Annotated in this window: 42 protein-coding genes (2 of these 42 running past the window's edge); 30 read left to right on the forward strand and 12 right to left on the reverse strand. The window is 44.3% G+C overall.

Features of this window, described 5'->3' with window-relative positions; all coding sequences use genetic code 11:
• Positions 1-169, forward strand: partial view of a GMP reductase gene (locus NL645_RS01325; protein ID WP_005396079.1) — the end only. It extends 875 nt beyond the left edge of the window; only the last 169 of its 1,044 coding nucleotides appear in the window; its start codon lies beyond the left edge, outside the window; its stop codon occupies positions 167-169.
• Between the two features lie 147 nt (positions 170-316).
• Here NL645_RS01325 and NL645_RS01330 read toward each other — a convergent pair whose 3' ends face one another.
• From NL645_RS01330 to NL645_RS01340, 3 genes are all read right to left on the reverse strand, one after another.
• Positions 317-1,585, reverse strand: coding sequence for a linear amide C-N hydrolase (locus NL645_RS01330; protein WP_253651017.1), 1,269 nt, complete (start codon positions 1,583-1,585; stop codon positions 317-319).
• 483 nt (positions 1,586-2,068) lie between these two features.
• The gene (locus tag NL645_RS01335; protein WP_047008149.1) at positions 2,069-2,395 is read right to left on the reverse strand and encodes a hypothetical protein; all 327 of its coding nucleotides are present in this window, start codon (positions 2,393-2,395) and stop codon (positions 2,069-2,071) included.
• A gap of 86 nt (positions 2,396-2,481) precedes the next feature.
• The gene (locus tag NL645_RS01340; protein ID WP_253651018.1) at positions 2,482-4,173 is read right to left on the reverse strand and encodes an FAD-binding oxidoreductase; all 1,692 of its coding nucleotides are present in this window, start codon (positions 4,171-4,173) and stop codon (positions 2,482-2,484) included.
• Between the two features lie 283 nt (positions 4,174-4,456).
• Between NL645_RS01340 and NL645_RS01345 the strand changes: the two genes are divergently transcribed.
• Positions 4,457-4,930 carry a DUF1842 domain-containing protein gene (locus NL645_RS01345; protein WP_253651019.1) on the forward strand — a complete coding sequence of 158 codons (474 nt, stop codon included), beginning with the start codon at positions 4,457-4,459 and terminating at the stop codon, positions 4,928-4,930.
• Between the two features lie 134 nt (positions 4,931-5,064).
• Here the strand turns inward: NL645_RS01345 and NL645_RS01350 are convergent, their stop codons facing one another.
• Positions 5,065-7,746: an AAA family ATPase gene (locus tag NL645_RS01350; protein WP_253651020.1), complete on the reverse strand. Its 2,682-nt coding sequence runs from the start codon at positions 7,744-7,746 to the stop codon at positions 5,065-5,067.
• A 1,379-nt stretch (positions 7,747-9,125) separates the two neighbouring features.
• On the opposite strand from NL645_RS01350, the gene NL645_RS01355 reads away from it, so the two are divergent.
• The 4 genes from NL645_RS01355 (at position 9,126) to NL645_RS01370 (ending at position 20,885) form a co-directional block, all read left to right on the forward strand.
• Entirely contained in the window at positions 9,126-10,424 is a 1,299-nt protein-coding gene (locus tag NL645_RS01355) for a hypothetical protein (protein WP_253651021.1), read from the forward strand.
• A gap of 7 nt (positions 10,425-10,431) precedes the next feature.
• Positions 10,432-11,379, forward strand: coding sequence for a formyltransferase family protein (locus tag NL645_RS01360; protein WP_253651022.1), 948 nt, complete (start codon positions 10,432-10,434; stop codon positions 11,377-11,379).
• Between the two features lie 56 nt (positions 11,380-11,435).
• On the forward strand, positions 11,436-12,050 hold the full coding sequence (locus NL645_RS01365) for a phage tail protein (RefSeq protein ID WP_301339000.1): 615 nt from the start codon (positions 11,436-11,438) through the stop codon (positions 12,048-12,050).
• Between the two features lie 120 nt (positions 12,051-12,170).
• Entirely contained in the window at positions 12,171-20,885 is an 8,715-nt protein-coding gene (locus tag NL645_RS01370; protein ID WP_253651024.1) for an Ig-like domain-containing protein, read from the forward strand.
• A gap of 515 nt (positions 20,886-21,400) precedes the next feature.
• On the opposite strand, the gene NL645_RS01375 is transcribed toward NL645_RS01370, so the two are convergent.
• The gene (locus NL645_RS01375; RefSeq protein ID WP_253651025.1) at positions 21,401-22,804 is read right to left on the reverse strand and encodes a PLP-dependent aminotransferase family protein; all 1,404 of its coding nucleotides are present in this window, start codon (positions 22,802-22,804) and stop codon (positions 21,401-21,403) included.
• 359 nt (positions 22,805-23,163) lie between these two features.
• Between NL645_RS01375 and ampC the strand changes: the two genes are divergently transcribed.
• Both ampC and NL645_RS01385 read left to right on the forward strand, forming a co-directional pair.
• Positions 23,164-24,315 (forward strand): class C beta-lactamase, encoded by a 1,152-nt coding sequence (ampC, locus tag NL645_RS01380; protein ID WP_199804274.1) that lies wholly within the window; start codon positions 23,164-23,166, stop codon positions 24,313-24,315.
• Positions 24,316-24,409: 94 nt separating this feature from the next.
• On the forward strand, positions 24,410-25,054 hold the full coding sequence (locus NL645_RS01385) for a CatB-related O-acetyltransferase (protein ID WP_047008178.1): 645 nt from the start codon (positions 24,410-24,412) through the stop codon (positions 25,052-25,054).
• 184 nt (positions 25,055-25,238) lie between these two features.
• Here the strand turns inward: NL645_RS01385 and NL645_RS01390 are convergent, their stop codons facing one another.
• Together NL645_RS01390 and NL645_RS01395 are read right to left on the reverse strand one after the other, a co-directional pair.
• On the reverse strand, positions 25,239-26,237 hold the full coding sequence (locus tag NL645_RS01390; protein WP_085343961.1) for a 2-oxoacid:ferredoxin oxidoreductase subunit beta: 999 nt from the start codon (positions 26,235-26,237) through the stop codon (positions 25,239-25,241).
• Positions 26,227-28,068, reverse strand: coding sequence for a 2-oxoacid:acceptor oxidoreductase subunit alpha (locus NL645_RS01395; protein WP_253651026.1), 1,842 nt, complete (start codon positions 28,066-28,068; stop codon positions 26,227-26,229). Before NL645_RS01395 ends, NL645_RS01390 begins: the two co-directional genes overlap by 11 nt.
• A gap of 266 nt (positions 28,069-28,334) precedes the next feature.
• Between NL645_RS01395 and NL645_RS01400 the strand changes: the two genes are divergently transcribed.
• From NL645_RS01400 to NL645_RS01415, 4 genes are all read left to right on the forward strand, one after another.
• Positions 28,335-29,264: a LysR family transcriptional regulator gene (locus NL645_RS01400; protein ID WP_006741107.1), complete on the forward strand. Its 930-nt coding sequence runs from the start codon at positions 28,335-28,337 to the stop codon at positions 29,262-29,264.
• 285 nt (positions 29,265-29,549) lie between these two features.
• On the forward strand, positions 29,550-30,122 hold the full coding sequence (locus tag NL645_RS01405) for a hypothetical protein (RefSeq protein WP_264301655.1): 573 nt from the start codon (positions 29,550-29,552) through the stop codon (positions 30,120-30,122).
• A 169-nt stretch (positions 30,123-30,291) separates the two neighbouring features.
• Positions 30,292-30,870, forward strand: a complete 579-nt coding sequence (locus NL645_RS01410; protein ID WP_309248901.1) for a hypothetical protein — start codon at positions 30,292-30,294, stop codon at positions 30,868-30,870.
• A gap of 613 nt (positions 30,871-31,483) precedes the next feature.
• Complete coding sequence (locus tag NL645_RS01415; RefSeq protein ID WP_253651027.1) at positions 31,484-32,587, forward strand: alpha/beta hydrolase; 1,104 nt, start codon at positions 31,484-31,486, stop codon at positions 32,585-32,587.
• Between the two features lie 116 nt (positions 32,588-32,703).
• Here the strand turns inward: NL645_RS01415 and NL645_RS01420 are convergent, their stop codons facing one another.
• Positions 32,704-33,840: a multidrug effflux MFS transporter gene (locus NL645_RS01420; RefSeq protein ID WP_253651028.1), complete on the reverse strand. Its 1,137-nt coding sequence runs from the start codon at positions 33,838-33,840 to the stop codon at positions 32,704-32,706.
• Between the two features lie 99 nt (positions 33,841-33,939).
• On the opposite strand from NL645_RS01420, the gene NL645_RS01425 reads away from it, so the two are divergent.
• Positions 33,940-34,713, forward strand: coding sequence for a helix-turn-helix domain-containing protein (locus tag NL645_RS01425; RefSeq protein WP_226420831.1), 774 nt, complete (start codon positions 33,940-33,942; stop codon positions 34,711-34,713).
• Positions 34,714-34,805: 92 nt separating this feature from the next.
• On the opposite strand, the gene NL645_RS01430 is transcribed toward NL645_RS01425, so the two are convergent.
• Positions 34,806-35,714 carry a LysR family transcriptional regulator gene (locus tag NL645_RS01430; RefSeq protein WP_253651029.1) on the reverse strand — a complete coding sequence of 303 codons (909 nt, stop codon included), beginning with the start codon at positions 35,712-35,714 and terminating at the stop codon, positions 34,806-34,808.
• 135 nt (positions 35,715-35,849) lie between these two features.
• On the opposite strand from NL645_RS01430, the gene NL645_RS01435 reads away from it, so the two are divergent.
• The 9 genes from NL645_RS01435 to mnhG all read left to right on the forward strand — a co-directional run bounded on the left by NL645_RS01435 (position 35,850) and on the right by mnhG (position 43,922).
• The gene (locus NL645_RS01435) at positions 35,850-36,569 is read left to right on the forward strand and encodes an SDR family oxidoreductase (RefSeq protein WP_253651030.1); all 720 of its coding nucleotides are present in this window, start codon (positions 35,850-35,852) and stop codon (positions 36,567-36,569) included.
• Between the two features lie 396 nt (positions 36,570-36,965).
• On the forward strand, positions 36,966-37,901 hold the full coding sequence (locus NL645_RS01440) for a universal stress protein (protein ID WP_046875927.1): 936 nt from the start codon (positions 36,966-36,968) through the stop codon (positions 37,899-37,901).
• A 110-nt stretch (positions 37,902-38,011) separates the two neighbouring features.
• Positions 38,012-38,203 (forward strand): hypothetical protein, encoded by a 192-nt coding sequence (locus NL645_RS01445; protein WP_005392611.1) that lies wholly within the window; start codon positions 38,012-38,014, stop codon positions 38,201-38,203.
• A gap of 166 nt (positions 38,204-38,369) precedes the next feature.
• The gene (mbhE, locus tag NL645_RS01450; protein ID WP_253651031.1) at positions 38,370-41,039 is read left to right on the forward strand and encodes a hydrogen gas-evolving membrane-bound hydrogenase subunit E; all 2,670 of its coding nucleotides are present in this window, start codon (positions 38,370-38,372) and stop codon (positions 41,037-41,039) included.
• Complete coding sequence (locus tag NL645_RS01455) at positions 41,039-41,392, forward strand: Na+/H+ antiporter subunit C (RefSeq protein WP_047008203.1); 354 nt, start codon at positions 41,039-41,041, stop codon at positions 41,390-41,392. The genes mbhE and NL645_RS01455 overlap by 1 nt, the downstream gene beginning before the upstream one ends.
• Positions 41,389-42,885 (forward strand): Na+/H+ antiporter subunit D, encoded by a 1,497-nt coding sequence (locus NL645_RS01460; protein WP_253651032.1) that lies wholly within the window; start codon positions 41,389-41,391, stop codon positions 42,883-42,885. The genes NL645_RS01455 and NL645_RS01460 overlap by 4 nt, the downstream gene beginning before the upstream one ends.
• Complete coding sequence (locus tag NL645_RS01465) at positions 42,882-43,358, forward strand: Na+/H+ antiporter subunit E (RefSeq protein WP_053807862.1); 477 nt, start codon at positions 42,882-42,884, stop codon at positions 43,356-43,358. Before NL645_RS01460 ends, NL645_RS01465 begins: the two co-directional genes overlap by 4 nt.
• Positions 43,351-43,629, forward strand: coding sequence for a cation:proton antiporter (locus NL645_RS01470; protein WP_005392606.1), 279 nt, complete (start codon positions 43,351-43,353; stop codon positions 43,627-43,629). Before NL645_RS01465 ends, NL645_RS01470 begins: the two co-directional genes overlap by 8 nt.
• Positions 43,629-43,922, forward strand: a complete 294-nt coding sequence (gene mnhG / locus NL645_RS01475; protein ID WP_054867462.1) for a monovalent cation/H(+) antiporter subunit G — start codon at positions 43,629-43,631, stop codon at positions 43,920-43,922. Before NL645_RS01470 ends, mnhG begins: the two co-directional genes overlap by 1 nt.
• Before the next feature lie 26 nt (positions 43,923-43,948).
• On the opposite strand, the gene NL645_RS01480 is transcribed toward mnhG, so the two are convergent.
• From NL645_RS01480 to NL645_RS01490, 3 genes are all read right to left on the reverse strand, one after another.
• A complete protein-coding gene (locus NL645_RS01480; protein WP_253651033.1) occupies positions 43,949-45,955 on the reverse strand; it encodes an acetoacetate--CoA ligase in 2,007 nt (668 codons plus the stop codon).
• Positions 45,956-46,042: 87 nt separating this feature from the next.
• Positions 46,043-46,969, reverse strand: coding sequence for an electron transfer flavoprotein subunit alpha/FixB family protein (locus NL645_RS01485; protein ID WP_253651034.1), 927 nt, complete (start codon positions 46,967-46,969; stop codon positions 46,043-46,045).
• On the reverse strand, positions 46,966-47,718 hold the full coding sequence (locus NL645_RS01490; protein ID WP_046875932.1) for an electron transfer flavoprotein subunit beta/FixA family protein: 753 nt from the start codon (positions 47,716-47,718) through the stop codon (positions 46,966-46,968). The genes NL645_RS01485 and NL645_RS01490 overlap by 4 nt, the downstream gene beginning before the upstream one ends.
• Positions 47,719-47,874: 156 nt before the next feature.
• On the opposite strand from NL645_RS01490, the gene NL645_RS01495 reads away from it, so the two are divergent.
• The 8 genes from NL645_RS01495 to NL645_RS01530 form a co-directional block, all read left to right on the forward strand.
• Positions 47,875-49,512 carry an electron transfer flavoprotein-ubiquinone oxidoreductase gene (locus NL645_RS01495; RefSeq protein WP_253651035.1) on the forward strand — a complete coding sequence of 546 codons (1,638 nt, stop codon included), beginning with the start codon at positions 47,875-47,877 and terminating at the stop codon, positions 49,510-49,512.
• Positions 49,513-49,753: 241 nt separating this feature from the next.
• A complete protein-coding gene (locus tag NL645_RS01500; protein WP_005392600.1) occupies positions 49,754-50,554 on the forward strand; it encodes an ABC transporter ATP-binding protein in 801 nt (266 codons plus the stop codon).
• A complete protein-coding gene (locus tag NL645_RS01505; protein WP_253651036.1) occupies positions 50,554-52,506 on the forward strand; it encodes a long-chain fatty acid--CoA ligase in 1,953 nt (650 codons plus the stop codon). Before NL645_RS01500 ends, NL645_RS01505 begins: the two co-directional genes overlap by 1 nt.
• The gene (locus tag NL645_RS01510; RefSeq protein WP_253651037.1) at positions 52,506-53,399 is read left to right on the forward strand and encodes a branched-chain amino acid ABC transporter permease; all 894 of its coding nucleotides are present in this window, start codon (positions 52,506-52,508) and stop codon (positions 53,397-53,399) included. Before NL645_RS01505 ends, NL645_RS01510 begins: the two co-directional genes overlap by 1 nt.
• 11 nt (positions 53,400-53,410) lie before the next feature.
• Positions 53,411-54,478: a branched-chain amino acid ABC transporter permease gene (locus NL645_RS01515; RefSeq protein ID WP_104973556.1), complete on the forward strand. Its 1,068-nt coding sequence runs from the start codon at positions 53,411-53,413 to the stop codon at positions 54,476-54,478.
• A 45-nt stretch (positions 54,479-54,523) separates the two neighbouring features.
• Positions 54,524-55,768, forward strand: coding sequence for an ABC transporter substrate-binding protein (locus NL645_RS01520; RefSeq protein WP_006741059.1), 1,245 nt, complete (start codon positions 54,524-54,526; stop codon positions 55,766-55,768).
• An 80-nt stretch (positions 55,769-55,848) separates the two neighbouring features.
• Entirely contained in the window at positions 55,849-56,670 is an 822-nt protein-coding gene (locus NL645_RS01525) for an ABC transporter ATP-binding protein (protein WP_005392594.1), read from the forward strand.
• Between the two features lie 9 nt (positions 56,671-56,679).
• Positions 56,680-57,671, forward strand: partial view of a phenylacetate--CoA ligase family protein gene (locus NL645_RS01530; RefSeq protein ID WP_253651038.1) — the 5' portion only. Its footprint extends 211 nt past the window's final position; the window shows 992 of its 1,203 coding nt (coding positions 1-992); the start codon lies at positions 56,680-56,682; its stop codon lies off the right edge, out of view.

The raw sequence follows: 57,671 nt of genomic DNA on the forward strand, positions 1-57,671 counted from the left end.
CGTATTATTGCCATACCGTGGTAGCGTTCACGGCACTATTCAAGACATCCTTGGCGGCGTTCGCTCAACTTGTACATACGTGGGTGCAGCAAAGCTTAAAGAGCTAACCAAGCGTACTACATTCATCCGCGTTCAAGAACAAGAGAACAACGTGTTCGGTAAAGAGTAAATCGACTGAATGTAACAAGTGTAAAAGCAACCATACGTTATATCTATAGCAGATAAAACTATACTATATGCAGCTATGAGCCAGAGTGAGATTGATTTCTTACTCTGGCTTTTTTGCTTCTCATTTGTTTGTGCTTCAAAATTAACTCTAAGCGATTTTAATAGTTGGTCGAGATTCGACTTGTTCAAACGGTAATGATGTTGTAACTGGCATGAGCTGTAAAATACTTGAAATCTGACAGTCTCTATTTAATCCAATATAGTCTTTGACATTAGCGACTCGCCAAGTCATGTCTCCGTAAGTACGCAGATAGAGCGCGGGTGATTGATGACTGTTATGTCTAATAACGCTCCATTGGGTGATATCACTAAAAAAGACTTCAGGGTTATCGGATGTCTCAAACTCATTCGCCATGATGCCCAAAGGTATATCAACGCGATTAAGTAGCTTTTGTCCGAGTGAGAAGGCTTCGTCGAAGTTAGTTGGTTGTTCGCTTAACTGCTTAATTGCATAGGTTTGTACAAATCGAGACGGCGGTGTTGGGTCGGCGGGTAGGCCCATCAAGCCAGCGCCATTGATTGATTGAAGTGGGCCAGGCACTTGGACATGACGTTGCATGGTTGCTTCATTGTTCGGTTCTGGGTTGTAGTTGCGCAAATTGGAAAAATAAGAGAGGTGATTGACATGCCAATGGTAATTTGGGCAGTTAGTCATTACTCCAACGTAGGAGTGGTCCACAACCACTTTATAATCATCAAAGTCGTATTCGGTACATTGATAGCGTGCTTGCTGATTTTCCTCTTTGCTGAACATATCGCTTTCTTTAAATGCTCGATAGATATGCATATTACCGTTAAGAAACTCAATGACTGCACTGTCATTATTTGCATCGTGAATCACGAAATGCTGATCCAACGTCATATTGTCACTCTCTGTTTCACCAGTTGAAATAGTCGAGTTAAACACGTAAACGGGGTGAGTAGTGAAGTACGTCACCATCTCGTCCACAGTATTAAACGTAGACAAGATAAAAGTACCAAACAGGCCGCTGCCTAATGCAAAGGCATCATCAGGGATGTGAGAGGTCGATACATTTTGATTGAGAATGGGCAAGTACAGTGACCCAACAGAAAGGCCAGATTCATTAATGCCATCAGCTGTTAAAAGAGGGTGGGTAATGGCGTTGCAGTGGATGAAGCTCAACTCTCCCTGCCAATTTGCTCGAAACTCACATTCTTTACTGTGACGTTTTGGCGGCTGACCATTGAAAACACGGTCGGCTCTTCCGTCGGAAGTAAAGGTCGTAATTTGGTAAGTTTGTTGGGCTCTAAACCAAATCTCGGTCTGAAGGTTAACTGCAAACTCCATGGTTCTAGCGGATAAGGTTTGGTTGTTGCAACCATAATTGATATTCACATCTGTACACATAGCCACGCTTTCCGTTGTTTATTTTGAATGATGCATATCCAAGAAACTCTCTGAATCAAATGCTTAGAGATTACGTGGATATAGAAGAATTGCGCTTTAATAATGGTTTTAGCCATTGAGATAAGCGCATGCTATTAAGTTAAGCATTCAATCAAAAAACGTCAGTAGCAGTTTAGTATCAGTTGATAGCGTTAAAATAAAAAGTGATGTATTAAGTCAAACTCTTTGATCTTAGAGCTCAATAATATATTTATTTTTTCAATCTTGGTTACTCTAGATTTAAAGTTGGTTTTAAAAGTGATTTTTATTGATTCGATTATCTTGCAGTGGTGATATAAAGTGAGAACATAAAGTTAACAATTTCAGATTATGATTGAAAATAGGGAGAGTCTTCAATCCAAATACCGAGAAATGAAACTGCCCGAGAAGTTGTTTAACAGTCTCGGGCGAAGTGATGAATCGGGTAAGCGGCTATAAAGTTTTCTCACAAGAACCGCTAAGTGGTGGAGATATTTTTAAATTATCATTAAAGATTTCCACAGCGACGGGGCCTTTATTTTCGTCTTTTGCATAGTATGCACAGGACTTGTCCCCAGTATAGGTTTCACCTGCCTTTTTGAAACTGTAGTACCAGGAGTCATGGGTCGCGGCACCGGATTCAAAACTAGCAGATTCAGATTGTTCGCCAGTATTCAAGTCGAAACGGACTTCCATTTCCGGAGAGTCTTTAAATCTCACATATCCGGTGATTTTATCGCTGGAATTATTTTTAACGTAAAATGAACCCTTAGTTGTCATAATTTTTCCTCTTTTTAATTTCTATACGTGATAGAACGGCCAAATGACGGTCTGTTAATATATGCTTCTTAAGATGCATATTGATGTTAAATGATGGTCTTATTAGTTCTAAGATGATTAAACTTATCCTTAGCGTATTTCTCTTTTATACCGATTAAGTCGCGGTAGCTTCGATCAAAATAAACGCTTGTCGGAATTGCCGGATCTTTAAAGCTGATGAAGGCACCATAGGTTCCCGGTATATCAGCTTCTCTGGCTTTATCAATCCAGTCCATGGCTCTGTTTACATCAACAAGTACTGGGTTATTTTGTAGTTCTAGTTTTTGCTTTATCTCTTCATTCCACCAGGTTTGGTATTGGACTGTATATTGACACTGGCGGTAGGGGAAAGATATGTCTTCAAGGTCGTCTGAGTGATGATAAAAGCCACCAGTGATCGCACCTAAGGTTACGTAACTAAATAGCCCTTGATCGCGGTTTTCTGGCTTTATCAAAGGTGAAGTTAAGCTTTGCAAAAGTGCAGTATAGCCTTCTGCTTTAAGACCTCGCTCTGACACCAATCGCGAAGTGATTTTGTGAGGTGCTGGGGCGTCATAATCTGGAGGGAAAGGAGAACCGCTTTGACACAAAGAATCGCGCCCCCATGTGCTCATCAGGGAGTGATCGTATTTCTTCCCGTCAAAATCAGTGCCATGTGCTTCATAGACTTGAACTAAATCAGGGGAGCAAGCGCCAAATTGAACGGCTATAAATTGGTCAAGATCTTGCACTGTTCCTTCCCAGTAACCGTACATAGTGCAGTGATGGCTTATTGTGTCGATATCGCAATGGTTAGGTAAATCAGGCAGAGCATCAATTTGCAAGTTGGTGCCGAGAAGTTTAGCCGTATCGAGACTTTTTATAGCCTGTTCCCAATTTTTTAGCACATCTATGGTAGGGTGCGATGGTATTGGCTGAAGCATACCGTTGATTTTTTTGTAAAGGTTCCACTGAAGTTCGAAGCGGTGGATCTCTTTGGGTAAAGGGAATGTTTTTACGCGTAGCTCGGTAACAATGCCATAACTCATGCCTCCGCCGCCTCTTAGTGCCCAAAATAGGTGAGGGTTGGACTCTGCTGAGACTTCTGTGATCGTACCATCACCCAATACCATGGTTGCACTCACTAGGTGCTCACAACACATGCCGTATTTTCGCGTCCAAGGGCCCCATCCTCCGCCTTGAATATAGCCAGTCAACCCAACTGTGGCACAGGTTCCATGTGCAATCATTCGATCATGCTCTGCAAGTTTTGGTGTCAGTTGATAGAAGCGATAGCCAGCACCAATGGTGGCAATATTTTCACACAATTGGAAGGTCTTAATTCTGCTCACGTCAATCAAAATGACGTTGTCACCACTGCATTCACCTGCGTGATCATGCCCTCCTGAGCGAACACGAATCGGGAGACTGAATCGAGTTGCTGTTAGATAGGCTTGCTGAACTTCTTGCGTACGTTCACACATGACAATGACAAAGGGTTGGTGTTGATAGCGAGCATTGAAGATGAGTGACTCGACTTGATATTGGTTCAAACCGGGAACCGGTGAAACCGTGTTTTCAAGTGGTGTCAGTAGTCGCTCTTTAGGAAAACCGCATTTATCCATTTTCTGAATAAACAGTTTGGCATTATTGATTGAGATTGAGTACGCATTAAGTACAGCGAGGCGTTGTATTTGAGGGTTAGGGTGCTGTTCTACCACTTGGTTTTCTTTAGTTCCCTGCATCCATTCTTGTTCCATTATTTTTTCCATTTGGCTTATGTATTGAATAGTTGTTCAAATATTAACTCACATGCATATGTTCGCCATATCAGTTTGGTATCAGTTGTTCTGTACAAATCGCCAAAAGCATCAGCGAGAGAGCAATAATATCTGGTTGATGAAAAGAACGAGCGGCATCTGCGTGACCGTAGATAATTTATGTAGTCAAGTAGATCTGAGCCTAAAGTGATACTGAACTTGAATGACGTGTTATCTACATTGAATGGGTCACTAACGACAATAAATTCAGTTGGAGAACACAATGAAAATGGAATCAAAAGAATCACAAGCAATTTTTACTGCTCATTATCAAATTGGTAACGGCTTACCTGGAGGAGTGAACTTCGATGTTAATCTACTCGTGGCCAGCGAAGACAAATCAATAGTGGGTAAAGGACATATCTTTCAGGCCATTAACCCACCGTTAAATGTGGTGTCTGATCTCAATGGCAGTTTCAACTATCAATGCACGATGCGTGATTGTCATATCATGGTGACGTTGCAGGGCTACCAGCCTTATCTAGGCATTGCTCCTCTAGGAGCAGATCTTCACAACGTAACGCTCAACATCCTACTTAATGATGATTGGAAGTCAGGCGTGGCATTTTATCGATATAAAAATAGTTCAGGTAAATGGATTGAAGTAGCAAATCAACGCGTTACTCTACTTTTACCTGAGCATGTTCCTAGCATCGAAAACTTTAAGGTGGAGCAAAGTGAGCATGCGCCAGCATAAATCTAATCAGCGATGACACTGTGCCAAAACACAGATATTCGATGGTTTCGAATATCTGTGTTTGACGAGGTAAATCGAGCAAACAAGATGATTTGACAGTGCAATTAGTCGACTTTCTTCGTTTATTGAATATTTCATGGTTGAGTAGATGTGAAGAGCCAATGGTCGAGCTCATCAACACTTATTTGAGCCTGGTTCAGTTGATGCTTACGCGCGGCCTGATTGAAGTTTAACAACTCAGAGACGGAGCTGGACTGGTCGAGTAAGGCAAGCATCAGATTCGCTTGTTCAATATAAAAATCACCCCATGGATGCGGATCTTCTCGGGTGAAGTTAGCAAGCTTATCGCGATATTTTCGAAGTAGCGTAGGCTGCTTATACTGCCACGCTACTTGGATTCCTTGTTGGTAAAAGCGTAAATAGTTATGACCAACACAGGTAGATTCTAGCCAAGCCTCACCAGTGCGCAAAGCGGAGAGGGCCGTTGATTCATCGCCACAAACAAGTGCCTTGGTAGATACGAGCCAAGGACCAATAAAATTGTGTAGCTTATTGATATGAACAAGATCTAGAGCCGTGTCGATGTCCGAAAGGGCTTTCTCCTCTTTTCCCTGATACCAGTGCAATCTTGCACTGGACTCCAAAAGAAAAGCGACAAATCGATGAGCATTAAGCTGTTTTGAAAGTTGCAGAGCGGTCGAGATTTCGTTTTCAGCTTGCACCAATACATTACGGTCGAGAAAGATCCATGCTGCCGTAAGCCTGGAAACAATTTCTGCTCGGCGGTTTGCAGTGAGGTAGGCAAGATTCGAGGCATGCTGAGCCTGTTTTAGTGCTTCGTCAGATTGCAGTTGATAGATCATCACTGTTGCCAGCATGTAGCGATTGGCAGTTTCAATCGAAAGCAACTGATGCTCTTCACACAGTTGCAAACACTCGGTTAAGTGCTCGTATGAGCGAGCCATTTTTCCTTGTGCGTAGGCACAATCACCGAGGCCGCCAAGCGATTTTGCTTTCGCGCGAAAACAGTTTGCTCGCTGACTGTAATCTAATGCAAGTAAATGTTCTTTCTCACATTCGTCTAGCTGCCCAGTAGGGAACAGCATATTACCTCTCATCGAGTGGATTTCACACAAAGATTTATTTAACGTCAGCTTTTCGCACAGGGCTTGGGCTTGGTCTAAAATCGACATCGCTTGTACAAAGTTGTCGGTTAAGCGGTAGGGGTTAATGAGGTCTAAATAGTATTGAACACGTTCAGGATCATTTTCTGTGTGATGAACCGCTTGCTCAAGAACCTCAATACTCTCTTTGATGCGTCCCATCGAATACAGGCAGTTTCCTTTCATATTTAGTGCATACGCCATCTGTTCTTTAGGTGACTCTTTAATAGCGTACTCAATAAGAGTTAGTGCTTTTTCAAACTGATAATTACTCAGGTAATGTTTGGCGGTCTGTTCAAGAACAGTAAATACACCTTCGACCTTGGCATGATTAATATGGACGGCATATAAGAATCGATCTCGGTTCTCATACCATTTTGCGCAGGCCATGTGTATTTTGGAACACTGTGACTTGTCTATTTGACGGAAAACAGCATTACAAATCAAATCATGATGGAAAAGGTATTGATCGCCATTGAGTTTTACTAAGCCTGCGTCGACTAACTTATCTGGTACGTAGCCGGGAATTCGAGTGATTTCACGCAGTTGCTCAAGTCGAAAGCACTGCCCCAACACAGAGGCAGTACAGAGTGCTTGGCGATCTTGGTCTGGAAGTTGAGCTAATTGTATCGAAACTAAATGTTCCAATGACTCCGGAACATCTTTATCAAACTGAGAGCAAAGCAGTGTTTGGCGCAAGTATAGAGGATGGCCTTTCGCAAGCTTTATACAGTCATTGATATGTTTATTCTGTTGGCATGTGATTGAGCAAGCTAACTCGTAAGACTCTCCAGATGATAACTCCCTAAGTTCGATTAGATTCACGTTGGCAAACCAAGATTGTTTGGAACTAAGTCGTTTTTGCTGCCTAAACGTCAGAAAGAGCAAAATATTGGTGTTTGTAATATGAGGTAGCAGTGTCTCAAGAAATGCCAACATTACCTCGTCGGCCCAATGGACATCTTCAACAATAATCAAGTGCGGTTTGCTGGTCTGCCGTTGTTGAATTAAGAAAGGGATAGATTGCTCTATCGTTTGTTTCAGCGTTTGGAACTCCATTAAGTTCAGCAACTGCTTTTCTGATTCGTTGAGTGTTACCCCCATTAACCAATAAAGGCAGAGGTGGAAAGAAGAGGGAATTGATGACTCGACAGTTTGCTGACGAATAGAATCATCGGTATCTTCACGAGTAAATGAACAAATTGCCCGAGTGAATATATTTTGAGGGGACAAGAGATCAGCACTGCCATGATTCAGGATTTGAATCTCTGTGGTTAAACACGAAGAACGATTCAAAGACGCAATGACCTGGTTGAGTAGGCTGGTCTTTCCTATCCCTGCGGTACCAGTAATACAATACGTTTGGCCTGCTTCTTGTTTTTGCCATCGCTTGATTCCGCTATTCAATGTTTCTAGTTCAAGTTTACGCCCTACAAAACAGTCAGTATGGCTTTTGTGTAAGGATACAAGATGCCAGTTGTTGAAGTCTGGCTCTCCTGTTAGAAACGGTTTTATTGGTCTGGCACAATTGGACGAGATAAAGCAAGGACAAGCAGCTATTTCTCCCCAAGGGATTTTAACTAGGATTTCATTGATTGGGGTTATCGCATTCGGATGTTCCAATAGCTCAGTGACTCGATGTTTGTATTTCACATTGATAAAAGACCGAATCGAAGCCGAAAGAGTAACCTGTAATTGAAGGGCTAGTTGTCGAATTCGTTCAAAAACATATTCGTCCGATTCCTGTATAGACCAAGTAAGAACAAACGTCCGGTTTTGTATTATGGGTGTAGTGTTTTGGCTGAAAAGTAATGTTTGCAGAGTCTTTGCGGTCAAATCACACTTTGCTTCGATTGCAAAAATAAAAAAATATGGTGGTGATGAAGGCACATTTGTAAGTAATGGTTCTGAGGCGCGATCTATTAAGAGGTCCTCTACGGGGACAGAAAAGTATTCCGCGAGATTGGATGCGGTACGATACAGCACATTCGCCCCAGACTCTGCTCGCTTTATGGAAGCAATAGATACGACAAAACCCTGTTGAAAGCATTCTTCCGCCAGTCTTTCTTGGCTCAGTCCTAATTTCTTTCTCAGTTCTTTGAGTCGTAATACGTTGAGTGGAATTCTTCCATCCCTATTTGCCATATTTCACTCCGTTGTAACGTATAGCTTTTCCCAGTAAACCTGAATCGATTGGATATGTTGAGTGAATAAGTTTTTCTTATTTCACTACATATAATACTAGTAGTTAAAATGTTATATACGAAAATGAAATGGGCATTTTAATCTTCAAACTACCTTAATTCATTGTTGTATTAGTGGTGTTTTTGTTATTAATAATTTTGATAATTATTGTTGTGAATTCATGTTTTTCTTAATAAGTTTTTTGAAATATCTTTAAATGTATGTCTTTTAAAAGATTGCACACCTTCAACTTATATTAGATTATATTAAACCTTAACAATTAAATTCTTTAATTTTAAAGATATAAATTGACAATTTTATTTTTAGTGTTTTTTTATTTCTATTCTGGCGAGTTAAGTTTTTCTAGTCTATAAATTAAACATCGGCACTTTCTAAATACATCGGCACTTTCTAAATAACTGCCGATAAAAATAATTTTAATTTTAATATTGTAAATAGTTGGCTTTATACAATGGATATTGGCTTTTTCTGCCTGTTAAAAGGATTTCATATTACACCACACTTGAATGCCGCGCTTACCTCTATCAAGGTGACTGCGTGGCTGCCACATGTCAAACGATCTTGTTATCGAGGGGATTGGCAAGCGCTTGCTTTAGAAGAATCCTATCGAAAGGCCTATTACCCTAACTATTTACTACTCTCTGAATTTCCAGAATTGGAACTGTTTTTATCTCAATTTTTCTGCCCAATTTTGTCAGTACGGTTTATGAAATTAGATCCGTGAGCTCAGATATTATAACGCCGAGCTTATGGCGTATGTTTTTCTCAAGTACAGGCGTGTTTACATCATTAACTACTGCTACAGCGGCAATTGAGGTTCATGAATTATGCAAAAGGGCTCACCTATAGAATTCTACCAGCAACGTCCTCAATCTCGTGAGACGGTCGGTGTTGAAGAAGTGCAGCAACAAACTCAACAGTTTGGTTTTGCTGAACCCGAAATGGATGAGCTGCTTAAGTACTCATTACGGACTCAACTTGAGGCTATGCTCCAAAACCAACTCAGCACGGCTGAACGCCAACGGCAACTGAAAGAGAGTTTCGCTGCGGCAGTTGAGCTCGTATTGAAGGAGACGAAAGTTGAGCACCTAACACTGGTGCAAGCCTTTCAGAGCATGTATGGCAACGCTTGCCAATCTCTTTCTCTGGCTAAACTCACCCAAGAGGAACTGACCCGACAGTACATTTCCACATCTGGGCTGGTGATGTCTCCACTTAACTGTAAACACACCATCAAAGATGTGTACCGAATTAAAGGCTTTGCGTGTGGTACAAACAAAGCTATCCAACAAATGCTTGCCAACAAGCCACAGGTTAAAGTGCTTTATCCAGCTTGCGGCCCCTTTGCACCATTGCTGCTGCCTTTACTTGCTCACTACAAACAAAGTGATCGGATTAGCGCAGAGCAGCTTCAGGTGACATTAGTAGATATTCACCCCGGAGCGATTAAAGCACTCAATCAATTGATCGCGGATCTTGATATCGCAGACTACATTGAAGCCTTAGTGGAAGAAGATGCTACCCAATTTTCGCCAACTCAAACGTTTGATCTCCTGATACTTGAAGCGATGCAGCATGGATTTAGTCGGGAAGGGTTCTTCAGCATCGCGAAACATTTGGTTCAATATTTACATATTCAAGGCGAAATGATCCCCAAGCAGGTATCTGTGCGCGCCATGATGGTCATCGGGGAGACGGAATTTAATCAACAATGGAAAAAAGCAGAGTATGCACATTCCAACCATTGCCAACCGGAAGCGATAGATGATCGAATTGATCTGGGAGAAATTCTTAACGTCAATAAAGCCATGTTGCTCAAAAGCGAGATTTTTGAGCTAGATGGTGGAATAAAAATGCTGCAAGGCAACACCGTTGAGCTGCCGAAAGATGTGCCAGATATGGCAAAACGTATCCTGGCCATTTACAGCCATATCGATACTTACGGAGATGCCATGGTCGGACAATACGACTCCGGCATTACCCATCCTAAACCCGACATGACTTTTTATGTGGATGCCAAGCCCAAAGCTGTTGAACACCATTACTTCGAAGCGAGGGGAGGGGATAAGGTCAGTTTCTATTATCAGTTAACCGGATTGCCAGGTTTTGTCGCCACCCATGGATGATTTCTATATGCAGCAAAAATACGTCGTTTTTACAGGAAGTTGTTACGCCTTGCCCATCATTCAGTTGTTGGCACAACAGCATAAATTGGCGGGCGTGGTAGTACCGGAAGGAGAACTAAATCCTGACTTACAGCAGCTACAGAGCTATCTGAGCGCTCAATCGATTCATATTGCTCAGTATACCGCCAATGACAGCGGTGCTTTGATGGCGCAACTCGATGCTTGGCGAGTCACGGATGGCGTCATCTATTTGTTCAGGCACATAGCTCATTCCTCGCTGTGTCAGTTTTTCAACGGAAACTTGTACAACATTCATCCGGGAAAGCTGCCCGAGTATCGAGGCCCGATGCCTCTCTATTGGCAATTAAGAGACGGTTTAGACACCTTTAGCCTCACCCTGCATCGTCTTGAGGCATCGGCTGATTCCGGCGCTATAGGAATGGAGTTAGAGGTACCATTTCACCCGTTTGAGACCTTAACCAGTGCTCAGCAAAAAGCGTCACAAATGACGGCTAAGCTGATGTATGACTTCCTCATCGCGCAACAAAAGCAAGGGCTGGTTTGGCGTGAGCAAGTATCAAACCCCAACGAAGTGGCACGAGCAGTAAACCAACATGATCTGCACATTCGTTGGAACGTGCAAACGAGTCGCGAAATCGTCAATTTAGTGCGAGCAGGCAATCATAACTTCGGTGGTGCGATGTTGAGCTTGCCAAATGGTGTCGCCAATGTTTTGCAAGCAAGCGCAATGGAGACTTCTTTAGTCGGTGTTGAGGCGGGGAGCATTCTCGAGATCAGCCCACAGCATGGGTTACAAGTGAAAACGTTAGATAGCGCCATATCAATAGATGTTATTGCTACACAGCAAGGCGTGTTTTCGGGTTATCGCTACGCGCAAATGGCTGGGCTGGACGCTGGGATGTCATTGCTTCAGCACGCTTCAGCCTGCGAGTAAAGATTACGTTATGGGTTGGTTTTAACTTAAGTGTATACGTTAAAAGGAAGAACAGTATGGCTACAGAACCGTATCTTGGGACACTAACCGCATTTGGCGGCAATTTTGCAATTAGAAATTGGGCAATGTGCTCGGGGCAAATGCAGGCAATTGAAGATAATCCAGCACTCTTCTCTCTAGTTAGCACTCTATACGGAGGTGACGCCCGAACTACCTTTGGTTTACCTGATTTGCGTGGCCGCAGTCCAGTTGGTGTAGGCACACGACCTGGGGGGATGGATTATCATCAGGGAGAAAGATTGGGTACTGAACTGGTAACTATTGATATAACCCAAATGCCAACACACTTACATACGGCAATTTTTACCCCTCTTGGCACTGCTGCACCTGTAACAGGCAGGATGCAGGTTGCTACCAATGCTGCAAATACACAGGTACCCGATAGTAATTCGTATATAGCGCAAAACTCTACCCCTGGGTTCTATAAACCGACGTTTCAGCAACCAGATTTGACTGACATCGAAGGCTTAAGTGTGTCTGGTGGTGGCTCGGAAGGAGGTACTGTAACTGTGACTGAAACAGGCGGTTCAGCGCCACTTAATATTTTGAGCCCGGTATTGCCGATTAATTGGTTAATTGCCACTGCGGGAGTATACCCACCACGCAGCTAATCAACCAAGAAAGAATTGGCTGAAACTTTCGCTAATCCTTTCCTATAAAAAAATTAAACATTTAAGTTGATTATGATAACCCGGCTATGTTGATAAGGCCGTCATCTTCAGGAGAGGAAAATGAGATTACGTCGTCAGGTAGCGATCGCAATTACAACAGCATGGGTGTCCTCAGCGTTTTTTTCCGGTGAAGCCTGGGCCGCACAGCAAACGATTAACTACTCTAATGGTTCAGGTTCCAATTTTAGTGAGGTGGAGACAGGCGTCACTGGGGGTATGCCCTCGGTCACTCTTACCAATGCAGGTGCTGTGTCTATGGTATTAGATGCCGGCAATAGCACTGATAGCACTCCGTTTACTGGCCTAAATGACCTCGGGTTTGTAGCTGGTGTTTTTTTCTCAAATACCATGATTAATGAGTTCAACAATCGTGGCTTCCGCTTTTTTGAGAGATCAAGTACTAACTTCAGTTTCGACGAAATTACCTTTATGCAGGGGTCGGCCCGAGACTCAGATAAAACGTATCAACTTGTGTTAACTGGCTTCTCTAATAATACTCAAACAGTGACCGAAACTGTCACCTTGCCAAAAGGTGGTGAAGCAAACTCAGGGTTACAGGATTTGTTTACCCTGACCCGTGGTACAGACTTTACTGATTCTGCATGGCAGGACGTTGATACAGTGACTATGGCGTTTACCCGAAGTCCGGGTGCTGACTCTCGTTATCTTATTAAAAGTATCAAGATTGATGACGCTGCGGTTTCAGACTCAACCGCGCCTACTTTTGTCAGTGCGAGCTCAACCCCCACTGATGATGCAACCAATGTTTCTGTTAGCAACAACATCGAGATTGCCTTTGATGAGAATATTGAGCTGAAGAACGGCAATATTACCATTCGTAATGTTACAGACAGCCGCGATTTTGAAGTATTTAATGTTGCCACCGAAAGTGATGGCACAACAACTTCACCAGGCGCTGGCCGCATCAGTGTTACCAACGATAAAGTTTATTTAAACCCAACCAGTGATCTGATAGGAAACCGGACTTACGCCATTCATATTGAATCCAGTGCCGTGGCTGACACCGCAAATAATAACTTTGCTGGGATCAGCGATGATGCCACATTTAACTTTACTACAGTCGATACCACGCCAAATGCGCCATCTACACCTGATTTAGATGCTAGCTCGGATACCGGATCATTAAATACTGATAATATTACCAGTGACACTACTCCAACGTTTAGTGGGATTTCTGAGAGTGGATCGATCGTTACTTTATACAGTGATCAAGTCGGTGGAGGTGCAACGGTTATTGGCACAGGCACTGCTAATGGAGGAAACTGGCAGATAACAACCAATGAGTTGGCGTCTGGTATTACACATGCAATAAGTGCTAAAGCGTCTGATAGCGATGATAATGTTAGCTCGGCATCCAACGCGTTAAGTGTCACCATTGATACAGTAGCACCATCCGTAGTGAGCATTACCACGCCGATTGAGGCTGACAGTATCGTCAACGCTGCAGAAGACAACGATGTGCTTATCGCTGGCTCCGGCGCGGAAGCAGGCAACAGCGTGACCGTGACTATCACAGACAATAACAGCTCTGTCAGTCGTACGGTGACGGCCGACAACTCAGGCAACTGGACGCTGAGCGGCAGCGAGCTGGATATCAGTGGCCTGAACAATGGTACCCTGACTGTGTCTGCAACCCAAGCTGATATAGCAGGTAATATCTCCACCGCAGCCACACAGAGCATTACCCTGGACAATGCTGGCCCATCAGCAGTGACCATCACCACGCCGATTGAAACCGATGGTATTGTCAATGCAGTTGAAGATAACGATGTGTTGATTGCTGGATCCGGCGCGGAAGCAGGTAACAGCGTGACCGTGACCATCACGGACAATAATAGCTTTGTCAGTCGTACGGTGACGGCCGACAACTCAGGCAACTGGACGTTGAGCGGCAGCGAGCTTGATGTAAGTGCGTTTAACAATGGCACCCTGACGGTGTCTGCAACCCAAGCAGATATAGCAGGTAATACTTCCACCGCCGCCACCCAGAGCATTACCCTGGATAACGCCGCACCATCAGCTGTGACCATCACCACGCCGATTGAAACTGATGGCATCGTCAATGCGGCAGAAGACAACGACGTGCTGATTGCTGGCTCCGGCGCGGAAGCAGGCAATAGCGTGACCGTGACCATCACGGACTACAGCAATTATGCCAGTCGTACGGTGACGGCCGACAATACCGGGGCTTGGACGACTATTGGCAGTGAGTTTGATGTAAGTGCGTTTAACAACGGCACCCTGACGGTCGCGGCTAGCCAGAGCGATGCTGCGGGCAACACCTCCAGTGCAGCTAGCAAAACATTTACGTTAGATAACGTGCAGCCAACTGTTTCTTTGAGCAGTTCAGACCTCGATTTGATCTCTGGCGAAACGGCGAGTATCACGTTCACCTTAAGTGAGTCATCAAGTGACTTTGCTGAGTCAGATGTCACCGTCACTGGCGGCAGTTTGTCCAACTTTGCGGGCAGCGGTAGCAGTTACACGGCGACCTTTACACCAACGGAAGAGAGTGTGGCGAGCGGCACCATTGATGTTTCCACCGACACATTTACCGATGCCTCTGGTAACAGCAATAGTGCAGCAACACCACTTTCCATCAGCGTCGATACTATGCTTCCAACCGTCAGTATCACTAGCTCCAGTGCTGCGCTGAAAGCGGGTGAAACGGTAACACTCACGTTTTCCTTGAGTGAAGCCGCAACTGATTTTGCCGAAGACGATGTGACCGTTGCTGGCGGAACTCTTTCTAACTTTGCGGGCAGTGGCGCCAGTTACACGGCTACCTTTACACCTGCAGAAGAAAGCACTGAGGATGCAACTATTAATGTTGCAGCAGAGCAATTTAGCGACGCTGCAGGTAACCTCAATACCGCAGCGACTCAGTTGTTGATCTCAGTGGATACGGGGATCCCGACTGGACATAGCATCAGCATTGATCAGGAGAGCATTAACAAAACCAACGAACAGGCGATGAGCTTTACCTTCGCAGCAGCTGAAGTGAACGCGATGTTCACTTATCGTGTTACCGACGGTACCACGACCATTGACGGCGCTAGTCAAACAATCTCCTCGGAGACCATGCAAGTAACGGGCATTGACGTCACTGGTTTGCAAGAGGGGACGTTGACAGTAAGCGTGGTGGTAACCGATGCCGCAGGCAACGCATCTGATGTAGTGACGGATACCGTGACTAAACGCTACGATGTCGCGCCAACGGCAGTTGATGATAGCTTCTCGACTGAGGAAGATACGGCGAAACAGTTTGATCTGTTAGCCAACGATTCCGATATAAATGATGACATAGTCGCTTCTTCTGCAACAGTTAAAACACAACCAATTAAAGGTCAGGTGTCGATCAGCAACGGCGTTGTTACCTATACGCCAAATAGTAATGAGACAGGCACGGATAGCTTTACCTATACCGTGAAAGATGCCTTGTTACAGGAGTCACAAGACGCGACAGTAACCGTCACTATCAGGGCTATAAATGATGCGCCAGTCGCGAAAGAGCTGACCATTAACACTGACGAAGATACCGCAAGCGCAGCAGTCACCGCGCGTAGTCAAGCGAAGGATGTTGAAGATGGCATCCCAATGGGTGATTTAGCGTTAGTTAGTTTGCCTCAAAAAGGACAAGTCGCCATTGATCAAACTGTAGGCACTTTTGTATATACGCCGAATGCGAATGAAAATGGTAGCGACAGTTTTACTTACACGATCGCAGACAGTGAAGGCGGCGTTTCTCTTGCGGCCACGGTCAGCGTCAATATCGGTTCCGTCAATGACTCACCAGTGGCGGAGGCAGACAGTTTTACCTTTGATGAAGATGTCACATCGATACTCGATGTTTTAAGTAACGACAGTGATATTGAAGATGGGTCATTCACCGCGAGTAGTATTACCCTGCAAGATCTTGGTCAAGGAGAGGGGGGATACAGTTTTGCCTCGGTCAGTGTTAATGCCGATGGGACCCTAAAGATTGTGCCAACAGCGAACGTCAATGGTCAACATAGCTTTACCTACACGTTAACCGATAGTGGTCAGGCAGTCTCCGTGCCAGCAACCGTCACGCTCAATATTACGCCAGTGAATGATGCCCCCGTTGCTGTTGATAACAGTGCACAACTACTGGAGGGAGGCTCCTTTGAAGTCAACGTATTAGGCAATGATAGTGATGCCGATGCTGGAGACAGTTTTGAACTCACTAGTGTCACAGTCGTCGATACGCCAGCATATGGCAGTGTGAACGTGACGGCGTCAGGAGCGATTGTTTACAACCCCAATGAGAACTACTTCGGTGAAGACAGCTTCACCTATACGGTGGCAGACTTAGCAGGTGCTGTATCTAACGTCGCAACAGTGACCATGACGGTAACACCAGTCAACGACGCACCAATGGCGCAAGCACAGTCACAAACGCTTGATGAAGACAATAGTTTGGTGATCACGCTGGTTGGTTCAGATATTGATAACGATGATGACACTCTGCAGTATCTTATCACTGAGCAAGTCAGTCATGGCGTGCTAGAGCAGTTGACCAATAATGGTTGGCGCTATACACCAGAAGCGAACTTCAATGGCTCCGACTTCTTCTTGTTCAAGGTCAACGACGGTGATCTAGACTCGACAGAGGTTCGTGTCGATTTGACGGTTAATCCAGTCAACGATACACCAACCGCGACCGATATCAGTGCTACGGGAGAGGAAGAGATACCGCTGACCATTACTTTAAATGGTAACGATGCAGAAGGCTCATCTTTGAGCTATCAAATTGTAACATCGCCAGTCAACGGTAATGTTACCGTCACAGGCAATCACGCGGTTTATACGGGTAACAGTAACTTCTTTGGTCAGGACAGTTTCACTTACAACGTAAGTGACGGAGAACTTACCTCTGGAGTGGCGTTAGTGACCATCACGGTGAATAACGTTAATGACTCGCCAGTGATTACGGGTACCCCATCGGCGCAAGTTGATGAAGATAGTGTGTATCAGTTTGTGCCCGCGGCATTGGACGATGACCCAGCGGATACTCTGACCTACTTGATAGCTAACAAGCCACCTTGGGCTACATTTGACAAGACAACAGGAGCACTTTCTGGCACGCCAAGTAACAGTGATGTGGGGACTTATTCAGATATCGTGATTAGCGTATCCGACGGCAAAATTTCTTCCTCATTGTCAGCGTTTTCGATTACTGTGAATAACGTGAATGATGCACCCGTTATATCTGGCTCACCAGCAACACAAGTGAATGAAGACAGCACCTATCTGTTCACGCCACAAGTGTCAGATGTTGACAGCCAAGCCTTCACCTTCAGTATCGTGAACAAGCCATCTTGGGCTAGCTTTGATGCATCAACAGGCACGCTTAGTGGTACACCAGATAATGGTGATGTTGGCAAATATCAGGGCATTGTTATCTCGGTTTCTGATGGTCTCACGACCACAATGCTCAATAGATTCAGTATTGTTGTTAACAATATCAATGACGCTCCAGTGATCAGTGGCACTCCTGCTCTTACTGTCAACGAAGGCAGTACGTATCGCTTTGCGCTGCAGGCATCGGATGTTGATAGTAGTAGCTTGAGCTTTTCAATCCGCAATAAACCATCATGGGCAACCTTTGATAGAGCTACTGGGTTGCTAAGTGGTACGCCGGAAAATGAGCATGTTGGCAGCACCAATAATATTGTTATTAGTGTCTCTGACGGTGAGCTAAGCGCTTCTCTAGCAGCGTTTAGCATCACGGTAATCAACGTCAATGATGAACCAATGGCAGTTAATGATACCTATGTCTTTACCGAGAGTAACGATGGTAGCTACTTATTGGATGTACTCAGCAACGACAGCGATATTGATCTAGACACATTACAACTGGAATGGGTTAAACCTACATCTGGAACGGCAACGATTGTGGGCAGTCAAATCCAATTGGTAACGACCTCAATTGGTACAGTGACAGTGCAATACAGTGTGAAAGATGGTAATGGTGGAAAGGCCACCGCGAAAGCAATCGTGACAATTAAAAGTGCGAAATTGGACGCACCAACAATAACCGCACCTTCAGATATCGAAGTGAACGCAAGTTCGCTCTTTACTAAAGTTGCATTAGGCTCTGCCGTGGCCCGAGATAGTACAGGCAAGCTATTACCTGTTTCATTGGTCGACAGCACGACCTTCTTCCGACCTGGAACTAATACGGTCTATTGGCGTACTCAAGACTCTGATGGAAACGTCGCTGAGGCTAGTCAAACGGTAACAGTGTATCCACTGATAAGTATCTCCAAAGATGCGCAAACCACGGAAGGCACCAACCATAGCGTAACGATACACCTTAACGGCCCTTCGCCGAGTTACCCAGTAGTCGTACCTTACACGGTTTCAGGAAGCACAGACAGTGATGACCACACACTCACCTCTGGCGAAGTGGTGATAACTAGTGGTACCGAAGGCAAACTTTCGTTCGAACTACTTAATGATGGACAAAGTGAAGGCGTTGAAACCTTAGTGATTGATTTGGACAGCACCCTTAATCTAGGTAGTAAGAGTCGTTACACCTTGACAATCTTTGAAGAGAATGTGGCTCCGAAGGTCTCGGTAAGTGTATCTCAGGCGGGGGAGCAGCGGAGCCAAATTGAAAATGGTGTTGAACCGGTCACAATCACAAGCAGTGTTAATGATGCAAATATGTCAGATATACACAGTTTCAGATGGAGTAGTGATAGCGATGTACTTAACCAAGCGATTGCGGGGCAGATGTACAGCGAAACATTGACTTTCTCTCCGCAATTACTGAGTTCAGCGATTTACAATTTGCAATTGACAGTTACTGACAATGGCACTCCGCCATTATCAGTGACACGGAATGTCTATTTAGAAGTGGTACAAACATTGGCGGAGCTCGGAAGTGAAGATAGTGATGGCGACTTAATCCCGGATGATCAAGAAGGTCATAATGATAGTGATGGTGATGGCATTCCTGACTATCTTGACGCAATTTCTGACTGTAACGTAATTCAACAGGTTGTGTCAGAAAAAGATCGCTTCCTCATTGAGGGGCAGCCAGGTGTCTGTTTACGCAAAGGAATAACCATTCTGACTAACACAACAGGAGGAGCTTTATTGCTAGATGAGGAGCTTCCTAAAGATATCAACATGAAGAGCATAGGTGGAATCTTTGATTTTGTAGTAACTAATTTGCCGCTGCCCGGTCAAAGCTATCAATTAGTTTTGCCTCAGCGTTTACCTGTTCCAGCAAATGCAGTGTACCGAAAGTATAACGCTGAACAGGGGTGGATAGACTTTATTGAGGATGCTCAAAACACAGTTTCTTCTAGTGCTGGCGAGGCTGGTTATTGTCCGCCACCAGGGCACAGTTCATGGTCACAGGGTCTGACTGAAGGTGACTGGTGTGTACAACTTACCATTGAAGACGGTGGTCCGAACGATGATGACGGATTGGCTAATGGCAGTGTCGTTGACCCTGGCGTCGTTGCCGCTCGTGTAAACAATAATGCACTCCCTCAAGCGATTGACGACAATGCGTTTGTTAGTCTCAATGGTACGGTGACGCTCGATGTATTGAGCAATGATACCGATGCTGATGGTGATGGGCTGAAGGTAAGTCGCGCTTCTGTAGATATTGGTAGTGTTAGTGTGGTTGATAACAAACTAAGTTATGTCACTCAACCACAGTACTACGGGGAGGCTTTGATCACTTATAGCGTAACGGATGGTAATGGTGGAACGGGATCGGCGAAGGTGACGGTAAATGTGGTAAACAGTCAGAATCCGAATGCGGTGGACGATAATATTACCACCGATGATCGTACCCCTGTCACGGTTTATGTCCTTGCTAACGATACCGATCCGGATAACGACACATTGAAGTTGGTTTCAGTCCAAGCGCAGTATGGGCAGGCGGTCATGAATGCAGATCAGAGCGTGACCTATACCCCTACCTCAGGGTTTGAAGGCAATGATGTGTTGACATATATCATTCAAGATAGACAAGGCCTGCAAGACACAGGGAAAGTTATAGTGACAGTTAAGTTGGTAAGAGATGTAAAGGTTGAAAATACTTCAGCAGGATCATTGGGTGGCATGGTGTTGATGCTTTTGATTTTGTTAGGAGCCATGAAACGTTATGGAAGAAACAGTGCTCTAGCACTAATTGCTGTGTTTAGTTTTAGTAGTCAAGCGGGTTGGTATGTTGATGTTCAAATGGGGTCAAGCCATGCAGATGAGCGTGATGCTGTTAAAGGTGATAACGTAATCTCTACTGACAACACCGGGCTCTACCGTTCTATCGGGTTTGGATATGCTTTTTCTGAGCAATGGTCAGGAACTATCCGTTATATTGATATGGGTGAAGGTAGTGCAACATTGCGTAGTGCTACTACTTCACCAGAAGACTATCACGTTAGTGTCGCATCTATAGCACCACTCCTTGTTAAGGGCATAGGCTTCGACATCGGTTATAAGTTCTGGCAATACAATTCATGGTCCGCAAAACTGAGTTTGGGGGGCTTGTTCTGGGATACCGATATTGAAAGTACGTATCAAGGCAGCAAGATAACGACGGAAGTGGATGGTTTTGATGGATATATTGGTGCAGAAGTTGGCTACAACCTCTCAGATAATTGGGAGATCGGTGTCCAAGGCGCTCGTTATTTTTTACATGAAAATGATGTTGATATAATTGCGCTACAACTTCGTTATTTTTTTGAGCCGTTATCAGTGTATTAATTTATGGTTTGGTATTTTTCGATAATTTGTATCCCAAGTGATCATGAAGCGGTATGGTAAATTACTGGAGATTAATGCGTGATTGTGCTCTTTATTATGTAGATCAATAGTCCATGAAAAATCCTTAATTATCTTGAGGTCTTTTCTTCTTTAACATCTAGGGAAAGATAGTGATTGATAGAGTGTTAAGCAGAACTTACTATCCGTTCGATATTAGAAAAATAAGGTTCATTGAATACTAGATGTGAACTTAAAAGAAGATGATTTACGTAATAGTGTTGTTGGGGGCGCTGAAAATGTCAGCGTGATACGTCGCTTTACTTTGAACCTAGTACGTTTACAGTCGAAGAAATATAGTTTTGGGGCTGAAGCAAACCAAGCGGGTTATAGCGACACAATTCGTAGTAAACCCTTATTGAGTTGAAAAGCGTTCCAAGCTCGCAGTTGCTCTGACTCTGCTGGTGATAACACGACGATAAATTGATACCTATCAAAACGATAATTTTATATCTGCTTTAATCCAATACTGATTGAATAATATCAAATGCTTTTTCTATTTTTTGGGTAGGGATAATGCCAAACCCAAATAAGAGGGCATTAGAATGATTGTTGATAGAAAAATGCGATGATGGGTAAACCGCTACATTGGATGAAGCAAGCTTATTCATCATTTGTGTCGCGCATCCCGATACTTCAGCTGCTATATGCAATCCACCTTGGCTTGGAATACGTTGTAAGCAATCTATGTTGTCAATTAATTGAGTGAGTTTATGATACCTTTCGCTATAGATTTTATTCATATTGAGTAAATGGTGAGAGAAATGACCGTCACGCATGAATTCGTCAAGTAGGATTTGAGACACCACAGATGTACTTCTTCCCAAGTGCCATAACATATTTGAAATTGGCTCTATTAAAGACTTTGGTGGAATCATATATCCAATGCGTATGCCGGGAAATAGTATTTTAGAGAAACTGCCTATCATTATGACGCAGTCATTTTTGTCTTGTGACTTGAGAGCTTGCTTACTGGTATTGAGATAGTGATATTCCGCATCATAATCATCTTCGATAATGATTGCGTTATTAACTTCTGCCCATCTCAGCAGTTCTAACTTCCTTTCAACTGAGTAGCTAAAGCCTAAAGGGAACTGATGACTAGGCGTTGTATAAATAATTTTGGTATTAGAAGGGATTGATTCAACGACAACGCCTTGGTCGTCCATCGGCACGGTGCCTATTTGCGCGCCAAGTAATCGAGCTTGATTTCGAAAAACAGGATATCCTGGATCTTCCGTCGACACGAGATCCCCGGGAGAGAGTAATGTAAGGAGAGTCGTCATTATTGCCTGCTGGCACCCTTGCGTAATGATGATGTCTTCAGGATCACAGATTACGCCTCTCGAATGTCTTACATACTCGCAGATAGACTCTCGTAAACAAGCTAGTCCTTGCAAATCACCACCATGTGCAAACTCTGGAGTTAATGCATTGAGCCTACTCAGTCTTGAGTGTCGCCAAATATGCTTTGCTATTCTCTGATGATCAGGAACGCCCAAAGTGAAGTCATAGTCTAGATTCTTCGGTGTGATGATCTCTGGCTTTTTCGCTGCGTTAGTGCCAAACACCCCTAGTTGGTAGTGTTTTATTGGTCTCTTATCTTGATTCACCGTTTGTTCTAGAGCATTACTTACGTACGTGCCAGACCCTGCTTTTTTTACTATCCACCCCTCGAACTGAAGTCGCTCATACACCGAAATGACAGTGTTTCTTGCTATGCCTAACTTTTTTGACAACATGCGAGTCGACGGTAATCTCTCATTTGAGCGTAATCTGCCTTCTAATATCCCTTGGTATATCTCGGAATAAAGCTGTTGGCTGGTGACTTTTCCAGTTTCGAAGTGTAGTGAAAATGGCATCGTTTTCTCTGTAGACGTTGAAAAATGGTTCTAAAGCGTTGTGAGGATGTGGATCTGTATATACCAAGTATATCTACCTAGTATACCGTTATCTTGGTATGGAGAAAGCGCATTTGCGTACACTATTTCCTCATTTTGCAAACGGATGTTACTTACATTCGTATCTAATCGGCCTACCTATCAACGGTGATCAGGTTTAAACCTGTTTATATCGCACTAAAAATTTGAAGACACAGTGTTATTCATCGGGGGTTAACGATTGGAGTTATTCAAGTCAGGATTACTTTTATATAAAAAGCTAAAAGCCTTGGAATAAACTAGAAATTAATTATAAGTGAAAATTAAAAATTGAGGGTTCAATGAAATTAAACAATGCCTTGGTGGCTATTTTATCGCTCACGTCTTTCGTCACGTTTGCGAAAACGGAGTTAACGGTTAGCAGTCAATTAAAGAGCGTAGTTGATGAATGTGCTAAAGGATTAATGAACGAATACGATATTCCGGGGTTGGCTATTGCAGTAACGATTGATGGTAAGCGTTATTTTTACAATTACGGTTTCGCTGACGAAAGTAAGGGGAGTTTAGTCACTAACGACACTATTTTTGAACTCGGCTCTATCAGTAAAACTTTTGCCGCTACTTTGACTGGGTACGCCCAAGAAAAAGGTAAGTTGAACATGGATGACAAGGTCAAAGATTATATTCCAGAATTAGAAAATAGTGTCCTGGGTAATACCAAACTAGTGCATGTCGCAACCTACACTGCAGGTGGTCTACCATTGCAATTCCCTAGCGAAGTAACGAACGACGCTGAAATGATGCAGTACTACAAAACGTGGAAACCGGAGTACGAAGCCGGTACGAAGAGGAAGTACTCAAACCCTAGTATTGGTCTATTTGGCTACATCGGTGCCTTGAGTATGAAGTCAGACTATACGGAAATGATGGAAACCGTCATCCTACCTGAGCTCGGTATGACCAATACGTTTGTCGATGTACCAAAGGATAAGCTTAACAACTATGCTTTTGGTTATAGTTCTGAGGGAAAACCCGTTAGAGTTAATCCAGGTATTCTTGATGCACAAGCCTATGGTATTAAATCAACAAGCTTAGATATGCTTCAATATATCGAAGCAAATATGGGTCAAGCGCAACTTAATACGGATATAGAAAATGCGCTAGAGCGAACTCATACTAAGTATTTTGATACCGACACGTTTACACAAGCCGTAGGGTGGGAAGGTTATGATTACCCCGTTTCACTTTCGCAATTATTGAAGGGTAACTCCAGCGACGTAATTCTCAACGCTAAACCAGTTCAAGCAAGTGAATCCGGTACTCTCGGTCGTGACGTTTGGTATAACAAAACGGGCTCAACAGGTGGCTTTGGGGCATATGTTGCGTATGTACCCTCTGAAAAAATAGGCATAGTGATTCTGGCGAATAAAAACTACCCTAATGTAGAAAGAGTAGAGGCTGCTTATAATATTATTAGCTCGGTGGTGAAGTAAATTTTAGTGGTAATAGGCACTACGTAATTATTAGCGCTTATTTAGATACATACTATCTGCATTGTTTTATTCGATAGTATTTATAGGAGTATTCATGAAAACTAAGCATTGGTCTAAGGTGACTTTGCTACATGAAGTTGTTACGAATCCAAATATAACGATTAAAGGTAAACATAGTTATTACAGTGATTGTTGGGACGCCGGTTTTGAGGAGTCCGTTGTAAGATATCTACAAGGCGATGAGTTCAGCCGAGATTGGGAACCAAAATGGAAGATTGATAAGTTACATATAGGTGACTTTGTCTGTATTGCAGCGGAAGTTGTGATTGTTATGGGGGGAAATAGTACACATAGAGCTGATTGGTTCTCCTTGTACCCATTTATGGACTTTATTGAAGAAGCGTACGTCGGGAAAGGAGATACTCATATTGGCGATGGCGCCTGGCTCGGTATGCGATCCATGATAATGCCGGGTGTGACTATCGGAGAAGGAGCAATCGTTGCGGCAAACAGTGTGGTGACGAAAGATGTTGAGCCTTACAGCATGGTTGCAGGCTCACCAGCTAAGCATGTCAAATATCGCTTTTCTCGAGAGACGATAGACGAACTGCTCGCTCTTAGGATATATGATTGGCCTGATAAGAAAATCGACAGTCTGAAGAGGTTGTTATGTTCAGACGATTTAGAAGGGCTGAAAAAGGCAAGCGCTGAATACGATAGAAACCATTCAGAAGAGTGACGATGTCACTATTTTAAAAAAACAGAAGAGGCTCATTATAGAGCCTCTTTTTAGTGTGATGGATCTCTGCAACCACCACACTTCCTTATCAACTCATCATTCAGCAAGTCGCCAACTAGAATCGGAAACCTTTTAGTTTCATCTTTGCAGGGAAGGTTACCTCAATAGCTGGCTCTTTCAATTGTTAGCAGAGACGCTCATAACTGTTTTGTTTGAGCAATTCGGTTAAGTCGCCTTGACCATATTTTAGAGTTGCTTGGTGTTTTTGATGTCGAATGACCTGATCAAAAGTAGGTCGAGTCACTGAACGAAAAACGCCCACGGGTACGGGAAAGTCTGGATAGCTCAAGTTAGCAAGCGCATAAGCATAGTATGACTCCTCGCATTGACTGGAGTGGAGCAAAAGGTTCGGGGCCTCTGATTCGACAATCTCGAAACCAAACCCTCTATTGATCAACGCTTTTGAGTGTGTTTTACCAAACAATAACGGTTCATTATCTGAGAGATAAAGTAGATGTTCGCTTCTATTGGCTGGGCCGTTGTAAGGTTCGTGCACTTTATCGTTAAAAATGACGCAGTTTTGTAGGATTTCAACCACAGCAGTGCCCGAATGCGCGGCGGCAGCCTCTAACACCATCGTCATGTGTGTAGGATCATTGTCTGATGTTCGTGCTATGAACGTAGCACCTGCGGATGCTGCTAATGCCAGAGGTTTAAGCGCTTGATCGGGAGAGCCTTCAGGGCTCGACTTAGAAATGAAGCCCTGTTCGCTTGTCGGGGAAAATTGGCCTTTGGTCAGTCCATAGACAGCATTATTAAAAAGCAAAATTTTAATGTCTTGGTTGCGTCGAATCGCGTGAATAAAGTGATTACCGCCAATACTCAGTGCGTCACCATCGCCAGTTACAACCCAAACATCTAACTCTGGATTGCTAGCTTTTACACCAGTAGCGATGGCAGGGGCACGGCCGTGAATCGTATGAAATCCATAAGTATCGAGATAATAAGGAAAACGAGATGAGCAGCCAATCCCTGAGATGAATACGGTGTTCTCTTTAGTTCGACCTAATCGTGCTAGAACGGATTGCATCGTTTTTAATACGTTAAAATCACCACAGCCTCGACACCATTTGACTTCAACATCAGATGCGAAATCTTTGCGGTTGAGTACCTTAGTCGTCATTTTTAATATCCTTCAGGTGGTGGTTAATAGACTCAATGACCTCGTGAACTTTGAATGGTAACCCCTTAACTTGGGTTACGGAGCGTGCAGAAATGGCATATTGTGAGCGAATCACTTTGACGAGTTGTTGGTTATTCAACTCAAAAACAAGCACATGTTTGAATTGGCTAATGATCTCTTCCAAATTGCTTGGAAACGGGTTTAGATACTTAATATGGGCGTGGGCAACCGATGCGCCTTGCTTTCTCAGATGCTCAATTGCGGTCGACACAGAACCTTGCGTGCCTCCCCAACTTAGCACTAGCAGTGAGTCTTGAGTACTGCCTGTTAGTGTTTGTTTAGGGATGAAATGGCAGATGTTATTTATTTTTTTTGCTCTTTCATCAGTCATGCGCTGGTGGTTTTCAGGATCATGAGAAGGGTTGCCTGTAATCGCTTGCTTTTCCAATCCTCCAATGCGATGCATTTTCTCTTTTGTACCAGGCGTGACCCACTCTCTGCTGTAATACACGTCATGACGGGCATAGGGATAAAACGGGCTTATGTTTGCTTTTGTTGCCTCGGCAGTGAGCTTAATCTCATCAGGGTTGGGCACGAGCCAAGATTCGGAGCCGTTTGCTAAGTAACCGTCACTCAATAAGATCACTGGCGTCATAAATGTAGTGGCAATTCGACAGGCCTCGATTGCCATATCAAAGCAGTCTGCAGGAGAGGCAGGAGCCAACACTGGGAGTGGTGAATCCCCATTTCTACCATACAAAGACAAAAGCAAGTCTGATTGCTCTGTTTTAGTCGGTAGACCCGTGGAGGGGCCTCCACGTTGTACGTTGATAACAACCATTGGCAACTCCGCCATTACGGCAAGGTTAATGGTCTCTGCTTTCAAACATAATCCAGGGCCGGACGTTGATGTGACTCCTAAACCGCCAGCATAAGATGCGCCTAAAGCTGAACAAGCAGCTGCAATCTCATCTTCTGCTTGGAATGTCGTGACCCCAAAGTGTTGATAGGTTGATAGCGTGTGTAGAATATCTGAGGCGGGTGTTATGGGGTACGAGCCCAAAAATAGCTGGCGTTGGAGTTTTTCTGCTGCGCATATTAACCCAAGCGATAATGCTTCGTTCCCTGAAACAGTACGATACAAGCCAGTTTTATCTGCTACGGGAGCAACCTGAAAACAGTCGCTGAATATTTCGGTTGTTTCAGCATAATTAAATCCCGACTTTATGGCTAAAGTGTTTGCCTCTCTCACTTGCGAGTTGTCAGCGAATTTATTATTTAGCCATTCAATGGTCGGTTCTAGCGGACGGCTGTAAATCCATAAAACAATACCAAGCATAAAAAAGTTTTTGCTTCGCTTCACTACTTTAGGCGCTATGTTTAACTCAGAAAGAGATTGAACGGTTAAACGCGTAAAACTGTCACTAATCACTCGGTAATTTGCGAGGCTACCATCGCTCAATGGGTTAGATTCATAGCCAGCAAGCTCAAGGTTTTTTTTATTAAAACCATCGAGATCAATAAGCACCAAACCGCCTTCAACGAGTTGTGAGATTTTGGTTTTTAATGCAGCGGCATTCAGAGCGATTAAGACTGAAAAATCGTCGCCAGGAGTATAAATCTCTGTTGAGGCAAATTGCATCTGAAAAGCCGATACTCCAGATGTGGTTCCTGCCGGAGCCCGTATCTCAGCAGGATAATCAGGTAACGTCATGACATCGTTTCCTTGTTTCGACGAGTTGTCTGAAAAGCGTTCTCCAAGTAATTGGATACCATCTCCAGAATCGCCAGCAAAACAGATCACTTCGCGTTTAAGTTGAATTCTTGTCATTAAAACCTCTTACCGTGTTAGAGCAGGTTCAGTATGTTTCATTGCATTTAATGAGATGCAATGGAATTAAAGGTAGGAGAAAATGCCGTAAGCCTGAGCATTTTGAGTGTAGAGTTAATGGTGTTGGCTTTATTTGTCGTCTCTGAGGTCAGTAGAAATATCCATAGCTAGGTATGCTTTTCCGAAATACTAGAAAAGTTTGCATGACACAAAAATACTTTTTCTGTCATATTAGATGTGATTATTTTTCATTAATTGTGAGCGTTATGGATAAGCTGTCATTAATAAAGTTGTTTGTATCTGTTGTGGACTTAGGGAACTTTACAGCAGTCGCGAATCAATTAGGGCAGTCGCCTTCTACTGTTAGTAAAGCGATTGCTCGCCTAGAACAGGATTTGGGTGTTCGTTTAGTGCACCGTACAACACGTCAACTCCAGCTCACTGAAGCGGGGTTTAACTACCTTGAGACGGCAAGAGAAGTGATCAACTTGCTCAAAAGTAGTGAAGAGCAGCTTCATCAAAGTATTGCATCTCCGTTTGGTACACTTCGTGTCAGCCTTCCTTTATCGTTCGGGCAAAACTATATAACTCCGCTGATTCCAGAGTTTTGCGAACGTTACCCTGAAGTGAAGTTGGATCTTAGCTTTTCCGATGAATACACCAGTATATTGGAGAGTGGGATGGACGTTGCTATTCGAAGCGGGAGACTAAATGACAGCAACTTAATTGCGAGGCGATTATGTCCTATTGATATGGGTATGTTTGCCAGTCCGGAGTACATAAAGAAGTTTGGTCGGCCTCAGAGTGTTGAAGCGCTTAACCAGCACAAATGGATAATGTACCGCTATAAACAATCGGGGCGCTTGCTTACCTTGACGATGCCTTTAGATGGGCAATTAGTAGAATTTAGTCCTACACATCAAGTGACAGTAGACAATGGTTATGCGATGGCCTCTTTAGCGAGTTTAGGAGCAGGGATTGCACTGATGCCCCAATATCTTGCTCGAGACTTAGTACAGCAAGGTAAACTGATGTTGGTTTCTGAACCTCAAAGAACCGATGGTCAAGGTGTCTATATATACTATCCAAGTCGTAAGTTTGTGCCCGCGAAAGTAAAAGTGTTTATCGACTATATTATTCATAAACTTGATGAGCAGGGAGAGGCGATCAACAGCAGTTGGATGCTGAACCATTAAAGCTCTTCTTTGTTCTGAAACTGGAAAGTGGTGACAGGTCGAAATGTAATATGACCATGGCTAATTGACAAGCTTAAACACGGAATTGAAGTCGTAACGGAGTTGAGAAGTTACGCTTCACCATCAGCACCGTTGGAATCCCAGCCTCATTAAGGTAGAGAGACTCTTTTATTTTGTTAGCTTGTCCTTTATAGCTTCTTTCCTTCCAGTAAAAAATCATTTGAAAAAATGAATATATCCTAAGACCATACCTGAAAGGATAAATGAGTACTGAAGAGGCCTATAATGATTTATAAAATTTCCGACTGTCACAATGAATATAAAATTGTGAGCACTACGCCTAGTTCTGTCGCTAGGCAGTTAGGTGACATAGATTTAATAGAAAAAATCGTTGTGCAGCCATTAGAAAACTTTTCTTTAAAAAGTATATGGGGTGAAGTGGATATTGAGTTTGAAGATGTTCTCAAGAAAGACTCATTACTTCCAGATATCAGTTTATGGCTACGAGTTTTCTTAGTGCTTTCCCCTAAATCTTATGCATATTTAAAAGAACCACTGAGCAAAGTAGGTGAGTTCTTATCGATTCGTTATCAAGGAGAGGAGTGGTACTTATATACACCATTGGAGTTTGGGCCAGAAGATAAAGACAAGTGTGTCCAAAAACTTGAATATGGTAGCTTAGCAGGTTTAGAGGTGTTAGTGTTTAATGGAAACGGTGTTACGGAAAAGGCCGTTTTTAAGTCAAAGATGCTAGGACCGACCTTTCTGTATTGTACGGAATCGTTTAAGAGTTTGTGCGAGAGAAATGATTTAGGTGGAGTTGTGTTCTCATCTAGTTTGACAGACCCATTTAGTTAACTAATCGGTCGGCAAGAAATTGACTTATCAAAAATGACCTCTTGTATTAACGCCAATTTTATAATGCAATTCTTCGTAATCAGCACTTTGAAGTGAACTTATTTCGAGTCAAAATAGACTTAAAGGATAACATTTACTTATTGGAAGGTAAGAGTGAAGCTTGGAAAAGATGATGACGGTTTATAAGATTAACGATAATTTACATGTGTTTCAGACGATGTGCACTTGTCCCGATGAAGTCGCTACCCAGCTGGGGGATTTCAATTATTTTAAGAAGATCTTATTACAGGGTGTTGAAAATAAATCTCTGAAAGGTATTTGGAAGCCTGCGGTAGTCGAGTTTGAAGACGTGTTAACAAAAAATTCTGAATTACCTGATATTAGCTTATGGTTGCATACATATCTTGTTTTATCTCCGAGGGCATATGAAATCTTGAATACTTATCTATCAGAGGGCGGGGAGTTTTTACCTGTTAACTATCAAGGCGAGAAATGGTATTTATATACATCGCTGACTTTTGGAAAAGAAGATAGACAAAAATGTATAGAAAAGATCTCATATGGAAGCTCGGACGGGTTAGAGGTCCTTGTGTTCATTGATGACGATGTAAAAGATAAAGTGATCTTTAAATCGAGATTAGAAGGGGCCGGCAACTTATACTGTACTGAGAAGTTCAAGGTTATATGTGAACAAAATCAGCTTAATGGGCTTGTATTCTCTTCTAATTTGACAGAATCATTTAATTAACGTAGCTATCACCAATCATTTTAACTATTAGTGCACGCTGGTGCATAATTTATGTGCTCTCTCTGGAATGCGATAGCTATAGGTGGTATTCGGAGCCATTCGCCGTTGGTTAGAGTACTTCGCACGTAGAACAGGATTATTAACCCCCATACACTTTGCAGATTTCAATAGCTGGTTTTGAAAATAAAGTGATATTTGAATTTTTGGCATAACGAGCGAGCCACTTTATTATTTAGTAAGTACTTTGCTAGTTTTATCAGTACCCCTTAGCATTTAGTTAACATATGGTTTGAAAATGTCATAGCTTTGTCGGAGGAACGATTTTGGGGCGAAAGTTTTTGATAGATGGTTTCACAACGATTATCAAGCTTTAGGTAAATTTCATAGTTTTGCGATGAGAGTGGCTCATGTGAGCCCCTGAGACTAATTGACTTAGGCACTTACCGTTATGGCAGGTTTAGACCAATCTTCGGAAGATTAGGCAAGCAATGCGTAGTATCTGGTTAACGAAAAAATACGAAAGTTGCAACAATGTACGTGTCAGTAAAGTAGGAGCGATAAAGCCTCCGCGTACTGTACTCATCGTGTGTTACGTTAATTAGGAGTGTCTACCATGAAAAGCCAGAACGACAATCAAGCAAGTTACCAAGATGAACCTGATGAAGGTCGTCGCAATATGATGAAAATGACAGGTGCCAGCGTGGTTGCTATGGGAGTCGGATCGCTCTCAACGAGTTCCGTTCAAGCTGAGACGCAAATAAATCTTGGTGACACCTGGGATAAAACATTTACGAAAAGTAACCAAGTTCAACATCGCAAAGTGAGTTTTAAAAACCGTTATGGCATCACGTTGGCAGCGGATCTTTATCAACCTAAAAATAAAAGTGGCAAGCTTGCGGCTATCGTCATTAGTGGTCCATTTGGCGCTGTGAAAGAGCAGTCTTCAGGGTTATATGCTCAAACATTAGCCGAGCGAGGCTTCATTACTTTAGCGTTTGATCCGTCGTATACCGGAGAGAGTGGTGGTGAACCAAGAAACGTTGCATCACCTGATATCAATACAGAGGACTTTAGCGCAGCTGTGGACTTTATTGGCCTACAGAAAGACGTTGATCGTCAGAAAATTGGTGTGATAGGCATATGTGGTTGGGGCGGCATGGCGTTAAACGCAGTTGCTGCAGATAAACGCGTCAAAGCAGTTGCAACCAGTACGATGTATGATATGACCCGTGTAATGTCTAAAGGCTATAACGACAGTACGACGTTTGAACAGCGCACGCAAACGTTAGAGCAGCTAAGCCTGCAACGATGGGAAGACGCCGAAAATGGAACACCTACTTACGGGCCAGTATCGCTTGAGTTAGTTGGAGGTGAGCCCCAATTTGTTATTGAGTATGCAGCCTATTACAAGTCTCCTGAACGTGGCTTTCATCCACGAGCGATTAACTCAAATGCTGCATGGACACTCACAACGCCGCTGTCGTTTATGAATATGCCAATTCTGACCTACATTGAAGAGATATCTCCACGCCCAGTGTTGTTCATTCATGGCGAAAAGGCGCACTCTCGCTATTTCAGTGAAACGGCGTATGAAGCGGCGGCAGACCCTAAAGAATTGATGATCATTCCAAATGCGAATCATACGGATCTCTATGATCAATTGGATGTGATCCCATTTGATAAATTAGAGAGCTTCTTTAAGGTTAATTTAGTTTAGATCGCCCTCTAGAAGACAACTGAGGAGCGGTTACTATTGTGCTCCTCAGTTCCTATTGATTGAAAAATTCTCTAGATTCTCGGTGAACCATTACGGAGAGTATTTCATTATTATACTCACAAGTCGGTATGAACTTGTTTTGTAGAAAACGCTAATAAAATCGCTAAACAGCTACATGTTAATAGGATGACACTTAAGTTTTGTGCTGTTCCAGCCATCGCTAATCCCGTCCCGATCATGATGTAGTACATGAGCCCAAATAAAGCGCCTGCGCTACCTACCTGTTGTTTATAATCAACGAGTGCGTCACTGAGTATATTGGGTATCGCAATTCCATACGACATGACGACTAACATCATTGGAGCAACAAACCAGATTGATTGGCTCAGAATCAACACACCGACTGATCCCAAACTAAGCAATACTGCTGAGAGCCAAAGTAGTTGGCTTTTTCGAACATTTTTAGACACTAGGGATTTGTTTAAATAACTCCCAAGCAGAGTGCCTAACCCCAGTACCATGCCACTGTATCCAAATTGTTCGGAGTTATACCCAAGTGCTGAGAAAGTAAATGCGCCAAGCTGGTAATAAGAAAATAGAGCAATGTTATACAAAGCAACCAGTAATCCTGAGCGCCAAATTCGCGCGTCTCTTACCATTTTCCAGCTAAGTTGACGCAACCGTACTGGTGTCCGTTCCTTCTGTGTTTCAGGAAGCTTAATAACGTTATAAGCGAGCAATAATAACGCGATTAAAAACAAGGCAAAAAACACATAACGGTATCCACCAAGCGCTGTAAGCTGCCCGCCTAATAGCATGCCTACTACCGGGCTGATTGATATACCCATCCCCATTAAGCTGAAGACTTTACTCAGTTCTTGGCCGTCAAACGCGTCACGAAGCATGGTCTGTGTGACAACGGAACCTACCGCGATACCAAATGCGCTCAGGGCTCGCGCAGCCATGACAACAGCAAAACTCTCGGTTTGAGTTGCGAGTAAAGACGCAAAACCATAGATAAAGAGCCCAATTAACATGGTAGGCCTTCTTCCCAGTTTATCTGCGAGCACTCCCCAAACAACGACGCCAATGGCAAACGCTAGGAAGTAAATCGACAGTGTTTGTGCTGCTTGTGCGTGGTTTACATCAAATGATAGAGCGATTGAGCTCAACGCTGGGCTATAGATGGTTTCTACAATTTGCGGAAACATCAACATAACCAGCATGAGCCATAAAGAGGGCTTAGTATTCATATTGTTACCCATTGTTAATGAAGTTGGCGGGCAGTATAAATGAGGCTATGATTGAGCCAATAACAACATAAAAACCAAATACATCAACATTCGGACAAAATGGCACTTATTGACGAAGAAACACAGTTTGACGCAGACAAAATTTCTAATTGTGTAGTGGGAATTGCTGCGGATATTGGCAAGCACGACTCAGGCATGCATCAGCACAAGAAAGGGCAGTTATTGTACGCACCTCAAGGTTGTATGAGTTTTGCTCTGAAAGACTCGATTTGTATTTTGCCCCCGACAAAGGCGGTTTGGATCCCACCTAATACGCCGCATCGCGCACTGATGACGAATGTGGTTGCGTATCGATCTTTGTATTTTGATTGTGAGGTGTTTGCGTGTCCGAGTAAGATCACGATGATAGAAGTGAATACTTTACTCCAAGCTCTCATTGATAAAATGTCATTCTGGGAGTGGGATAAGCGTAAGAGCGAGATGATAAATACGACAGCACTCTTCTGGGAGGAGTTTTATGCTGCGAAACGTTATTCGTTTCAGTTGCCTTTGCCATCACATCGGCGTTTAGCAACGTTTCGCCAAGAGGTGGTGGAACCTTCATTTCTCGCTCCTTCGCTTACTACTCTTGCAGACAAAGTGGGGGCAAGTACCAAGACGGTAACACGATTATTTAAGTCGGAAACGGGCATGAATTATCAAGATTGGCGTCAACAGTGGAGGCTCTTAAAAGCAGTTGAATTGTTATCAACGGGAATGCAAGTCAGCGCCGTTGCTGATTGGCTGGAGTTTTCGTCAGACAGTGCTTTTATTGCATTTTTCAAAAAGCAAACTGGGCAAACTCCGCTAATGTTTATGAAAACTAGACCTTAAAACATCACGATGCTTACGTATTTCTTTAGTACAAATCTGGGCTCTATAGATTCCGTATATATTGGTTCACATAGGAAATTCTATCGAGCACTTTACTTGTGCTTACTCGGCAGCTGACGAAAATATTGAGTAGCAAAATCAACAAAGGCTCGGATGCGTTTTGGTTGATGTCGGTCGTGATGATAAAGGAGTGAAAACTCCACACTCGGAATGCTCCAGTCGGTAAACACTTCTTTTAGCTTGCCCGTCTGGAGTTCTTGTTGGCAATAAAGTGCTGGCACACGGATGATCCCATTTCCCGCCAAGGCTGCTTTTATCATTACTCTGCCGCTTTTACATCGTAACTGCCCACGTATTTGGTGTTCCGTTGACTGCTTTGTATTTGTGTTCTCGAATGCCCAGCGTGTCACACTACCTGTCAAACAAATGTGTTTTTCTAAGTCTTTTGGATGCGAAGGATAGCCATATGTTTCTAAATAACTTGGGCTTGCGTACGTCCCCATTTCCACATCAATCAGTTTGCGAGCGATAAAGTTGGAGTCGTCTAACTTTCCCATTCGAAAAGCGATGTCGAATTCATCCGCGATTAAATCGACACGATGGCTGCTAAAATCTAAGTTAATGTTCACTTGTGGGTGTTGGATTAGAAACTGAGCAACGATATCTGCGACAACGTCTTCCCCTAAATAACCCCCCACGCAGTTGATACGAATTTCGCCTCTTAATTCTTCTACATCATCAACCACTGCCATAACAGCTTGATCAATATTGTGAAGGGCGGTTTCACACTGTTTATACAGAACCTTGCCTGCTTCGGTGAGCTTCAGTGTTCGAGTGGTTCTTTGTAGCAAAGTGGCACCAATCTGTTGTTCCAGATTTGTTATTTGACGTGAAACGTGTGAGCGAGAAACGCCAAGTTGCTCTGCTGCTTTCGTGAAGTTTCCTAGTTGAGCGATTAGGACGAAAGAGCGAATATCCGCAAGGTTGATGTGTGTTTGCATGATGACTTCTGCGTAATTCAAAAAAGTATTGTTGCAGTATAACAACAGTGTTTCAACTAGGTCGGTATATATCAACAAACAAAGTTTTCTTAAACTTATCGCCACTGAGGTAAACCGTTCTATTAAGGATTCAAAATGAAAAAGTTAATTGTTATTACAGGCGCTAGTTCAGGCATTGGTGAAGCGATTGCACGTCACTTCAGTGAACAGGGCCATGCTCTTCTTTTGTTAGCAAGACGTGTAGAACGTTTAGAAGCATTAAACTTACCAAATACGCTTTGTGAAAAGGTAGATGTGACCGACAAAGCTTCTTTTGAGGCGGCAATTGAGAAAGCTGAAGCGTTGTATGGTCCGGTAGATGCACTTGTAAATAACGCAGGCGTTATGCTTCTAGGCCAGATAGATACTCAGGACGCATCGGAGTGGAAGCGTATGTTTGATGTGAACGTACTTGGTTTGCTCAATGGTATGCAGTCCGTTTTAGCACCGATGAAAGCGCGTAACAGTGGTACGATCATTAATATCAGCTCTGTTGCGGGCAAGAAAACATTTCCTGATCATGCCGCTTACTGTGGTACCAAATTTGCGGTTCATGCGATTTCTGAAAACGTACGTGAAGAAGTCGCATCATCGAATGTTCGCGTTACGACTATTGCACCTGGCGCTGTGGAAACTGAATTACTTTCACATACTACGTCTCAAGATATTAAAGATGGCTATGATGCTTGGAAAGAGGATATGGGGGGCGTGTTGGCAGCCGACGATATTGCACGAGCAGTGCTGTTTGCTTATCAGCAACCGCAAGGTGTATGTGTTCGCGAAATTGCTTTGGCACCGACAAAACAGCAACCTTAACATTAATTTACAGCGACTTCTGGATCATTAGGGCTGTGAATATTTGCACACCGATTCGTGATTGATATGGCATCTTTCAACTAAGTCGTATGAAAATTTAGGTTACCCATTTAAGTCCGTAGCCTAAGTGTGTTATTGCTTATACCCAAGTTACTCAAGGTGAGAAAAAACTTTGAGTAATTTGGGTTTTTATTTGGTCTCAATTTTTAGTATGTCGCTCTATTGGGGTCAGCGGGCCACAGTCGTAAAGAAAAGGAGAAGGTGACGTAAAGCAAAATGAAGCAATATCCATAGCTTAATGAGAATTGATTTCATCAACGTCACAAGCCGTTACAATTATCCGTTAGGTATTATACTTTGTGGGTGGTTAATATTTAACCAAACAAGGAGGTGTGTATGAAACGATTCGCGAACATACTTTTTGCAACACAAGGATTGCCTGGTCATAGTGAGGCGCTCGAACAAGCGATGAGGATCGCATCCAGCAACAAAGTACCTGTTTCAGGGCTAATTGCGTGCCCCGATTTCCCCGCGGATATGCTCCAGTATCAGCAAAGTTATGAGCAATCGCTACAAGACTCCCTCAAACAAAGCATTCAGGAATACAGACAGAAGCTCGATCTTTCTGAAGATGATCTGGCATTTCCTCTTACTGTGAAAAGCAGTGAAAAACCCGCTGTCTGTATCATTAAAGAAGCATTAGCTGACAACAAAGATCTTATCATCAAAGAAGCTGAACCACTCGGTGAAGGCGCTGAAGGCTTCAAAGCCATTGATATGACACTGTTACGCAAATGTCCTTGTCCATTATGGTTACACCGACCGATTGATAAGCCGAGAGACAAACGCCGTGTGGCTGTTGCTATAGATCCGTTAACGGCGAGCGATGAACAGCACTCATTAGCGGTGCGTTTACTTGAATTATCTCGTTCAATAGCCGACACCTGTGACAGTCGTTTACATGTGATTTCTTGCTGGGAATATTACTTAGAGAATTACCTACATGACAATGCTTGGATTCAAGTCGACGATGCTGAGTTGAAACATGAACTCGACAAAGCAAAAGCCGATCATAAACAAGCTCTACAACAACTGCTGGAAGAGTCGGGGATTACGGGTGAAATTGTGATTCATCATTTACACGGAAAGCCTGATGAAAAAATCCCGGATTACGTAGAAAGCATAGAAGTGGACGTTCTAGTCATGGGTACCTTAGCGAGAACTGGGATATCTGGCTACGTCATTGGTAATACGGCTGAAAATATTTTGCAATCTATAAACTGTAGTTTGGTCGCTCTTAAGCCCGATGGTTTTGTATCGCCGATTCAGTAATTGGTGTGTAACAAACCTGGGTTTAAGTGGTTGTTTTAGGTAAAGGAGGGAGACGGAGTTCTAGAACATGGAATTATCAGTGTATCAATAAGTTATCAGAGGAGAGTGACATGAAAAACCTATGCCCGAAATGCCACACAGAAATGATAGAACGTTCGAACGTTTATGTTTGTCCGAGAAATGATATCGGTGACTGCACCTACGATGCGTTCGAGTTAACTGATGACGATAATCCATACACATTCAGTCGAGAACACGTAAGTAGTGATCTACGTTCTTACACCGTAGCGGACAGTAAGTAGCTGTTTGTATTAACGTTCCTTTAAGTAGCATTCAGTGATTGCTGATTGCTACTTATCCCTTGGTTTTATGATCTTTTTTGAAATGCTTGGGCTAAAACAATCAAGTGGAGCTTTTTATCTTTGCGCCAAATAGGGCGAACTTTCTTATAAAAATGAATGGGCTGCGATGTTGAATAGCATAACGGGTAAAGAAAACCTGCCGAAAAATCCCGATAATCAGTTGGTCTTACTGATTTTCCCTGTGCTGCCAATTTTAATCTTCTCTTTTCTTTTTTACATCTACACACCCGCAGGCGTAAGCTGGAATGCGGAATGGATACCTGGCCTCGATATTAACTTCAGCTTTAGGTTAGATGGCCTGTCGTTCCTTTTTGCCGGGCTGATCAGTGGGATTGGCGCACTGATCCAAATATACGCTTTGGCTTACTTACGAGAGAGTGATAGCCGATTTTCCTTTCATTTATACCTAACCCTATTCATGCTTGCCATGCTAGGGATTGTGATGAGCGATAACATCCTATTGTTGTTCGTTTTCTGGGAACTCACCACCATCACTTCTTACTTGCTGATTGGTTTTAATCACGAAAACAAAACGTCACGAAAAAATGCACTGCAGTCGTTGATCGTTACCGGTGCTGGTGGATTAGCGTTGTTAGCTGGCCTTATCTTGCTGGGAGCAATGGCAGGGAGTTATGAGCTAAATACCATTATCGAGCAGGCAGACACTATTGCGCAGCATGAATGGTTTATCCCATCTCTCGTGCTCATACTACTTGGTGCATTTACCAAATCTGCGCAGTTCCCGTTTCATTTTTGGCTACCTAACGCGATGGCAGCGCCCACTCCAGTCAGTGCGTATTTACACTCGGCAACAATGGTAAAGGCGGGCATTTACTTGTTAGCACGTTTATCGCCAGTTTATGCTCATAGCGAGGTTTGGTTTTATGCCTTAGTGATCACAGGGAGTATCACCGCCGTTTGGTGCACGTTTGTCGCATTAAAACAAACTGACTTGAAGCTGATGCTAGCCTACAGCACGAACGTGGCTTTGGGGAAACTAACATTATTGTTAGGTATGGGCACAGATTTGGCCGTGAGTGCAGTATTGATGTTTATTCTCGCTCACTCTTTCTATAAAGCAGCGCTGTTTATGGTGGTGGGCAATATCGACAAAGCGACAGGAACACGAGATATTGATCAACTGTACGGCTTGAAGTCAGTGCTCGTCATCAGCATGGTTGCGGGGAGTTTGGCTGCATTGTCTAAAGCGGGATTCCCGCCGTTGTTAGGCTTTTTGAGCAAAGAATACATGTACAAATCCGCAGTAGAGCTCAATAACTGGATCGCCTTTGTACTTTTAATGGTCAATATATTGATGGTTGCGCTAACCATTATGCTTATTGCGAGACCATTCTTTGCTCGCCGTGATCTCGTGCCAATTGAAACGAAGCCAGTTGAGACAAAAAAAGCCATGTGGATCTCGCCTTTGCTCCTGGCACTTGGCAGTCTCATCGTTCCGTTAGTCGGTTTAAATTGGTTAGATCACCACATCATCTTTCCTGGCTCTGCTGACATTCTGCCTGCAGCCGATATTAAAGCGACATCATTATGGCATGGTGTGAATGTACCGCTGGTCCTAAGCGTTATCACGCTAGTATTGGGGTATGTGGTGTACCGTGTTTATCCTACTGTGTCTGCATTTTTTCAGCGGTTACATCTATTCGTCCCCAAAGCGGAGAATGTTTTTGAACGACTATTAGATGGCATGATGACACTGGCGAAGTGGCAAACGGCGCTGTTGCAGCAAAAGAAGTTGAGTCGTTATGTCCTGCTATTTTTCGCGGTACTCGCCGTCGCTTTACTTGGTCAGGTAGCATTTATTCCTCTGCCTTTATTAGAGCAGCTTTCAAACGTGGCTTTCTATGAGATTGGCATTGCCTTATTGCTGATTGGTGCAGCGATCGTATGTACGTTGTCTCACTCAAGGCTTCTTGCGATTTCTGCGCTAGGTATGATTGGTTTTATGACCACGCTTGTTTTTATGATCTACAGTGCTCCGGACGTCGCGAAGACTTTACTGTTAGTGGAAACATTAATGGTGGTCTTTTTAGCATTGTTAATGCGTCATATGCCGCGTTTAACCACCGTGCCCAAGCATTCAATAAAACGCAAATTGGCGAATGTTTGTATAGCGGGCGTGATAGGTGTTTCGATTACTTTCCTCTTGTTAGGAATCACGTCCCAGCCGATGGATTCATCGGTGTCGGATTTCTTTGCGGAGAATAGTGTCTCAGGCGGGCATGGGCGCAATATTGTCAACGTCATTCTCGTCGACTTTCGTGCGTTTGATACATTGGGAGAGGTTGTCGTCGTTGTCATTGCTGGGATTGCAGCAGTGAGCTTGCTTAAGACAAGAGCGAAAAAGCAAAACCGTATTCAATCATTAATTTTTGCAACCACGGCACATATCGTCGCGGCGCTCATGCTCGTGTTCTCAGTGTATCTGTTATTACGTGGTCATAACGAACCGGGTGGTGGCTTCATTGGTGCATTGATTGCCGTTATTGGCTTATCGCTTCTCATGTTCGCGGAATCACCGAAATACGTTCGTTCTAGATTGTATTTCAAGCCGTTTTTCATTGCGTTATCTGGCATCGCATTGAGCTTAATATCTGGTGCTTTAAGCTTTGCGTTTGATAAACCGTTTTTAACCGGGTTGTGGTGGAAAGATATTATACCACTAGGTACGCCGTTGGTTTTTGATGTTGGTGTTTACCTTGCCGTTATAGGTGGCGTGATGGGTATGCTGCTTCGTATTAATGAGGAGCTAGAGTGATGGAAATAGTCTGGAGTGTTGTCGTTGGAGTGTTTGTCGCCGCAGGTGTTTATTTAATGCTGGAAAAGCATATCTTGCGTCTTTTGTTCGGTATCATGTTACTCAGTAGTGCGGTTAACCTTGCTATTTTTACAGCGGGAAGGCTGACTCCTGGAGAGCCGCCACTGATTGGCGATAATGCACTTTTTCCACCAGATGGCGCGGCAAACCCATTACCTCAAGCGCTGATTTTAACCGCGATAGTCATCGGTTTTGGGCTACTTATTTTTGCTTTAATGTTGTTCTATCGAGCTTATAAAGATTCTGGAACCGCAGACGTCGATGAAATGAAACGTTCTGAGGAGGGTCAATGAGTTCGATTTTGCTGACGTTACCTGTTGTTCTGTCATTGAGTACGGCGCTGACCATTTTCTTTGTACGTCGCTCAACACAAAGTGCTGAGTGGTTAAGTGGCGCGAGTGCGATTTTGAACCTTGTCGTCGCAGGCCTTCTCACAGAAAACATCATAAGTAATGGTATTCAAGCCGTTGCTTTTGGCCAGTGGCAAGCACCGTTTGGTATCGTCTTTGTCGCAGATTACTTCAGCGTTGCCATGGTGATGATTACGGCAGTGATTGGTGCGATATGTGTTTTCTATGCCATGGCGGACCTTCACCGAAAATCTTCCTATAGCAATTACCATGCGTTGACGCACGTGTTGCTTGCTGGTGTTTATGGCGCGTTCCTCACCGGAGATATTTTTAATCTGTATGTTTGGTTCGAGGTCATGCTCATCGCGTCATTTGGTTTAATGGTATTAGATGCAACGAAAACTCAAATTGATGGGGCAGTGAAGTATGTGATGTTGAACCTGATTTCGACGCTAGTGTTCTTACTTGCCATCGGTTTGTTGTATGGCGCAACGGGCACCTTGAACTTGGCCGATCTCTATACCAAAGCGGGAGAGAGCGAACTGAGCATCAACATGATGTTGTCCGCCTTGTTTTTGTTTGCCTTTTCTATCAAAGCGGCACTATTTCCTTTATTTGCTTGGTTGCCAGCTTCTTATCACACCTTACCAAGTGGTGTGGTTGCGCTGTTTGCTGCGTTGCTTACTAAAGTCGGCGTATACGCGTTAATACGAGTCTTCACATTGGTATTTCCGCTCGCCGAGAGTGGTTGGCAGCCGACGTTGATTTGGATTGCTGGCCTCACCATGTTAACGGGCGTGTTGGGGGCGGCAAGTCAATTCGACATTAAGAAAATTCTTTCTTTTCACATTATTAGCCAAATAGGCTACATGATAATGGGATTAGCGATTTACACTCCTTTAGCTTTGGCTGGCGCTATTTTCTACATTGTTCATCACATCATTGTAAAAGCGAATTTGTTCTTAATCGGTGGCTTTATTGAGCGCAAATATGGCTCTAGTCAACTTGAACATTTGGGCGGGGTATATAAAGCAATGCCTTGGTTAGCGTTCTTGTTTCTTGTCCCTGCGTTTTCTCTGGCAGGATTTCCGCCGCTTTCTGGTTTCTGGGGCAAATTCTTGGTCATCAAATCGAGCATACAGGCTGAATATTACTGGTTAGCAGGTACCGCGCTATTGGTGGGGCTGCTTACCGTCTATTCGATGACGAAAATTTGGAGTGAGGCATTCTGGAAAAAGCCAGTTAGGGAGAGAACAGAACAGACTCTGCAAGTCAAAGTACATTGGTTGTATTGCGTTCCAATTGCCGTATTGACCATGTTCACGTTGATCATAGGCTTGGTGGCGGAGCCTTTTTATCAGTTTTCTGTTCAAGCCGCTGAACAACTGTTAAATCCGAATGAATACATTCGAGCGGTATTGGGAGGAAATCTATGATCTATCTATTCCTCAATCTTTTCTTAGCATTGGCATGGATGATGTTAAACGGCAGCTATTCGAGTCTGAATTTTGTTGTCGGATTTACGGTCGGTTTTTTTGCCTTACGGTTGAGCCAACCATTTGGATTAAAAACCAGCTACTTTCGACGTTTTGCGTCGGCATTAAAGTTACTGGTGTACTTCGCTTATGAAATGATCATATCGGTTGCAAGAGTCGTGTGGGATGTCGTGACGCCAACGCATTTGAGCCAGCCAGATATCGTCTATGTTCCTTTGGACGTCGATTCCGACCTTGAAATCACCTTACTTGCGAATATGGTTTCTTTAACACCGGGCACACTCAGTTTGGACGTTACGCCTGATAAAAAGCATCTTATCGTTCATGCCATGTTTGCGCCTGAGCATGAAGAAGTTATCCGTGGAATTAAAAACGGATTAGAGCATCGAATTTTGGAGGTGACGCGTGGATAGTTGGCTGCAAATAAGTGTCACTTTTGCCTATGCAGGGCTATTACTCAGTTTTGTTATGGCTTTCTTCCGTTTAATTTTAGGACCAACGCTGGCTGACCGAGTTGTGGCGTTAGATTTGATTTCATTTATCACCATCGGCTTTATTACGGTTTACACCTTAGACAGTGGTGAGGATGCTTTGTTAGATATCGCCATTACATTAGGTTTGGTCGCATTTCTTGGCACAATCGCATTTGCGCGTTTGATCGTTAAAAGGAAGGAGAAAGAATAATGGATGTGTTGATTGGGCTGTTTTTATGTTTAGGGACGTTATTGATCCTAAGCGCTAGTTTAGGTGTGTTGCGGTTGCCAGATCTATATACCCGAATGCATGCCGCAACCAAAGCCGGTACCGTTGGAGTTAGTTGTTTACTACTAGCGGTTGCCCTCTCAATTCCTGAAGTCACCGTGATCTCCCGAGTTATCGGTACGATGTTGTTTATCGTTCTCACGGCGCCTGTCGCCTCCCACTTGCTCGGCAGAGCAATGCGAGAGGTCGGATATAAGATTTGGCGCAATGATTAAGTTTTTTCTTGTTTAACCAATAGTCACTATTGATTCAGCTGGCTAATTTCTTCCAGCACTTCTGGGTTAGCAATGGCACCAATATTTTTTACAGCTTGCCCGTTCACCAGTTGTTTCACGGCTAGTTCAACCAGTTTTCCTGATCGCGTTTTAGGAATACCACTGATAGCAAAAATTTGGCGTGGCACATGGCGTGGTGAACATTTTGATTTTAGTGTTTGGCGAATTGAATCGGTGAGTTGTTGGGTTAACTCGACCTCGTGAGCGAGTTTTACTAGTAACCAGATTTCTTCAGACTGCTGGTTTAACTTGCCGACGGCGATGGAGTCCTCGACCTCGGGTAACGCGTTCACTTGCTGATAGATCTCAGCGGTGCCGATTCGTACGCCGCCTGGATTCAATGTCGCATCGCTACGGCCATAAAAAATAAAGCCGCCATGTTCGGTTTGCATCACATCGTCGCCGTGGTGCCAGATATCAGTAAACTTGCTCCAATAAGCGTTGTGATAGCGTTCGCCGTTGTCGTGCCAAAACCCAATAGGGAAGTTAGGTAGTGAGTTATTGCAAGTCAGTTCGCCGCGTTGCTGTGTAATGGTTTTTCCCTCGTCGTCCAAAACACGCACGTCGATTCCCAGCCCTGCGCCTTGGCATTCACCTTTGTAAACTGGTGAGATAGGGTTTCCAAGTACAAAGCACCCGCAAATATCCGTGCCGCCAGCGATAGAAGCGAGATGCAAGTCCTGCTTGATGTGCTGATAGACATAATTAAATTGTTCTGGGTAAAGCACCGAACCAGTCGAACACAGGGTTGTGAGTGATTTCAGGTCATGTTCTGACTTGGGAGAGTAGCTCGCATGTTCCAGTGCTTCTAAGTATTTCGCTGACGTACCAAACAGTGACACGCTATGTTCTTCCGCTAATCGCCATAAGACGGAGTGATCAGGGTAAACCGGACTACCATCGTAAATCACTAAGGTAGCACCACTCGCAAGTGCTGAAACATGCCAGTTCCACATCATCCAGCCACATGTTGTGTAGTAGAAAACCTTGTCTTGTGGTTTGATATCGCAATGTAGTTGATGTTCTTTGAGGTGATTGAGCAAGGTACCGCCCACGGAATGGACAATACACTTAGGTTGACCTGTTGTACCAGAAGAATACAAAACGAATAACGGGTCATTAAACAGTGTTGGTTGATATTGAACTGGTTTTGGAGAAAAGTGGTGAGTAATATCAGACCAATACACAAAGTCAGAAGTGCTAGCATTCTTAGCATTTTGTAAATATTCGATTTGGCATACGCTAATAGTAGCGTCTTCGGAGGTACTGCTTAACTTACTACTAAGAGTGGTGTTTTTGTCCGTCATATCGAAAGCTTTGCCTCCGAACTGGTAGCCATCACAGCAAAAAAGAACTTTCGGTTTGACCTGACCAAAACGCTCTACGACGCTATCGATACCAAAATCAGGAGAGGTTGAAGTCCAAATGGCGCCAAGGCTGGTAGTAGCCAACATGGCTATAACGGTTTCTGGAAGGTAGGGCAAATAACCCGCAACGACATCGCCTTTGCCAACACCACAATTGAGTAGCCATTGCTGAACGACAGACACTCGTTCGAGCAACTGTGTACCAGTGAGCTGCTTGTGTTCACTGCTTTCATTAGTAAAAACGATAAACTCACGCTCAGGTGTTTGTTCGGCCTGAGATAGGAGGTTCTCTGCGTAGTTAAGCGTGGCGTCAGCAAACCATACGGTGTCCCTATTTACATGGCTCTGAGTAGAATCTGTCTGTGTCCATTTGGGAGCACCAAGGCTTTTGACTTGCGAGCCAATATTTCCAATGACGTTACAGAAATGCCAGGTATGTCGCCAAAATTCGTCATTGTGGTCAATGGACCACTGGTGTAAAGACGTGTAATTATTGATTGAGATATCTTCGGTTTGGTGCGCATTAACCGTCTCGATAAATCGTAGCAAGTTGCTATTGCTGATGCGCTCAGCAGATGGTGACCAAATAGGTGCAGAATTTTGCATAGGTCCCTCTAATTTCGATTCTTTTTGAATATGACCAAAACAAAATAAAGGGGCGAACATAGCAGTGTTCGCCCCTTATCTGATTGTTTAAAGTTGTTCGGCAAGCTGAGGTAGTACCTCAAATAAATCACCAACCAATCCATAGTCGGCAACTTCAAAGATAGGAGATTCAGGATCTTTGTTGATCGCGACAATCACTTTGGATTCCTTCATCCCTGCAAGGTGCTGGATGGCACCGGAGATCCCAACTGCAATATAAAGCTTAGGCGCAACGATTTTACCGGTTTGACCCACTTGTAAATCGTTGGCAACAAACCCTGCATCAACCGCCGCGCGAGAAGCGCCAATGGCAGCACCTAGTTTATCGGCAACTTGTTCGATCAACGCGAAGTTCTCTTTGCTACCGACCCCGCGTCCACCTGACACAACCACCTCTGCCGCGCTTAATTCAGGACGCTCTGACACGGTTTTATCGACAGAAACCAATTCAACCAATGGCTCTGAGATAGTGACCTGCTGATGCTCGATATCAGCTTGGTTGTGACAAGTAACCGGCTCAAACGCAGACGCGCGCACGGTGATGACGCGAACCTTGTCGCTGGTGGTCACTTTGGCAAATGCGTTTCCTGCGTAAATAGGGCGGATAAAAGTGTTTTCATCGATAACTTGGACAATATCGGATATTTGCCCAACGCCGAACTTCGCTGCTATTCGCGGTGCAAGATCTTTCCCTTTTGATGATGAGCTAGCCCAGATTGCATCAAAACCTTCAGTAATACTCACCACAATAGGTGCGATACTCTCGGCAAATTGGTGCTTGAGTTGCTCGTCATCGATACAAATGACGTTTGAAATACCATCAACACGACAGGCTTGCTGAGCGACTTCTTCACACTGGTGGCCTACTACGATCAAAACATTGTCTTGGCTGACTTGTTTTGCTGCATTAACCACTTTGAGTGTGTCCGCATGCAATTGGTTATTGTCATGCTCTGCTATGATTAAGTTCTTCATGAAATTACCTTCGCTTCGTTACGCAGCTTATCGAGAAGCTCTGAGACAGATTCAACCTTGATGCCACCTTTTCTTTGCGCTGGCGGTGTGACTTCTTGAATGGTTTGGCTAAATACCACTTCAACACCCAGACTGTCAGGTGTGATTGTATCTAACGGCTTGCGCTTAGCTTTCATAATATTAGGCAAAGAGGCAAAACGCGGTTCATTCAGGCGTAAGTCAGTACTGATCACTGCAGGTAAGTTCATAGCGATCGTCATCAAGCCGCCATCCACTTCTCTCACGACCTGAACTTTTTGATCTTCTATCTTAACGTCGGAAGCGAAAGTTGCTTGAGGCCAGTCAAGTAGGGCTGCCAACATCTGAGCCACTTGGTTGTTGTCGGTATCAATCGACTGTTTACCCGTAATCACAAGCTGTGCTTGTTCTTGCTCGACCAGAGCTTTGAGCAGCTTAGCGACGACTAATGGCTCTATTTTGTCTTCAGTATCGACATGAATAGCGCGATCGGCACCTAACGCAAGCGCAGTACGTAGTTGCTCCTGACATTGGCTACCGCCAGCACTGACAACGATGACTTCATCTGCAATACCTTGCTCTTTTAGTCGTACGGCTTCTTCAACGGCTATTTCGCAAAATGGATTAATCGTCATCTTGACGTTATTGGTTTCAACATCGCTATGGTCCGCTTTCACGCGAACTTTAATGTAGGGATCAATGACCCTTTTGATTGGCACTAGTATTTTCACGTTAGATTCCTTTTTACAGTGAAGACTATGTGTTTACAGTGAAGACGATGTGATGACGTCTTTAAAATGATGTTAATTTACCTTTACGTTTGCGTCAACTTTAAATATATTGTTGGTTAACAAGTTGGCAACATGCAAAGAAAAAGGAATGCAATCATGGAAAGAGACTGCATGGAATTTGATGTTCTGATTGTAGGCGCAGGTCCCGCAGGCTTGTCTGCGGCATGCCGAATCAAACAATTAGCAGCAGAAAAAGAACAAGACCTCTCTGTTTGCGTGGTAGAAAAAGGCTCTGAAGTTGGGGCACATATTTTATCGGGTGCGGTGTTTGAAACGCGAAGTTTGGATGAACTGTTTCCAGATTGGCAGGAGAAAGGCGCGCCGCTCAATACCAAAGTTAACCAAGATAAAACCTACTATCTGGGCAACGAAATTAATGGTCATGAACTGCCTTCTTGGGCAGTGCCTAATACGTTACATAACGACGGTAATTACATTATAAGTTTGGGCAGTCTATGCCGATGGATGGCGTTGCAGGCCGAGAACTTAGGGGTGGAGATCTACCCAGGTTTTACCGCCAGTCAAGCGATCATCGGTGAAGATAGTCGTGTTTGTGGTGTGGTCACGGGAGACATGGGGTTAGACAAAAATGGTGAACAAAAAGGAAATTTCGAGCCTGGTATTGAGCTGCGCGCGAAGTTTACTTTGTTTGCTGAAGGCGCGCGGGGTCATATTGGTAAGCAGTTGATTAACCGATTTAATCTTGATGAAGAGAAAACGCCTCAACATTACGCTATCGGTTTTAAAGAGCTGTGGGAAATCCCATCAGAGCAGCATCAGCAAGGTTTAGTAGTGCACGGATTAGGTTGGCCGTTATCAAACGAAGCCACAGGTGGCAGTTACCTCTACCATTTAGAGGGAAACCAAGTTGCCGTCGGGTTGATTGTTGACTTGAACTATAAGAATCCGCACTTGAGTCCATTCGATGAATTTCAGCGTTTTAAACATCATCCGATGATTGAGCAATACCTCAAAAATGGTAAACGCATTAGCTATGGCGCGAGAGCGATTACCAAGGGCGGCTTTCATTCGCTTCCCACGCAGCAGTTTGCTGGTGGCTTGTTAATTGGCTGTGATGCAGGAACACTTAACGGCGCTAAAATCAAAGGCACACACACCGCAATGAAATCTGGCATGCTTGCCGCTGAAGCAGTATGTGAAGCCCTTGAGAGTCAGTCAGTCACTGCTGATTATCAAAAGCATTTCAAACAGTCTTGGCTGCACGAAGAACTCTACCAAGCGCGTAACTTCTCAAGTGGCATTCACCGCTTTGGATCGTGGCTGGGCGGTGGCTTAGCGCTGCTGGAACATAACGTGTTAAAAGGTAAAGCTAAGTGGCATATCCGCTGTGATAAGCCTGATCACCAGTCTCTGTTATTGGCGGAAAACAGCAATAAAATTGTCTATCTGAAGCCTGATGGTGTGTTAAGTTTCGATCGCCTCTCTTCTGTTTATCTATCCAATATCTTCCATGAGGAAGATCAGCCGTGCCACTTACGTTTGGCGAACCAGCGGATTCCCATCGAGCAGAATCTTGAATTATATGCAGAGCCAGCACAGCGCTATTGTCCGGCTGGCGTGTATGAAATCGTACAGGGGGAGGAGCAGCCAGAGCTGCAAATAAATGCGGCGAACTGTATCCACTGTAAGACCTGCGACATCAAAGATCCAAGTCAAAATATTACCTGGACACCGCCGGAAGGTGGTGGTGGCCCTAACTATCCGAATATGTAGTCGTCTGAGAATAATTTTTATTAACAATTTATTTACTTAAAGTTTGCGTTAGTTCAAATCTTTCTCGATGAACTCGATTGCAACTTAATCTTTCAAGCACTATTCTGATTTTAAATTGACGTTTACGTAAACTGAATACAAAGTTGATGCATAGGTGTAAAAGCGGTTACCAGTATCAAAGTTAGGTTTGATCAAATAGTGCTCAATGGAACGCACTTAAATAACGAAAGGGAGATCAACTATGGTATCGGAATCGCCTCTGTTGCAGGTAAACGATATTTCATTGGCTTTTGGTGGGGTGAAAGCTTTAACTGACGTGAGCTTCCATGTGAACGAAAAGGAAATCTTTTCAATCATTGGTCCAAACGGTGCAGGTAAAACCTCAATGCTCAATTGCATCTCTGGTCGATACACACCAAACAAAGGCTCTGTAATCTTCGCTGGAGATGATGTAACCAAACGAACACCTAGCCAACGAGCTGAGTTAGGGTTGGGAAGAACCTTCCAAAACTTAGCGCTCTTTTCTCATATGTCAGTACTCGACAACATTATGGTTGGCCGACATCACCTACTAAAAAACAACTTCGTCACGGGGCCACTGTATTGGTTCTCTAACGCACAGAAAGAAGAGATGGCGCACCGCAAGTACGTGGAAGACGTGATCGATTTTCTAGAAATCCAGCACATTCGCAAAGCCACCGCTGGCACACTTTCTTACGGTTTACGTAAACGTGTAGAACTTGCTCGTGCCATTGCCTTAAAACCTAAGTTGTTGCTGCTTGATGAACCGATGGCAGGCATGAACTTGGAAGAAAAGGAAGACATGGCGCGTTACATCATGGATTTAAACGAAGAGTTAGACATCACCATCATCATGATCGAGCACGATATGGGCGTGGTGATGGATATCTCTAACCGCGTATTGGTGTTGGATTTTGGTAAACACATTGCTATGGGCGAGCCAGAAGAAGTGATGGCCAACCCGCATGTGAAACAAGCGTACTTAGGCGAAGAGCTACCGACATTAGAGGAGAGTGCATAATGGCACAGCAACATAATGATTGGGCAGATATAACCCGCTTAGATACCTTTCCAAAAGTGTTGCAGCACAATGCCAAGCACTGGCCCGAGCAAGTCGCAATGCGTGAAAAGGAGTTTGGTATTTGGCGAGAGTTCACTTGGCAAGATTATGAAAATCGAGTGAAGTGGATGGCTCTGGCACTTCAAGATTTAGGTGTTGGTGAGCAAGACGTTGTTGGTTTGCTGGGTGATAACCGCCCGGAATGGGTATGGGGCGAGTTGGCCGCACATGCGATCAAAGGTTTCTCGCTGGGCATCTATCAAGATTCCATGCACGAAGAAGTGGCGTACCTCATCAACTATGCCAAAGCAAAAGTCGTGGTTGCGGAAGACGAAGAGCAATGCGATAAGCTACTTGAGCTCGGTGATGAGATCCCAAGCGTAGAATTCATTATCTATTGTGACCCGCGTGGAATGCGCAAGTACGACGACCCGCGACTGATTGACGTTGAGCAGGTCTATAAAAAAGGTCAACTGATCGACAAAGCGGATCCGGATAAATATCTCAATATGGTTGCGGCAACCAAAGGCAGCGATCTTTCGATTCTTTGTACCACGTCGGGTACGACTTCCAAACCAAAATTAGCTCAGCTACACAGCGGCACGTTCTTGGATCACTGTGCGGCTTATCTGCGTGCAGACCCGCGCTCCCCAGGCGACAACTACGTTTCTGTTCTGCCTTTGCCTTGGATTATGGAGCAGGTGTATGTGGTTGGTCAGGCGTTGATTTCTCGTCAAATCGTTAACTTCGTGGAAGAACAAGAAACCATGATGTCCGACTTGCGCGAAATTGGCCCGAACTTCGTCCTACTTGCACCGCGTGTATGGGAAAACATTGTGGCAGACGTGTCTGCGCGAATGATGGATTCCACACCGTTTAAGCAGAAGATGTACAAACTGGGCATGAGCTTAGCCAACAAAGCGCTGGAGCAGGGTAAACGCTCTAAGTTGGCTGAATGGATTCTTCTGCGTGCTCTGCGTGACCGTTTAGGGTTTTCGAACCTGACATCTGCGGCAACCGGCGGTGCGGCGATGGGACCGGATACTTTCCGTTACTTGCAAGCGATCGGTGTACCACTCAAGCAGCTTTATGGTCAGACCGAAATGTGTGGTGCGTACACCGTCCACCAAGCCGATGACGTGGACTATGATTCGGTCGGCGTTGCGTTTGATAATGCAGAAGTGAAAGTCATCAACCCAGACAGCAATGGCGTGGGTGAGATCATCGCGAAAAGTACCGGCATGTTTACTGGCTACCTGAACAACCAGGAAGCGTATGACGAAGACGTACAAGACGGATGGATGCATACGGGTGATGCGGGTTACTTTAAAGATTCTGGTCACTTGGTGGTGATTGATCGTCTGAAAGACATGTCGGAAACCAGCCATGGCGACCGCTACTCTCCGCAGTTCATTGAAAACAAACTCAAGTTTTCGCCGTTTATTGCAGAAGCCGTAGTGGTGGGCAAAGGTCGACCTTGGCTATCCGCCATCATCTGTATTCGCTACGCGATTGTTGCGAAGTGGGCAGAGCAGCGAGGCTTAGCATTCACTAACTACACCAACTTATCTGCTCAACCAGAAGTGTATCAAGCTATTCGTGAAGAAGTGCTGAAAGTGAACGAATCCCTACCCGATGCACAGAAGATCAGCAAATTCATTCTACTTTACAAAGAGCTAGATGCCGACGATGGCGAGCTAACTCGCACACGTAAAGTACGCCGTGGTGTGGTTGCAGAGAAATACGGAGACATCATCGAAACCATCTACAGCGACGATCCAAAAGTCGATGTGGATACGGTGATCACTTATCAGGATGGCACCAAAACACGCATTCAAACGTCGCTAGTGATTGAAACGCTTATTGAACATGAGCCAACACTGGTGGATAGCGAACAACGGAGGATCGCATAGTGAATACGTATTTATTACTGCAACTCGTCATTAATGGCGTGATCGTTGGCATGTTGTATGGCGTGGTCGCCATGTGCTTTGTACTGATATACAAATCGACTCAGGTGGTCAACTTCGCTCAGGGTGAGTTCTTGTTGATTGGCGCATGGGTATGCTGGGCGGCGCTTGTTCATCTGCAACTGCCATTTTTTATCGGCTTTTTACTCACGCTCGCGTTCATGATGGTGTTCGGTATTGCGGTGCAAACCATTGTGCTCAGGCCGTTAATTGGTGAACCGATTATCTCTGTGATCATGGTGACCATCGGTCTGTCTATGTTCTTCCAAGCATTGATGAAATGGATATTTGGTGTCTCAGCTGTGTCGTATCCGCAAGTGTTCGAAACAAATGTGGTGAATATCGGTGGTTTGAACGTTGAGTTCGCTTACATTCTGAGTTTGATCTTCTCGATGCTCATCATGGGCGCGTTCTACTGGTTCTTCAAATTCAGCAAAATGGGTCTGGCAATGCGCGCAACGGCATTTAACCAGCAAGTCGCCCAGAGTCTTGGCATTTCCATCAAGAAAGTGTTCGCCATCAGTTGGGCTATTTCGGCCATGGTATCTGCAACAGCAGGGATTGTTATCGGGATCGTTAACGGCGTATCTGACGCGCTATCCATTATTGGTATCAAAGTTTTCCCAGCCGTTATTTTAGGTGGCTTAGATTCTGTAGTCGGCGCAATTGTCGGTGGTATCACCATCGGGGTGCTAGAGAACTTAGCTGAGTTTTTTGATAGCCAATACCTGCAAGTGGGTAACCTGTACAACATCGCACCATTCTATGTGCTGTTAATCATTCTTGCCTTCAAGCCATACGGCCTGTTTGGTACCAAAGATATCGAGCGTATTTAAGGAGAAATAACATGGCTCAACTTAGCATGCGCCCATGTGGGGATTTTCGAACCACATACAAAAGTGATACGCCAATTTTTGAAACCAAAACCATTAGAAGCCTAGCGATTGCAGGTGTGATCGCCATGTTGGCTGCGCCTTTGGTATTGGATATCTATTTTCTTAACCTGTTTATTCAGATTGCGTATCTCGGTATCGCGGCGCTGGGTTTAAACATTCTGGTTGGTTTTACAGGACAAATCTCCCTCGGCCATGGTGCGTTTTTTGGCTTTGGTGCCTTTGCATCGGCTTGGCTGAATAACCAGTTCAACATTCCAGTCGTGTTTGCGATTCCGCTTGCGGGTTACTTAACCATGATTGTGGGGATGCTGTTTGGTCTGCCGGCTGCGCGAATTAAAGGCTTATATCTCGCGATTGCGACTTTGGCTGCGCAGTTTATTTTAGAGGACTTCTTTGCTCGTGCAGACTGGTTCAGTGGCGGCTCATATGGTGCTGGTGCAAACCCTATCAATCTGTTTGGCTTTGAGTTTACGACCGATGAAAGCTTCTTCTACATTGCTCTGTTTGCGTTGATCTTTATGTACATGTGGGCATCGAACTTGATCCGTTCTCGTGATGGTCGCGCGTTTGTCTCGGTACGAGATCACTACCTGTCGGCAGAAATCATGGGTATCAACCTAACCAAGTATCGTCTGCTCTCATTTGGAGTGTGCGCATTCTATGCGGGCATCGGGGGCGCACTCTACGGACATTATCTAGGTTTTGTATCAGCAGAAGGTTTCACCATCATGATGTCTATCCAGTTCTTGGCAATGATCATCATTGGTGGCTTGGGTTCCGTCAAAGGCACATTGATGGGTACGATATTTATCGTATTGCTGCCTGAAGTTTTGGAGTTTGGCGTGACGGGGTTGGCTGAGTTTAGCAATAACACTTCGTTCATTGATGGGCTTGCTTACTTCAAAGAAATGGCGATCGGCTTGGTCATCATGCTGTTCCTTATTTTCGAACCTCAAGGGTTATCGCATCGCTGGCAACAGATTCGAGCATATTGGAAACACTATCCGTTCTCATATTAACGTGGAATTAAGTGGAATATACCTCAATAACAAGGACAACGAGTTATGAACAAAGGACATTTAGCGACAACGTTGGTGCTATCTTCGGCACTGTTTACTACCGCCACTTGGGCAAAAGACTCTGTATTTGTCGGGCAATTGGTCGACTTTTCTGGACCAACAGCCTACGTGAGTAAGCCTTATGGTTCTGGCGTGCGAGACGCATTACGCTGGATCAACCAAAACGGTGGCATTAACGGTACTGAGCTCGAATTTGAAACGGTAGATATGGCGTATAAAGTGCCAGTAGCCATTTCCAACTACAAACGTTGGGTGGCGCGTAAAGACATGGTTGCGCTACAAGGCTGGGGCACGGCAGATACCGAAGCACTCATCTCGTTTGTGACCAAAGACAAAGTCCCAGTGTTCTCTGCCTCTTATTCAGGTCACTTAACGGACCCAACCGGCAAGAACCCAAAAACCGCGAAACCAGCGCCTTATAACTTCTTCTATGGTGCGTCGTACTCAGATGCGTGTCGTGCACTAGTGAAGTGGGCGAAAGAAGACTGGGAATCAAAGGGCAACCAAGGTGCGCCAAAATTTACCCACATCGGGGATAACCACCCATTCCCGAATGCGCCAAAAGAAGCGTGTGCAGAATATGCAGAAGAGCTTGGTTTTGAGGTGCAAAACCCAGTCGTTGTGTCACTAAAACCTGGGGACTTCAAAGCGCAATGTCTGTCGCTGAAAGAGTCTGGCACTAACTACGGTTACATTGCCAATATCGGTAGCTCGGTTATCTCACTCGTGAAGTCTTGTAACACGGTTGGTACAGAGTTCCAGTACATGGCGAACATTTGGGGCGGTGACAAACCAGTACTTGAAGCGGCGGGTGACGGCCTTAAAGATTATGTTTTCCCTGGCATGACGGCGTTTTGGGGAGACGATAACGAAGGCATGAAACTGGTTCGTGAGATTTCTAAGCAGTCTGAATCAGAGCCGGGCGAGTTTAGAACTCACCACTACATTCGCGGCATTTGTTCTGCGTTCTACATGAAAGAAGCGATGGAGTGGGCGAAAGACAACGGTGGCATTACGGGTGAAAACATCAAGAAGGGCATGTATGTCCATGACAACTGGGTCCCACAAGGCTTAGAAGGTGTTTGTGTACCTGCGAACTGGAAGCCGGAAGATCACCGTGGCACAACAACCGTGAACGTGTTTATGGGTAACAACAACGGCGGCGCAGTCGATATTAAGAAAGTGTCCCAAGTGACATTGTCACGTCGTGACGATTGGCTAGGTTACTAATCGACGACTTATTAATAACAAAGCTTACTGAAAATAAGGATGGGTGAGAGAACACTCTCACCCTAGCAAGGAGTAGTTTGATGGCTGAATTAGCAACGAATATCGAACCGGCAGAAATACTGCTTTCAGTGAACAACATTGAAGTCGTCTACGACGAAGTAATACTAGTACTTCGCGGTGTGAGCTTAGAAGTTCCAAAAGGGCAGATAGTGACCTTACTGGGTGCCAACGGTGCGGGTAAATCCACAACGTTGAAAGCCATTTCTGGTTTGTTGAAAACCGAAGATGGTGAAGTGACGCGCGGCGAAATCAACTTCATGGGCGAGCGCATAGACAACAAAAGCCCGGAAGAGATCGTCCGTTCGGGCATCTTCCAAGTTATGGAAGGGCGCCGAATTGTTGAAGATATGACGGTGATAGAAAATCTTCGCTTAGGCGCTTACACGCGCACGGACAACGAAGTCGAGCAAGACATCGAAATGGTGTTTGATTATTTCCCTCGCCTTAAAGAGCGCACAGGTCTAGCGGGTTATTTGTCAGGTGGTGAGCAGCAAATGCTAGCGATTGGTCGTGCACTGATGGCTCGTCCAAAAATGATCTTGTTGGATGAACCTTCGATGGGGCTTTCGCCGCTGTTGGTGAAGGAGGTGTTCAGCATTATTAACAAGATTAATAAAGATCAAGGCATTACCATGCTTTTGGTTGAGCAGAATGCCAACTTTGCCCTTCAAGCGGCCGATTACGGTTACATCATGGAATCAGGCAAAATCGTACTGGATGGCAGCAAGCACGAACTGCTAAACAATGAAGATGTGAAAGAGTTCTACCTTGGCGGCGGCGATGAAGATCGCAAGAGCTTCAAGAATCTGAAATCTTACAAACGTCGTAAGCGTTGGTTATAAGGAGCAAGGATGAACGAACTATTTGATGCGAAAGAGTCTTTGTCTCCGCAGGCACGAGAAGAATCGCTGTTTCAACGTCTGCCAACGTTGATTGAAAATGCAAAAGCCAACAGCGAACATTATGCGACGCATTTTGCTGAGTTAGATCCTACATTGGCGAATAATCGTGAAGGGCTTACCCAGTTTCCAATTACGCGCAAATTCAATATTCCAAACCAGCAGCAACTTAAACCGCCGTTTGGTGGTTTAAATAGTGTTGCGATTGGTCAGATGGCGCGTGTATTCCAATCACCGGGGCCGTTGTATGAGGCACAAACGGATGAGATGGATTTCTGGCGTATGGGGCGCGCGTTTCACGCGGCTGGATTTAGTGCGGGCGATTTAGTGCATAACACGCTCTCTTATCATTTCTCGCCTGGTGGATTTATTATGGATGGTGGCGCAAGAGCTTGTGGCTGCGCGGTATTTCCGGCGGGTGTCGGGAATACCGAAGCACAAATTGAAGCGATTAAACAGCTGCAGCCAACGGGTTATACGGGCACGCCTTCTTACTTGCTGACGTTGTTACAAAAGTACCAAGAACAATACGATGAGTCGCCGAGTTTTACCAAAGCGCTGGTCTCTGGTGAAGCGGTCACCGCAGACATGCAACAGATGTTTGAGGACAAAGGCATTGCAGTCTCTCAAGCCTACGCAAGTGCTGAGCTTGGTTTGATTGCTTATCAAGTGTCTGGTGAGCAAGGCTTAGTGATTGCCGAAGATATTATCGTTGAAATCGTTAATCCTGATGGCATTCCTGTACAACCGGGAGAAGTCGGCGAAGTGGTCGTGACATCGCTCGATGAGAAGTTTCCGCTGATCCGCTACGCAACGGGAGATTTATCGGCATATCTAGAGATTAGTTCTGATTCTTCACGCACGAATGCACGAATTAAGGGCTGGATGGGACGAGCAGACTCCGCGGTGAAAGTAAAAGGGCTGTTTGTTTATCCGCATCAGAT

The sequence above is a fragment of the Vibrio sp. Y51_MX_L26 genome, from assembly GCF_024181935.1.
Taxonomy (GTDB): domain Bacteria; phylum Pseudomonadota; class Gammaproteobacteria; order Enterobacterales; family Vibrionaceae; genus Vibrio; species Vibrio diabolicus.

What these genes read in the sequence shown, in the direction of transcription:
- NL645_RS01335 (WP_047008149.1), bottom strand. Translation starts at nt 2,395, where the DNA reads ATGACAACTAAGGGTTCATTTTACGTTAAAAATAATTCCAGCGATAAA.
- NL645_RS01340 (WP_253651018.1), bottom strand. Translation starts at nt 4,173, where the DNA reads ATGGAACAAGAATGGATGCAGGGAACTAAAGAAAACCAAGTGGTAGAA.
- NL645_RS01345 (WP_253651019.1), top strand. Translation starts at nt 4,457, where the DNA reads ATGAAAATGGAATCAAAAGAATCACAAGCAATTTTTACTGCTCATTAT.
- NL645_RS01355 (WP_253651021.1), top strand. Translation starts at nt 9,126, where the DNA reads ATGCAAAAGGGCTCACCTATAGAATTCTACCAGCAACGTCCTCAATCT.
- NL645_RS01360 (WP_253651022.1), top strand. Translation starts at nt 10,432, where the DNA reads ATGCAGCAAAAATACGTCGTTTTTACAGGAAGTTGTTACGCCTTGCCC.
- NL645_RS01365 (WP_301339000.1), top strand. Translation starts at nt 11,436, where the DNA reads ATGGCTACAGAACCGTATCTTGGGACACTAACCGCATTTGGCGGCAAT.
- NL645_RS01370 (WP_253651024.1), top strand. Translation starts at nt 12,171, where the DNA reads ATGAGATTACGTCGTCAGGTAGCGATCGCAATTACAACAGCATGGGTG.
- NL645_RS01375 (WP_253651025.1), bottom strand. Translation starts at nt 22,804, where the DNA reads ATGCCATTTTCACTACACTTCGAAACTGGAAAAGTCACCAGCCAACAG.
- ampC (WP_199804274.1), top strand. Translation starts at nt 23,164, where the DNA reads ATGAAATTAAACAATGCCTTGGTGGCTATTTTATCGCTCACGTCTTTC.
- NL645_RS01385 (WP_047008178.1), top strand. Translation starts at nt 24,410, where the DNA reads ATGAAAACTAAGCATTGGTCTAAGGTGACTTTGCTACATGAAGTTGTT.
- NL645_RS01390 (WP_085343961.1), bottom strand. Translation starts at nt 26,237, where the DNA reads ATGACGACTAAGGTACTCAACCGCAAAGATTTCGCATCTGATGTTGAA.
- NL645_RS01395 (WP_253651026.1), bottom strand. Translation starts at nt 28,068, where the DNA reads ATGACAAGAATTCAACTTAAACGCGAAGTGATCTGTTTTGCTGGCGAT.
- NL645_RS01400 (WP_006741107.1), top strand. Translation starts at nt 28,335, where the DNA reads ATGGATAAGCTGTCATTAATAAAGTTGTTTGTATCTGTTGTGGACTTA.
- NL645_RS01405 (WP_264301655.1), top strand. Translation starts at nt 29,550, where the DNA reads ATGATTTATAAAATTTCCGACTGTCACAATGAATATAAAATTGTGAGC.
- NL645_RS01410 (WP_309248901.1), top strand. Translation starts at nt 30,292, where the DNA reads ATGATGACGGTTTATAAGATTAACGATAATTTACATGTGTTTCAGACG.
- NL645_RS01415 (WP_253651027.1), top strand. Translation starts at nt 31,484, where the DNA reads ATGAAAAGCCAGAACGACAATCAAGCAAGTTACCAAGATGAACCTGAT.
- NL645_RS01420 (WP_253651028.1), bottom strand. Translation starts at nt 33,840, where the DNA reads ATGAATACTAAGCCCTCTTTATGGCTCATGCTGGTTATGTTGATGTTT.
- NL645_RS01425 (WP_226420831.1), top strand. Translation starts at nt 33,940, where the DNA reads ATGGCACTTATTGACGAAGAAACACAGTTTGACGCAGACAAAATTTCT.
- NL645_RS01430 (WP_253651029.1), bottom strand. Translation starts at nt 35,714, where the DNA reads ATGCAAACACACATCAACCTTGCGGATATTCGCTCTTTCGTCCTAATC.
- NL645_RS01435 (WP_253651030.1), top strand. Translation starts at nt 35,850, where the DNA reads ATGAAAAAGTTAATTGTTATTACAGGCGCTAGTTCAGGCATTGGTGAA.
- NL645_RS01440 (WP_046875927.1), top strand. Translation starts at nt 36,966, where the DNA reads ATGAAACGATTCGCGAACATACTTTTTGCAACACAAGGATTGCCTGGT.
- NL645_RS01445 (WP_005392611.1), top strand. Translation starts at nt 38,012, where the DNA reads ATGAAAAACCTATGCCCGAAATGCCACACAGAAATGATAGAACGTTCG.
- mbhE (WP_253651031.1), top strand. Translation starts at nt 38,370, where the DNA reads ATGTTGAATAGCATAACGGGTAAAGAAAACCTGCCGAAAAATCCCGAT.
- NL645_RS01455 (WP_047008203.1), top strand. Translation starts at nt 41,039, where the DNA reads ATGGAAATAGTCTGGAGTGTTGTCGTTGGAGTGTTTGTCGCCGCAGGT.
- NL645_RS01460 (WP_253651032.1), top strand. Translation starts at nt 41,389, where the DNA reads ATGAGTTCGATTTTGCTGACGTTACCTGTTGTTCTGTCATTGAGTACG.
- NL645_RS01465 (WP_053807862.1), top strand. Translation starts at nt 42,882, where the DNA reads ATGATCTATCTATTCCTCAATCTTTTCTTAGCATTGGCATGGATGATG.
- mnhG (WP_054867462.1), top strand. Translation starts at nt 43,629, where the DNA reads ATGGATGTGTTGATTGGGCTGTTTTTATGTTTAGGGACGTTATTGATC.
- NL645_RS01480 (WP_253651033.1), bottom strand. Translation starts at nt 45,955, where the DNA reads ATGCAAAATTCTGCACCTATTTGGTCACCATCTGCTGAGCGCATCAGC.
- NL645_RS01485 (WP_253651034.1), bottom strand. Translation starts at nt 46,969, where the DNA reads ATGAAGAACTTAATCATAGCAGAGCATGACAATAACCAATTGCATGCG.
- NL645_RS01495 (WP_253651035.1), top strand. Translation starts at nt 47,875, where the DNA reads ATGGAAAGAGACTGCATGGAATTTGATGTTCTGATTGTAGGCGCAGGT.
- NL645_RS01500 (WP_005392600.1), top strand. Translation starts at nt 49,754, where the DNA reads ATGGTATCGGAATCGCCTCTGTTGCAGGTAAACGATATTTCATTGGCT.
- NL645_RS01505 (WP_253651036.1), top strand. Translation starts at nt 50,554, where the DNA reads ATGGCACAGCAACATAATGATTGGGCAGATATAACCCGCTTAGATACC.
- NL645_RS01515 (WP_104973556.1), top strand. Translation starts at nt 53,411, where the DNA reads ATGGCTCAACTTAGCATGCGCCCATGTGGGGATTTTCGAACCACATAC.
- NL645_RS01520 (WP_006741059.1), top strand. Translation starts at nt 54,524, where the DNA reads ATGAACAAAGGACATTTAGCGACAACGTTGGTGCTATCTTCGGCACTG.
- NL645_RS01525 (WP_005392594.1), top strand. Translation starts at nt 55,849, where the DNA reads ATGGCTGAATTAGCAACGAATATCGAACCGGCAGAAATACTGCTTTCA.